The sequence below is a fragment of the Acinetobacter sp. NIPH1876 genome (assembly GCF_022808535.1).
Lineage (GTDB): Bacteria > Pseudomonadota > Gammaproteobacteria > Pseudomonadales > Moraxellaceae > Acinetobacter > Acinetobacter higginsii.
In genome coordinates, this window is record NZ_JALGBR010000003.1 from 230,686 (window position 1) to 288,340 (window position 57,655).

At 41.1% G+C, this 57,655-nt stretch carries 50 protein-coding genes (1 of these 50 cut by a window edge); 25 read left to right on the top strand and 25 right to left on the bottom strand.

Annotation, left to right across the window (positions count from 1 at the left end; all coding sequences use genetic code 11):
- From adeJ to sdsA, 5 genes are all read right to left on the bottom strand, one after another.
- Positions 1 to 3,093, bottom strand: partial view of a multidrug efflux RND transporter permease subunit AdeJ gene (adeJ, locus tag MN869_RS04990; RefSeq protein ID WP_005192618.1) — the 5' portion only. The gene continues 81 nt to the left of window position 1, outside the view; only the first 3,093 of its 3,174 coding nucleotides appear in the window; the start codon lies at positions 3,091 to 3,093; its stop codon lies beyond the left edge, outside the window.
- A 12-nt stretch (positions 3,094 to 3,105) separates the two neighbouring features.
- Positions 3,106 to 4,359 carry an efflux RND transporter periplasmic adaptor subunit gene (locus MN869_RS04995; protein ID WP_005205916.1) on the bottom strand — a complete coding sequence of 418 codons (1,254 nt, stop codon included), beginning with the start codon at positions 4,357 to 4,359 and terminating at the stop codon, positions 3,106 to 3,108.
- The gene (locus tag MN869_RS05000) at positions 4,346 to 4,996 is read right to left on the bottom strand and encodes a phosphatase PAP2 family protein (RefSeq protein WP_241304761.1); all 651 of its coding nucleotides are present in this window, start codon (positions 4,994 to 4,996) and stop codon (positions 4,346 to 4,348) included. The genes MN869_RS04995 and MN869_RS05000 overlap by 14 nt, the downstream gene beginning before the upstream one ends.
- A gap of 536 nt (positions 4,997 to 5,532) precedes the next feature.
- Positions 5,533 to 7,581, bottom strand: coding sequence for a site-specific recombinase (locus tag MN869_RS05005; RefSeq protein ID WP_005205914.1), 2,049 nt, complete (start codon positions 7,579 to 7,581; stop codon positions 5,533 to 5,535).
- A gap of 14 nt (positions 7,582 to 7,595) precedes the next feature.
- Positions 7,596 to 8,573 (bottom strand): All-trans-nonaprenyl-diphosphate synthase, encoded by a 978-nt coding sequence (sdsA, locus tag MN869_RS05010; protein WP_004803115.1) that lies wholly within the window; start codon positions 8,571 to 8,573, stop codon positions 7,596 to 7,598.
- Between the two features lie 450 nt (positions 8,574 to 9,023).
- Between sdsA and rplU the strand changes: the two genes are divergently transcribed.
- Positions 9,024 to 9,335, top strand: coding sequence for a 50S ribosomal protein L21 (gene rplU / locus MN869_RS05015; protein WP_004652230.1), 312 nt, complete (start codon positions 9,024 to 9,026; stop codon positions 9,333 to 9,335).
- An 18-nt stretch (positions 9,336 to 9,353) separates the two neighbouring features.
- Entirely contained in the window at positions 9,354 to 9,608 is a 255-nt protein-coding gene (gene rpmA, locus MN869_RS05020; protein WP_004640422.1) for a 50S ribosomal protein L27, read from the top strand.
- 71 nt (positions 9,609 to 9,679) lie between these two features.
- On the opposite strand, the gene MN869_RS05025 is transcribed toward rpmA, so the two are convergent.
- Positions 9,680 to 10,543, bottom strand: a complete 864-nt coding sequence (locus MN869_RS05025) for a pirin family protein (RefSeq protein WP_241304762.1) — start codon at positions 10,541 to 10,543, stop codon at positions 9,680 to 9,682.
- A gap of 288 nt (positions 10,544 to 10,831) precedes the next feature.
- Between MN869_RS05025 and lolA the strand changes: the two genes are divergently transcribed.
- Positions 10,832 to 11,530, top strand: a complete 699-nt coding sequence (gene lolA / locus MN869_RS05030) for an outer membrane lipoprotein chaperone LolA (RefSeq protein ID WP_005205910.1) — start codon at positions 10,832 to 10,834, stop codon at positions 11,528 to 11,530.
- 51 nt (positions 11,531 to 11,581) lie between these two features.
- On the opposite strand, the gene MN869_RS05035 is transcribed toward lolA, so the two are convergent.
- Positions 11,582 to 12,016 (bottom strand): hypothetical protein, encoded by a 435-nt coding sequence (locus MN869_RS05035; protein ID WP_005205908.1) that lies wholly within the window; start codon positions 12,014 to 12,016, stop codon positions 11,582 to 11,584.
- Positions 12,017 to 12,140: 124 nt separating this feature from the next.
- Here MN869_RS05035 and MN869_RS05040 point away from each other — a divergent pair, with 124 nt between their 5' ends.
- From MN869_RS05040 to MN869_RS05055, 4 genes are all read left to right on the top strand, one after another.
- Positions 12,141 to 12,905: an RsiV family protein gene (locus tag MN869_RS05040; protein WP_241304763.1), complete on the top strand. Its 765-nt coding sequence runs from the start codon at positions 12,141 to 12,143 to the stop codon at positions 12,903 to 12,905.
- A 117-nt stretch (positions 12,906 to 13,022) separates the two neighbouring features.
- Positions 13,023 to 14,294 carry a serine--tRNA ligase gene (serS, locus tag MN869_RS05045; protein WP_004652225.1) on the top strand — a complete coding sequence of 424 codons (1,272 nt, stop codon included), beginning with the start codon at positions 13,023 to 13,025 and terminating at the stop codon, positions 14,292 to 14,294.
- A gap of 67 nt (positions 14,295 to 14,361) precedes the next feature.
- Entirely contained in the window at positions 14,362 to 15,753 is a 1,392-nt protein-coding gene (gene cysG, locus MN869_RS05050) for a siroheme synthase CysG (protein ID WP_241304764.1), read from the top strand.
- A 64-nt stretch (positions 15,754 to 15,817) separates the two neighbouring features.
- Positions 15,818 to 16,288: a tRNA (cytidine(34)-2'-O)-methyltransferase gene (locus MN869_RS05055; protein WP_004803126.1), complete on the top strand. Its 471-nt coding sequence runs from the start codon at positions 15,818 to 15,820 to the stop codon at positions 16,286 to 16,288.
- Between the two features lie 11 nt (positions 16,289 to 16,299).
- Here the strand turns inward: MN869_RS05055 and MN869_RS05060 are convergent, their stop codons facing one another.
- Together MN869_RS05060 and MN869_RS05065 are read right to left on the bottom strand one after the other, a co-directional pair.
- Entirely contained in the window at positions 16,300 to 16,680 is a 381-nt protein-coding gene (locus MN869_RS05060) for a VOC family protein (RefSeq protein ID WP_241304765.1), read from the bottom strand.
- A 15-nt stretch (positions 16,681 to 16,695) separates the two neighbouring features.
- Positions 16,696 to 17,079, bottom strand: coding sequence for a helix-turn-helix domain-containing protein (locus tag MN869_RS05065; RefSeq protein ID WP_004652221.1), 384 nt, complete (start codon positions 17,077 to 17,079; stop codon positions 16,696 to 16,698).
- Positions 17,080 to 17,196: 117 nt separating this feature from the next.
- On the opposite strand from MN869_RS05065, the gene MN869_RS05070 reads away from it, so the two are divergent.
- The gene (locus MN869_RS05070) at positions 17,197 to 17,751 is read left to right on the top strand and encodes a flavodoxin family protein (RefSeq protein ID WP_241304766.1); all 555 of its coding nucleotides are present in this window, start codon (positions 17,197 to 17,199) and stop codon (positions 17,749 to 17,751) included.
- A 132-nt stretch (positions 17,752 to 17,883) separates the two neighbouring features.
- Here MN869_RS05070 and MN869_RS20380 read toward each other — a convergent pair whose 3' ends face one another.
- A complete protein-coding gene (locus MN869_RS20380; protein WP_279324131.1) occupies positions 17,884 to 19,125 on the bottom strand; it encodes a hypothetical protein in 1,242 nt (413 codons plus the stop codon).
- Between the two features lie 384 nt (positions 19,126 to 19,509).
- Here MN869_RS20380 and MN869_RS05080 point away from each other — a divergent pair, with 384 nt between their 5' ends.
- Positions 19,510 to 19,914 (top strand): PH domain-containing protein, encoded by a 405-nt coding sequence (locus tag MN869_RS05080; RefSeq protein WP_004652218.1) that lies wholly within the window; start codon positions 19,510 to 19,512, stop codon positions 19,912 to 19,914.
- Between the two features lie 53 nt (positions 19,915 to 19,967).
- On the opposite strand, the gene MN869_RS05085 is transcribed toward MN869_RS05080, so the two are convergent.
- The 6 genes from MN869_RS05085 to rpoD all read right to left on the bottom strand — a co-directional run bounded on the left by MN869_RS05085 (position 19,968) and on the right by rpoD (position 26,546).
- Positions 19,968 to 21,362 (bottom strand): APC family permease, encoded by a 1,395-nt coding sequence (locus tag MN869_RS05085; protein ID WP_005192588.1) that lies wholly within the window; start codon positions 21,360 to 21,362, stop codon positions 19,968 to 19,970.
- 268 nt (positions 21,363 to 21,630) lie between these two features.
- Entirely contained in the window at positions 21,631 to 22,815 is a 1,185-nt protein-coding gene (locus MN869_RS05090) for an iron-containing alcohol dehydrogenase (protein WP_241304767.1), read from the bottom strand.
- A gap of 1 nt (position 22,816) precedes the next feature.
- Positions 22,817 to 23,350 (bottom strand): hypothetical protein, encoded by a 534-nt coding sequence (locus MN869_RS05095; protein ID WP_004652214.1) that lies wholly within the window; start codon positions 23,348 to 23,350, stop codon positions 22,817 to 22,819.
- 81 nt (positions 23,351 to 23,431) lie between these two features.
- Positions 23,432 to 24,085, bottom strand: coding sequence for a lipoyl(octanoyl) transferase LipB (gene lipB, locus MN869_RS05100; RefSeq protein ID WP_241304768.1), 654 nt, complete (start codon positions 24,083 to 24,085; stop codon positions 23,432 to 23,434).
- Between the two features lie 151 nt (positions 24,086 to 24,236).
- Positions 24,237 to 24,524 (bottom strand): DUF493 domain-containing protein, encoded by a 288-nt coding sequence (locus tag MN869_RS05105; protein ID WP_004652212.1) that lies wholly within the window; start codon positions 24,522 to 24,524, stop codon positions 24,237 to 24,239.
- 138 nt (positions 24,525 to 24,662) lie between these two features.
- Complete coding sequence (gene rpoD / locus MN869_RS05110) at positions 24,663 to 26,546, bottom strand: RNA polymerase sigma factor RpoD (RefSeq protein WP_241304769.1); 1,884 nt, start codon at positions 26,544 to 26,546, stop codon at positions 24,663 to 24,665.
- Positions 26,547 to 26,894: 348 nt separating this feature from the next.
- Here rpoD and MN869_RS05115 point away from each other — a divergent pair, with 348 nt between their 5' ends.
- The gene (locus MN869_RS05115) at positions 26,895 to 27,101 is read left to right on the top strand and encodes a hypothetical protein (protein ID WP_004803146.1); all 207 of its coding nucleotides are present in this window, start codon (positions 26,895 to 26,897) and stop codon (positions 27,099 to 27,101) included.
- Positions 27,102 to 27,173: 72 nt separating this feature from the next.
- The gene (locus MN869_RS05120; RefSeq protein ID WP_004803148.1) at positions 27,174 to 27,698 is read left to right on the top strand and encodes a YecA family protein; all 525 of its coding nucleotides are present in this window, start codon (positions 27,174 to 27,176) and stop codon (positions 27,696 to 27,698) included.
- 140 nt (positions 27,699 to 27,838) lie between these two features.
- On the opposite strand, the gene MN869_RS05125 is transcribed toward MN869_RS05120, so the two are convergent.
- Positions 27,839 to 28,444: a LysE family transporter gene (locus MN869_RS05125; RefSeq protein ID WP_005205890.1), complete on the bottom strand. Its 606-nt coding sequence runs from the start codon at positions 28,442 to 28,444 to the stop codon at positions 27,839 to 27,841.
- Between the two features lie 101 nt (positions 28,445 to 28,545).
- Between MN869_RS05125 and MN869_RS05130 the strand changes: the two genes are divergently transcribed.
- Positions 28,546 to 29,433, top strand: coding sequence for a LysR family transcriptional regulator (locus MN869_RS05130; protein WP_005205888.1), 888 nt, complete (start codon positions 28,546 to 28,548; stop codon positions 29,431 to 29,433).
- Between the two features lie 12 nt (positions 29,434 to 29,445).
- Here the strand turns inward: MN869_RS05130 and MN869_RS05135 are convergent, their stop codons facing one another.
- Together MN869_RS05135 and MN869_RS05140 are read right to left on the bottom strand one after the other, a co-directional pair.
- On the bottom strand, positions 29,446 to 30,069 hold the full coding sequence (locus MN869_RS05135; RefSeq protein WP_005205886.1) for a DedA family protein: 624 nt from the start codon (positions 30,067 to 30,069) through the stop codon (positions 29,446 to 29,448).
- 144 nt (positions 30,070 to 30,213) lie between these two features.
- Positions 30,214 to 31,146, bottom strand: a complete 933-nt coding sequence (locus MN869_RS05140; RefSeq protein ID WP_241304770.1) for a rhodanese-related sulfurtransferase — start codon at positions 31,144 to 31,146, stop codon at positions 30,214 to 30,216.
- A 109-nt stretch (positions 31,147 to 31,255) separates the two neighbouring features.
- Between MN869_RS05140 and MN869_RS05145 the strand changes: the two genes are divergently transcribed.
- The gene (locus tag MN869_RS05145; protein WP_026057483.1) at positions 31,256 to 31,753 is read left to right on the top strand and encodes a DUF1289 domain-containing protein; all 498 of its coding nucleotides are present in this window, start codon (positions 31,256 to 31,258) and stop codon (positions 31,751 to 31,753) included.
- 66 nt (positions 31,754 to 31,819) lie between these two features.
- On the opposite strand, the gene MN869_RS05150 is transcribed toward MN869_RS05145, so the two are convergent.
- Positions 31,820 to 33,595 carry a DKNYY domain-containing protein gene (locus MN869_RS05150; protein ID WP_241304771.1) on the bottom strand — a complete coding sequence of 592 codons (1,776 nt, stop codon included), beginning with the start codon at positions 33,593 to 33,595 and terminating at the stop codon, positions 31,820 to 31,822.
- Positions 33,596 to 33,711: 116 nt separating this feature from the next.
- On the bottom strand, positions 33,712 to 34,986 hold the full coding sequence (gene gltA, locus MN869_RS05155) for a citrate synthase (RefSeq protein WP_004652200.1): 1,275 nt from the start codon (positions 34,984 to 34,986) through the stop codon (positions 33,712 to 33,714).
- A gap of 899 nt (positions 34,987 to 35,885) precedes the next feature.
- Here gltA and sdhC point away from each other — a divergent pair.
- The 9 genes from sdhC (at position 35,886) to sucD (ending at position 47,797) form a co-directional block, all read left to right on the top strand.
- Entirely contained in the window at positions 35,886 to 36,287 is a 402-nt protein-coding gene (gene sdhC, locus MN869_RS05160; RefSeq protein ID WP_017401997.1) for a succinate dehydrogenase, cytochrome b556 subunit, read from the top strand.
- Positions 36,287 to 36,652, top strand: coding sequence for a succinate dehydrogenase, hydrophobic membrane anchor protein (gene sdhD / locus MN869_RS05165; protein ID WP_004652198.1), 366 nt, complete (start codon positions 36,287 to 36,289; stop codon positions 36,650 to 36,652). Before sdhC ends, sdhD begins: the two co-directional genes overlap by 1 nt.
- A 12-nt stretch (positions 36,653 to 36,664) precedes the next feature.
- Positions 36,665 to 38,560: an FAD-dependent oxidoreductase gene (locus tag MN869_RS05170; RefSeq protein ID WP_005322752.1), complete on the top strand. Its 1,896-nt coding sequence runs from the start codon at positions 36,665 to 36,667 to the stop codon at positions 38,558 to 38,560.
- A 14-nt stretch (positions 38,561 to 38,574) separates the two neighbouring features.
- Positions 38,575 to 39,285 carry a succinate dehydrogenase iron-sulfur subunit gene (locus MN869_RS05175; RefSeq protein ID WP_004664446.1) on the top strand — a complete coding sequence of 237 codons (711 nt, stop codon included), beginning with the start codon at positions 38,575 to 38,577 and terminating at the stop codon, positions 39,283 to 39,285.
- A gap of 746 nt (positions 39,286 to 40,031) precedes the next feature.
- The gene (locus tag MN869_RS05185; protein ID WP_216077137.1) at positions 40,032 to 42,872 is read left to right on the top strand and encodes a 2-oxoglutarate dehydrogenase E1 component; all 2,841 of its coding nucleotides are present in this window, start codon (positions 40,032 to 40,034) and stop codon (positions 42,870 to 42,872) included.
- Entirely contained in the window at positions 42,872 to 44,065 is a 1,194-nt protein-coding gene (gene odhB, locus MN869_RS05190) for a 2-oxoglutarate dehydrogenase complex dihydrolipoyllysine-residue succinyltransferase (protein WP_005205873.1), read from the top strand. The genes MN869_RS05185 and odhB overlap by 1 nt, the downstream gene beginning before the upstream one ends.
- Before the next feature lie 91 nt (positions 44,066 to 44,156).
- Positions 44,157 to 45,590, top strand: coding sequence for a dihydrolipoyl dehydrogenase (gene lpdA, locus MN869_RS05195; RefSeq protein WP_241304772.1), 1,434 nt, complete (start codon positions 44,157 to 44,159; stop codon positions 45,588 to 45,590).
- Positions 45,591 to 45,727: 137 nt separating this feature from the next.
- Positions 45,728 to 46,894, top strand: a complete 1,167-nt coding sequence (gene sucC / locus MN869_RS05200; RefSeq protein ID WP_003655470.1) for an ADP-forming succinate--CoA ligase subunit beta — start codon at positions 45,728 to 45,730, stop codon at positions 46,892 to 46,894.
- 12 nt (positions 46,895 to 46,906) lie between these two features.
- Positions 46,907 to 47,797, top strand: coding sequence for a succinate--CoA ligase subunit alpha (sucD, locus tag MN869_RS05205; RefSeq protein ID WP_003655479.1), 891 nt, complete (start codon positions 46,907 to 46,909; stop codon positions 47,795 to 47,797).
- Positions 47,798 to 47,888: 91 nt separating this feature from the next.
- On the opposite strand, the gene MN869_RS05210 is transcribed toward sucD, so the two are convergent.
- From MN869_RS05210 to trpS, 4 genes are all read right to left on the bottom strand, one after another.
- Positions 47,889 to 49,529 carry an alkaline phosphatase D family protein gene (locus MN869_RS05210; protein WP_241304773.1) on the bottom strand — a complete coding sequence of 547 codons (1,641 nt, stop codon included), beginning with the start codon at positions 49,527 to 49,529 and terminating at the stop codon, positions 47,889 to 47,891.
- Positions 49,530 to 49,724: 195 nt separating this feature from the next.
- Positions 49,725 to 51,434 carry a flotillin domain-containing protein gene (locus MN869_RS05215; protein ID WP_241304774.1) on the bottom strand — a complete coding sequence of 570 codons (1,710 nt, stop codon included), beginning with the start codon at positions 51,432 to 51,434 and terminating at the stop codon, positions 49,725 to 49,727.
- A gap of 30 nt (positions 51,435 to 51,464) precedes the next feature.
- The gene (locus tag MN869_RS05220) at positions 51,465 to 52,109 is read right to left on the bottom strand and encodes a YqiJ family protein (RefSeq protein ID WP_241304785.1); all 645 of its coding nucleotides are present in this window, start codon (positions 52,107 to 52,109) and stop codon (positions 51,465 to 51,467) included.
- A 415-nt stretch (positions 52,110 to 52,524) separates the two neighbouring features.
- Positions 52,525 to 53,538, bottom strand: a complete 1,014-nt coding sequence (gene trpS, locus MN869_RS05225) for a tryptophan--tRNA ligase (RefSeq protein ID WP_241304775.1) — start codon at positions 53,536 to 53,538, stop codon at positions 52,525 to 52,527.
- 164 nt (positions 53,539 to 53,702) lie between these two features.
- Here trpS and MN869_RS05230 point away from each other — a divergent pair, with 164 nt between their 5' ends.
- The 3 genes from MN869_RS05230 to MN869_RS05240 all read left to right on the top strand — a co-directional run bounded on the left by MN869_RS05230 (position 53,703) and on the right by MN869_RS05240 (position 57,338).
- A complete protein-coding gene (locus MN869_RS05230) occupies positions 53,703 to 54,629 on the top strand; it encodes a DUF808 domain-containing protein (protein ID WP_241304776.1) in 927 nt (308 codons plus the stop codon).
- Between the two features lie 37 nt (positions 54,630 to 54,666).
- Positions 54,667 to 55,557, top strand: a complete 891-nt coding sequence (locus MN869_RS05235) for a neutral zinc metallopeptidase (RefSeq protein WP_004803185.1) — start codon at positions 54,667 to 54,669, stop codon at positions 55,555 to 55,557.
- Positions 55,558 to 55,838: 281 nt separating this feature from the next.
- Positions 55,839 to 57,338: a cation:proton antiporter gene (locus MN869_RS05240; protein ID WP_004803187.1), complete on the top strand. Its 1,500-nt coding sequence runs from the start codon at positions 55,839 to 55,841 to the stop codon at positions 57,336 to 57,338.
- The last annotated feature ends 317 nt before the right edge of the window (positions 57,339 to 57,655 follow it).

Sequence of the window (57,655 nt, forward strand, 5' to 3'; positions counted from 1 at the left end):
GATACCTAAAAGAGTTGAAGAAATTACACCACCAAGTACACCATAACCGACTGAGTGTTGGCTACCAGCGCCCGCACCGCTTGCCAAGGCTAATGGTAATACACCAAAACCAAATGCAAGTGTGGTCATGATAATTGGGCGTAAACGCATTTTTGCAGCATGTAATGTTGCTTCAAAGAGCTCTTCGCCTTGTTCCTGTAATTCTTTCGCAAATTCGACGATCAAGATCGCATTCTTCGCAGATAGACCAATTACGGCAACAATCGCAACCTGGAAGTAAATGTTAAAGGATAAGTTTGGATCACCTTTAATAATCATACCTAACCATGTCAATGTAAATGCACCGACGATACCTAAAGGTACAACCAGTAATACCGAAACAGGTACTGACCAGCTTTCATAGAGTGCAGCAAGACACAGGAATACGATTAATAATGAAAGAACCAACAGAGGAGCCGTTTGGCTACCAGAATCACGTTCTTCTAAAGATAAACCGGTCCATTCATAGTCGAAACCTGTTAAGCCCATAGAGGGTAACTTACCAATGATTTCTTCCATCGCTAACATTGCATCACCAGAGCTGACACCTGGTGCAGGAGTACCTTGAATGTTAACAGATGATACGCCGTTATAACGCTCTAGACGTGGTGAACCATAGGTCCATTCACCTTTGGCAAAGCCAGAGAAAGGAACCATTTCGCCTTTGTTGTTACGCACATACCACTTGTTCAAGTCTTCAGGCATCATGCGGGTATCCGCTTCACCTTGGACATAAACTTTCTTCACACGACCACGGTCAACGAAGTCATTGATATACGAACCACCCCAAGCCATGCTCATAGTGCTGTTAATATCAGCGATACTGACACCCATTGCACCTGCTTGCGCTTGATCAATGGTGATCTGGTACTGAGGTGTATCTTCTTGACCATTTGGACGTACACCTGCAAGACGTTTATCTTGAGATGCCATACCTAAAATTGCATTACGTGCAGCAATCAGCTTTTCATGTCCTTGACCGCTTGCATCTTTCAACTGAATATCGAAACCAGAAGCGACACCCAATTCAGGCATTGCTGGTAACTGCAATGGCATGATGTAAGACGCATCTTTCACAATCATGTTCAATGCCATACCACGTTGAATGATGGCACCAATCTGTGATTCTGGTGTGGTACGTTCGCTCCAGTCTTTCAATTTAATAAAGGCCAGACCCGCGTTTTGACCCACCCCTGTGAATGAGAAACCAGCAACTGTAAAGATCGACTCTACATTTTCTTTTTCCTTATTCAAGAAGTAGCCTGTCATGGTATCAATGACTTTATCGGTACGTTCTAAGCTCGCACTCGGCGGTAACTGAACCAATGTCATGACCACACCTTGGTCTTCTTCTGGTAAGAAAGAAGATGGCAATACTTTGTAGATACCAACCAATGCTGCGATCACAACAATATAAAGCACACCAGAGAATAACTTGTGGTGGGTCATACGATTGACGCCGCCTTGGTATTTCTCTGAAAGTTTTTCAAAGCTACGGTTAAACCAACGGAAGAAACGCGCGAAAATATTGTTGCTTTCCTGCTTGTTTGGATCGTGTTGTTTTAACAAGGTCGCACACAGGGCAGGGGTAAAGGTTAATGCTACAAGTAATGACAGGATCATCGCCGTAACCAGCGTGATCGAGAACTGACGATAAATAACACCAGTGGTTCCACTGAAGAATGCCATTGGTACGAATACCGCTGTTAATACACTGGTAATACCGACTAAGGCACCCGAAATCTGACTCATTGACTTTTCAGTCGCTGGAATCGGTTCGAGATGTTCTTCTTGCATCACCCGTTCAACGTTCTCCACCACAACGATGGCGTCATCCACCAATAGACCAATGGCAAGTACCATTGCGAACATGGTGAGTGTGTTGATCGAGAAGCCGAAGATATTAATCACGGCAAATGTACCGAGTACAACCACAGGTACAGCCAATGTTGGAATAATCGTTGCGCGCCAGTTCTGTAAGAACAAGAACATTACGATAAATACCAAAACGACTGCTTCAATCAGCGTATGAACAACACTCTCAATTGATAAACGAATAAATGGCGTTGTGTCATACGCAAGCTTGTCTTTTAAACCGCTTGGATAGTTATGACGTAACTCAGATAAACGCTTTTCAACTGCGGCAGCGGTATCCAGTGCATTGGCGCCAGTTGCAAGTTTGATTGCAACACCACCTGCAGGGCTACCATTAAATTTCGAGTCGAATTGGTAGTTATCAGAACCCAATTCCACACGTGCAACATCACCTAAACGAACTTGAGCACCACCTGACGTATTTTTCAGGAAGATGTTTTTAAACTGTTCAGGTGTTTGCAACATAGTTTGTGCATTTACGGTCGCGTTGAGTACTTGACCCGCTGTCGATGGCGCACCACCGAGCTGACCAACTGCAACTTGAGAGTTTTGTGCACGAATGGCTGTTGCAACATCATTTGGCGTTAGGTTGAAGCTCGTCAGCTTTGCTGGATCTAACCAGATACGCATTGCATATGAACCACCAAACACTTGAAGCTCACCCACACCTGCAACACGACTGAGTGGCTCAGAAATATTTGAGTTCACATAGTCTTTAATGTCAGATGCAGAAAGGCTGTTATCTGGTGAGTAAAAAGCAATAACTTGCAAGAAGCTTGCGCCAGACTTCGTTACCTTTACACCTTGACGTTGTACGTCAGCAGGTAAAAGTGCTGTTGCTGATTGCAGTTTGTTTTGAACTTGAACCTGCGCGATATCTGGGTCGATACCTTGTGCGAAGTTCAAATTAATTGATGCTTGACCATTACCCGCACTGTTCGATGAAATGTAACGTAAACCATCCAAACCATTCATTTGTTGTTCAATGATTTGGGTGACCGTATTTTCAACGGTTTGAGCAGAAGCCCCAGGATAAGTTGCAGAAATGGTTACCGTGGGGGGGGCAATTGTCGGATATTGTGCAACTGGCATTTTTGTCAGCGTGATAATACCCGCCAACATAATGACCAGTGCAATCACCCAAGCGAAAATTGGGCGATGGATAAAAAATTGAGCCATGCAATCTACCCCTTAAGCTTCTGAAGTTGCTTTTTGTTCAGCTTTTGGTGAATTGGCTTGCTTTTGTTGTTCAGCAGCTTTTGGTGCTGCATTTTGACCTTCAGCTGCTTTTGGTTGATAAGGTTTAGCAGACACTTCCTGTCCTTCTTTTACCTTGGCAACACCATCAACAACAACTTTATCACCAGCCTGTAAGCCTTCAGTTACAATCCAGTCTTGACCTTTGACACCCACAGTTTTAACTGGGCGTGTTTCGATCGCACCTTTTGCATTTACTACTAAAGCAATTGCTTGTCCTGTTGGTAAACGAGACACAGCTGCTTGAGGAATCAGATAGGCATTTGGCAAAACTCCTTGCGAAATTTTAGCCGTTGCATACATACCTGGTAATAACAAATGGTTTGGATTTGAGAAGACTGCACGTAAAGTCACAGTACCTGTATCCGGATTCACACTTGCATCAGAGAAAGCGAGTTGACCTTCCACTGGGTATTCAGAACCATCTTCCAGCGTGATTTTGACACGGGTATTGTTACTGTTATTCAAGCTGCCTTTGCTGAGTTGTTGGCGTAAACGCAATAATTCAGCACTCGATTGATTGATATCAACATAGATTGGATCTAGTTGTTGAATTGTCACCAATGGATCGGCTTGGTTTGCAGTCACCAATGCACCTGGTGTCACCGAAGAACGGCTAGATTGACCAGAAATTGGTGCGCGAACAGTTGAGTAGCCCAATGTAATTTCAGCATTTTTTAATGCAGCTTCAGATGCAGCGACATCAGCTTCAGCTAATTTTACTTGAGCATTGATATCATCATATTCTTGTTTAGAAACCGCATTGGTTCCCACAAGCTGACGATAACGGCCTTCTTTCACGCGTAATGCATTTAAGTTTGCTTGTTGACGCAATAACGTTGCACGAGCATTGTCTGCTGTTGCGCGGTTGGTATTTGCATCAATTTGATAAAGTGCTTGACCTGCTTGAACGTAGCTTCCTTCAGCAAATAATCGTTTTAAGATTACGCCACCTGTTTGAGGGCGTACTTCCGAAACTTGATATGCAGAGGTTCGTCCTGACAGTTCGACGTTTTGTTCAACGCTTTGTGGTTGCGCAACAATGACACCAACTTCTGGAGGTGGCATTTTTTGAGCAGCAGCAGCTTGCTGTGCATCTTTAGGATCTTTGCTACAACCAACAAGCGCAATGCTTGTTGCTAATGCGCAAGCAGTTAGGGCAGGAGCCCAAAGCTTAGCCGACATCATTATTCCACCTCAATTTAGATTTTTTATCTAAAAACAAATTGTTGCTGAAAGTGCTTTGATACAGCCCAAACCAAAGCAACGAAGTCCAAATCAACCCAATTCCCCAACCGGCAAGTACGTCAGTTGGGTAGTGAACCCCCGCATAGATTCTAGATATCCCCATGAAGATAAACCATAAAGTAGATACTAAAATGACACTGGTGCGATATTTATGTTGTTGACTCAACAACATAGCTAGACTCGCAAGGGTTGCAGCATAAAGGCTATGGGCACTTGGGAAGGATGCACCATAACTTTGAACCAAGTGATAAAACTCCATTGGTCTTGGCCGATCAATGCCCCATTTCAGAAGCCAACCAATCACAATGCTGCCACTGACACTTAAAGCGATAAACGTCACATTCTTATAATTTTTAATCCACGTTTGGTAAATACACAAAAATGTTGTTAAAAATAGTAAAAAAGGCATTCCACCGAGCCGAGAGAGCAGAACTGTCACATGATTAAGCGTAAATGAACGGTGTTCAAAAAAAGCTTGAACACTAAAAAGGTCTAAAGTTGATGCGTTGGAATTCATTAACCCAATCACACCGAGTCCTAAAAAAAAGCAACCAATACAAAGCAATAGGTATGGCATGCGCTACTCATTATTTGCTTAACCATTGTTCAGGGTTGTTGAGTGTTAGAAAGTGTACTCGCGAGTACACTTTTGGTCAAGTCTTGAAATTTTATGATAATTTCATTTTTGTGTTTTTTTAAGGTCTAGTAAAAAAACATAACAAAATTTGATGTATATCTCATTTTCAATTGACATCAGTATTTATTGAAAGAAGCTGTTTTTAACGTATTCGATTCATCATGAAAATCACAATATCTGCCATATAACATGATTCGACGAAAGTGAAATAACAAACCACTTATTCAAAATACATCATAAAATTCTTACATAGTTAGTAATATAGAAGCATTTTTTGATCTCTATCATTCAAATTGAGATACAGACTCACGTCATCGTATCTCCTTCGGGTAAAGGGGATACCATGGCTGAGAAGTGATCTATTGAACAATAGACGCTGGGAATACCAACCCATTTGAACTATTTTTGGTGGTTTGATTATACGTAAAAATAGTTCAAATGTTAGACTTGTACTTCGCTGTTTTTTCTGTACAAAGTTAGTGATGTGAAGATACGTTTTTGCTTTGCTCTTCAACTTCTACGGGTTGCTTAGGTGGCCAGAAAAAATCACTTGGTCGAGTTAAGAAATGCGTTGTCACTAACTTAGCTAAAGGTTTCCATTGTGCAAAACGAACACGACGTGCACGTAGAGCAACAATAATCGTCAAGGTAAAGCTGACAAATAAGTTGGTTAAGCCGATCAGCATCACACCTAAGAATGACACTAAAATTAAACCAATGTCAGGACCACCAATGGTCATTAAACCTTGGATAAAGTTGGCAGAAGCAAAGGCAATATGACGAATATCTAAAGGCAAGCCTAAGATAAATCCAATCGTTCCCATACTACCCAGCATGATCCCGAACAAGAAGTTACCCGCCAATGCGCCAAGATTGGTTTCAATATAGTTGGCAAATTTATCCAACCGTTGTTGTCCCATCCAGCGTTTTAAACGTCGATGCTGCTTTAAGCGTGGGCCAACTTTACGGTAAACCGCCAAGTTATCGAAATATCCCGCGATTAGGCCTGAGAAAAATAAACACACACCTGCAATTGCAGCATGTGGAACCGCCAATGAGGTAAAGGGGTTGAGACTATGTAGCAATGCGGCTGATTTGGCATGATTGAGCAGCGGTTCACCGAGATTGTATTGCCATAAAAAGGTAATCAGTGCCGCAGTTGGGATTGCAATCGAGATATTGCCTAGAATCGCAATGAACTGGGTTCGGATAATATTAATAATCAGTGCGGCCAGTTCGGCAATTTGTGCGGTCTTGCTGCCTTTTTGCTGCTGTACGGTTGACGCCAATGCTGCTGCAGTCATGGCAGGCTGTTTGGTCGCCACGGTAAAATGCAATACATGGATCAGCATAAAACCAAGCGCATAGTTCATACTATATAAAAAGGCATGACCAAACGGTGCGAGTACCAAGCGCGCTGTTAAAATTTTCAGCGTTGCCATGGTGGCAATGATTGCACCTGCACCCGCAGCTGCCTTGTACATACCAAAGAAGCCAGCTTTGTCGGTACTTACATAATGTTCGCCTGTTTTACTGGCGTTTTCAGTCACCTGTAAAGCAATCAATTCACTGGTTGAAGTCAGTAAATGACGAACACTTTTTTCATTATAATGAGCTTTGGTCAAATCGACGATCAGCTCACCCAATGCGGTATAACGTGCATCATTTTGACTGGCTAACAAGGTCAGCAGCAGTTCAATCCTATCAATCGCCTGTTCTAATAGTGACAATAAATAGGTCAGGCTGATACTAACCCCAATCCGTTTGGTGGCACGGCGAATTTTGAGTACCACTTCACGACACTGATCCAGCATCACAAAGGCTTGTGAAGCGTCTGGTGGCGGCAAAACAACAACCGCGTCTTGATCATCAATCTGCTTTTTATATTTCTCGATGAATTCTACGATTTCTCGGTTTTGAACTAGAAAAGGCGATTCATATTCGGTAATTTCGGGTTGCGCATTAATAAATTCAGGATATAAACCGATACCACTAATTCGATAGGACAATACCGTAATCGCTTTAATCAGCTCATTTTTTGAAACTTGCTTTTCTTTGGTATTGCTTTGGCTTTCACCTAATAGGTTGAATAGCCTAATCCAGTCCTGATTCTCAATCAGATCGAGCCATTCACTGTCATTTTCTTGGTGGAACACTTTTCCAATCAAAGTTTTCAGTTGTTGACCGTCTTCGACCAAAGGGAGGAAGTGTGCGCCTAGGCGCTGTCCCAACTGATTCCAGAAACCATCCAGCGATAAAATTCCGCTGTCAGCATATAAGCTTAACTGTTTATATTGGCTAATGAGCTTAAGTAAGAAATTTTGCAGCAGGATTGCTGAGGTTGGAGTCAGTAATAATATTTTGATCAGCGCATGAATACGTTGTTTGACTTCATCCGCATCATTTGAATTTTTGGGACGGATCCGATTGACCAGTTCAATCAGTAGTTGTTCGTCAAGAATAGCTTGAGGTTGGTCAAGCTGTTCCTGCATTTTTAGAAAAAGATCAGATAAGGTTAAATGCATAGGCGGTCAGAAAATTATTGTAGTCGATGTAAAGCCATTAAGGTCAAATTGATCAGTGCTTGGCGATATTCATTATCTGGCAGCGCTTTTAACGCTTCTAAAGCGGCATCCGTTTCCTGTTGGGCACGTTTTTGACAGTAATCTAGGCCACCCGAGTGATGAACAATTTCAATCACTTTATCTAAATGCTCAACACCACCCGTTGCAATACTGCGACGAATGATCTCGTGATCCTCGCCAGTTGAATGAGCTAATGCCGAAATTAACGGTAAAGTTGGTTTTCCTTCCATTAAATCATCGCCAATATTTTTACCTAATGTTTCAGCATCAGAGGTGTAATCTAAAATATCGTCGATAATCTGAAAGGCATTACCAAAATGACCTGCGAAGCGACGCAAAGGTTCACGGTATTCTTCTGCTCCCGCCAGAATAGCTGCACCTTCGGTGGCAAGTTCGAATAAACGAGAGGTTTTACCGTGGATAATTCTTAAATAGGTTTCTTCTGTGGTTTCTGGTTGGTGCTGCGATTGCAGTTGCAGTACTTCACCTTCTGCAATTTCACAGGTGCCTGTCGAAAAATCTTTTAATAAGGTCATATTGTTTAAGTCGACCAATAAATCAAAAGCTCGCGAGATTAGAAAGTCACCGACTAAAACTGCTGTTTGATTATTCCAAGTAGCATTTGCTGTAGGACGACCACGGCGCAAGTTCGATTCATCTACAACGTCATCATGAACTAAAGTTGCAGTGTGTAGCATTTCAATCACCGCAGCCAAATGCTGTGCCTGTTGCATATTGGCAAGTCCACAAGCACGCGCTGCCAATAAGCACATAATCGGGCGCATGCGTTTGCCGCCTGCTTCTACCACGTGTTTGCTGACACTCATGACGAGGCCCACTTTTGAACTAATTCCTTCATTAATCAGGCGATCCATCGCAGCAAAATCTGTCGCAACAGGGGAGAGAATGTCTTGCTTAAAATCGATAACCATATGAAGAAAAACCTCGTATAGGTGGGTAGTGTTGCCAAGTGTATCAATTAATCTGTGACTAAACAGTTATACAGACTGCGTAATCTGTCATTTAAAACACGATGATGAGCTCTTTGGTCTTAAATTAGACAGAAAAAAGGGAAGTTCCCACCAAGCGCCATTACTTTACTTATGGCACTGTAAAAACACAGTTTGTTATTGTCACAATTTGTTTTCAAAAATGTATTTCAAATTTTGATCAGAATCAATCAAAACAGTTCGCCATCAATCTAATTGATTTTGCTTAAAAATCCAAGCAAGTTATCGATATACATGTGTTTATGTAAAATCACTTGTCGTTTGATCAATTTTCACTTAAAATTTGTCCCCTTGTATAACCCCAGTGGCGTTCGTCTTAAGATCGGTATATCCCTTTATCGGCACGACGACACGGGCAAGTTGGAGTACATTATGTACGCAGTAATCCAAAGCGGTGGTAAACAGCACCGTGTTGTTGAGGGTGAAACCCTTAAAGTAGAATTATTGAAAGCTGAAACTGGCGCGACTATTACGTTTGATGACGTATTAATGGTTGTTAACGGTGACAACATTCAAATCGGTGCTCCAGTTGTTGCTGGCGCAAAAGTAACTGCAGAAGTAGTTGGCCATGGTCGTCACGACAAAATCCGCATCATCAAAATGCGTCGTCGTAAACACTACCGTAAGCAACAAGGTCACCGTCAATGGTTTACCGAGTTGAAAATTACTGGTATCGCAGGCTAACACGAGGAGTAAATAGACATGGCAACTAAAAAAGCCGGTGGATCGACGAAGAACGGTCGTGATTCGAATCCTAAGATGTTAGGTGTTAAAGTTTACGGTGGTCAAACTGTAACTGCTGGTAACATCATCGTTCGTCAACGTGGTACAGAGTTCCACGCTGGTGCAAATGTTGGTATGGGTCGTGACCATACTTTATTTGCTACTGCTGACGGCGTAGTAAAATTTGAAGTGAAGGGTCAATTTGGCCGTCGCTATGTAACTGTTGAAGCTTAAGTTTTAATAGTTCGAGAAAACCCGCTTTTAGCGGGTTTTTTTATATCTGCTGGATTTTAAGGTGGGGGATTTTATGGTTTTCCAAATTGCCCTGTTTTTAAATCCTCATAGGCCTGCAGAATTTCCTCATAACTGTTCATAACAAAAAAGCCATGCCCGTTGATCGGCTCTTGTAGTGGTGGGGCGGATAAAAATAGCAAATCGCAATTTTCTAAAGCGGTAATTGCTACATCATTGTCGAAACTAGACATGATTGCCAAAGCTTGTTTTTCTAAAATTTCTTCATCCGCTGAGAATTGAAGCTTTCCATTACGTAAATAAATTAAAGTCGTGTCGCCATGATTGGCAGACAGAGTGAGTTGTTGTCCTTTATTTAGGTGTACATCAAAGACATTCATTGGGCTATAAGTGTGGGCAACACCTTGAATATTCTGAAACTGTCCGGCAACGATCCTGACATAACCTGCATCATGTTCGAGTAAGATTTTTGGGATATTGTGATTCAGCAAGCTTTGATAATGTGGTGCAGACATTTTATCTTTGGCGGGTAGATTGACCCACAATTGCACCATTTCAAAGAATCCGCCTTGCTCACGAAATTCAGGACTGAAATGTTCAATATGTTGTATACCCGATGCAGCAGTCATCCATTGAACATCACCTTGGCTGATCACACCACCACTTCCTGTTGAGTCTTGATGTTGCAGTTCACCCGCAAAAACAAAGGTGACGGTTTCAAAACCACGATGCGGATGTTCATTGACACCTTTTTTAGTGCTTTTAGGTGGCAAACGCCCAGGTCCGATATGGTCTAAAAGCAAGAATGGGGAAGTGGTATTCCCTAGTTCCTGATAAGAAAAGACTGACAGGGCGGGATAAAAATCGCCAATCGCAAATCGAGTGTCATTACGGTGGATAAAGGCAAGGCTTTTCATGGATGATGCTTTTTAAATTATTGGTTTTAGGTTATCAAACTCTTATTTTTCGTCTAGAGCATTGTTGATGAATAATTTCTCTAATCTGGCATTGAAGTCCTTAGTTGGTGAATGGCCGAAAAGTTGAATTTCATCCTTACAATCTCTACATAAAGGTTGCAACTTCATACATAATGCAGAACTTTGCGACACGAATTACACAAAACCGTTGCTTTTCTTCATTTTTTTAATGATCAAAAACAGTAAGATGTCGTCATACCAGTAGAAATCTGATAGAAGGTTGTTTTTATGAATTTCGTAAAAAAAATGGCTTATGCTGCAACGTTAAGTGCAATGACACTTGCTCCTGTTGTGAGTAGTCAGGTATTCGCTGCACCTGTAGCTGCATCGGCTCAGCAAGCGACCACAAGTTTGGTTCAACAGTTATCTGGCTTGCAACGATTCACCGCAGATTTTGAACAAACCACAAAAGTGGTAAACAGTAATAAAGCAATACAAAAAAAAGGTTTAACTGCTCAACATATGAATCAAACCTTTAAAGGAAGCATGAAAGTTGAGCGTCCGGGGAAATTTTATTGGGAAACCACCAGTCCAGCCAAACAAACCATTGTGACCACAGGTAAAGTGGTGTGGATTTATGATCCGGACTTACAGCAAGCCGTACGTCAAAGCTTAGATGATCAAATTGCCAATACGCCTGCATTATTGTTATCGGGTAATACCAACCAGATCATGCAGTCTTATCGTGTGACTCAACCAGACCGTACCAAACTGTATTACACCTTGTATCCGAAACAGGAAGATGGCGCATTCCAAAGCTTAACGATTAGTTTTGGTGGCAATAAGGCACCGAATTTGATGGTATTACAAGACTCTTTGGGTCAAACCACTTATGTTCGTTTCAATAATATTAAAGTGAATCAGGCGATTCCAGCCTCAGTGTTTAATTTCACGCCACCTAAGGGTACCGATATTATTGATCAGTAATGCTTGAATAATATTATTTCTTAGTTGAACTCTAAGGTTGAAGCATAAGATCTAATCTGCAATGTTGCAGATTAGATCTTTATATACATTGATTTTATTTGATTTAGAAAAATCATAGCTGTTTAGAGCTAGTGTTTGAATATAGATTTTTAAGTTCCGAGCTAAGTCCGCATAATTTTTTAAATATGTAGGTATTGAAATGAGTACATATTGCTGTTCATTATCATCCCAATCGTAAACAAAGAGTCCTCGTTTTGAAATAGCAATGAAATCATCTGGACGAGGTAGATCAACTTTTAAATTTGCTTCACCAATCACTGGAAATTGCTCAATAACAATTTGTTCAATATTCTCTAACTCAAGCAGAGATGAGTTAAGAACAATAGTGGGGATTGGAGCCACGCCTGCTGTTACGAAGGCCGCCAAAGCACCATTTTGATCCATTGCAATCCAAATGCAGTCGATACCTTCAGGATATAAATTCATTTTGTCCTCCTAACTTATCTTTTTATAGTCTGATAGTTATACTGATTTTTTGAATTACGATACATTTCTTAATTTTATATTTCGGCAAGGCTTTGTATAGTGAAGAAAAACATCAGAGACTTGCATGACGATGAATACTTCACAATTATCAAAAATTATTCCACTTCTTCCCATCCTGACTGTCGTTGCACTTGTAGGTTGCCAACCTAAAAAAGATACTGCAGCGGCAACTGAAAAAGTCGATATTCCATTGATTCATGCAAAAGTGGTGGCGGTTAAAATTCCAAAGCAGAAAGTCTGTTTGGAGGATGGTTGTACCACTTATGATTTACAAACAGTTGAAACCAATCAGAAATGGATTGATGAGTATTTCATGAATCGTATGAAAAAAGCGGAGCCGAATGCATTTTCGAATATTGCTGATCAAAAAGTAAAAGTCCCTGCGGACGAACCATCGCAAAGTGAAAGCAGTACTTATGTACGCTTTATTGGGCAAAATTATAACTTAGTGACTTTTGCGATTCAGAGTTATTCTTACTCTGCAGGTGCAGCACATGGCATGTCACATCAAGAGTTTGTGAATTTTGATTTGAGCAATAAAAAACATATCACAGTCAGTGAATTGCTTAAACCTGATATGAATACTAAACTACGTGATGAGCTTTATGCATCTAATCAAAACTGGTTGGAAGACCACAGCATTAAAAAAGAGCAATTACAGGTCAGTGATAACTATTACTATGGGGTAAATGGCATTGTATTTGTTTATCCACTGTATGAATTGGCATCTTATGCAGAAGGTATGAGTGAGTTGACCTTGCCATACTACGCAGCCAAGCAGTTTGTAAGAGCAGAATACTTACCAAGCTTACCTAAAGATCCTAATTAGTGCATGTCAGCACCTACATCTTAGCTGTAGGTGCTGAGACTTTAATTGTCAATCGCTGTATTTTTTTAGGTTAAAGCCTTACACTATAGCCAGTTTTTTCTCTATTCATGATTGATTATGATCGACCCAAAATTACTCAGAAATAATATTGAAGCAGTCAATGCTGCTTTGGCAAAACGTGGTATTCAGCTAAATGTACAAGAGTGGGCTGATTTAGAAGCTCGCCGTAAAGATTTGCAATCCAAAGCTGAAAACCTACAAGCAGAGCGTAATGCTGGTGCCAAGCAAGTCGGTCAAATTAAAAAGTCGGGTGGAGATGCTTCTGAGATCATGGCGCGTATGGCGGCCATTGGTGATGAGATCAAAGCTGCAGAAGTGGCTTTGGCTGAATTACAAGCTGAGCTTGAGCAAAAGTCTCTCGCAATTCCAAACTTGCCAGATGAGTCTGTTCCTTTTGGTAAAGATGAAAGCGATAACCTTGAAATCTTGAAGTGGGGTACACCACGCCAATTTGATTTCGAAATCAAAGACCATACCGATCTTGGTGAAATGATGGGTGGTCTGGAATTTGAAACAGCGACTAAATTAACAGGTTCACGTTTCAGCGTATTGAAAGGACCTTTGGCGCGTTTACAACGTGCTTTAACTCAGTTCATGCTCGATACACACACGCTTAAAAATGGCTATACCGAAGCTTATGTACCGTATTTAGTCAATGCTGACAGCTTACGTGGTACAGGTCAGCTCCCTAAGTTTGAAGAAGATTTATTCAAGCTACAAGGTGAAAAAGAGTATTACCTGATTCCAACCGCTGAAGTGCCGGTGACTAACTTTGTCCGTGACGAAATTATTGATGCGGATCGTTTACCACTGAAATATTCTGCACACACCCCATGTTTCCGTAGCGAAGCGGGTTCTTATGGTCGTGATACCCGTGGTTTAATTCGTCAACATCAATTCGACAAAGTTGAAATGGTGCAAATCGTAAAACCAGAGCACTCTATGCAGGCACTTGAAGAATTGACTGCACACGCAGAGGGCATTTTGCAGGCATTGGGCTTACCGTACCGTAAGATTTTGCTCTGTGGTGGTGACATGGGTTTTGGTGCTGTCAAAACTTATGACCTAGAAGTATGGGTACCAAGCCAAGATACTTATCGTGAAATCTCAAGCTGCTCAAATGTGGGTGATTTCCAAGCACGCCGTATGAAAGCACGCTACCGTGTCGATCAGAAGAAGATCGAATTGGTGCATACCTTGAATGGTTCAGGTTTGGCAGTTGGTCGTACCTTGCTTGCCGTGATGGAAAACTATCAACGCGCTGATGGTTCAATCGAGATTCCAGAAGTTTTACGTCCATATATGGGCGGTGTTAGCTACATCGACTAAACTTTGCATCGAATTTGTGCATAGTTTTTGCTTTAGCTCAATCAGATTGAAAATATAGAGGCGTGACGTGGAAATTTTCCCAATCTCTTTAAAGTTGCAGCAGCAACGTTGTCTGATTGTGGGTGGTGGGCATATTGCCTACCGCAAAGCAAACCTGCTCGTCAAAGCTGGTGCAATTGTTGATGTGATTGCACCAGACATCCTTCCTGAATTACGTCAACTTGTTGAGCAATCGGCAGGGCAATATATTCAATCGCCTTTCTCTGAAAATGTTCTGGCAACAGCTTATCGCTTAGTGATTGCAGCAACAGACCAGCCTGACGTCAATAAAAGCGTATTTGAACAGTGCGAACAGCGTAATCTGCTAGTCAACAGTGTCGATGATATTCCACATTGTCGCTTTATGGTGCCTGCAATTATTGATCGTTCACCTTTGGTGATTTCAGTTGCTTCCAATGGTGCATCGCCTGTTTTATCCAGACAATTACGCACCCAAATCGAAACCATTGTGCCGCATGGCATGGGTAAATTGGCTGAGTTTTCAGGGCAATGGCGTAAGCAAGTGAAAGCCAAAATTGCCAATCCAGATGAACGTCGTATCTTCTGGGAAAACTTGTACGCCAGTCCGCTGAAAGAACAGGTTTTCAATGACAATATTGATGTAGCCAATAATTTGATTGACCAGGCTTTAACGGAATGGACCGCACCGAAAGGTGAGGTGTATTTGGTCGGGGCAGGTCCGGGTGATCCAGAACTGCTGACTTTAAAAGCCTTGCGGTTGATGCAGCAAGCCGATGTGGTGATTTATGACCGCTTGGTGTCTGCGCCCATTCTAGATTTGTGCCGCCGTGATGCTGAAAAGATTTATGTCGGTAAAGCGCGTTCTAATCATTCGGTTCCACAAGATGGCATCAATGCTTTATTGGTTGAATATGCACAGCAAGGTAAACGTGTTTGCCGTTTAAAAGGTGGCGATCCCTTTATCTTTGGACGTGGCGGAGAGGAAATTCAGGAATTGGTCGAAGCCAATGTGACGTTCCAAGTTGTTCCGGGTATTACCGCAGCTTCAGGTTGTTCTGCCTATGCAGGTATTCCACTGACGCACCGTGATTATGCGCAAAGTGTACGTTTCCTGACAGGTCATTTAAAAGAAGGCTCACCTGAATTACCTTGGAATGAACTGGTCTATGAAAACCAAACTTTGGTGTTATACATGGGCTTGGTCGGTTTGGAACGTATTTGTGAGCAATTGATTGCACATGGTCAGCGTCCAACTATGCCTGTGGCCTTAATTTCTAAAGGTACCACCCCTGATCAGAAAGTGGTTGTGGGTACATTGGCAGATATCGCGACCAAAGTATCTGAACATCAGATCGTAGCACCGACTTTAACCATTATTGGTGAAGTGGTGAGTCTACGTGAACAGTTAAAATGGCAATCCCTCCCAACCTCTCTTTAAAAAAGGGAGGATCCCCCTCTTTTTTAAAGAGGGGCTAGGGGAGATTTTAAAGTAGAGAAAATTTGTGATTCATGTCGTCCTATACGAGCCTGAGATTCCAGCGAATACAGGTAATATCATTCGTCTATGTGCCAATACAGGTGCGCAACTCCATTTGGTCAAACCTTTAGGCTTTGAGCTAGATGATAAAAAGTTGAAACGTGCAGGATTGGATTATCATGAATGGGCGAGAATGCAAATTTGGGACAATATCGAACTTTGTCTTGCGGACTTAAAAGCCAAAGGCGTGGAGCATGTTTTTCCACTCACCACCAAAGGCACAGCAACACCGCATACGGTTGATCTGAACCGTCCAGTTGCCTTGTTGATGGGACCTGAAACACGTGGTTTACCTGAACAGGTACGTCTCATGTTCCCGCAAGAACAGTGGATTCGTTTACCAATGGCTGAAAATTCAAGAAGTTTAAACCTCTCGAATGCGACGGCCGTGATTGTGTACGAAGCGTGGAGACAGCAAGGTTTTAAACAACTCTGATTTATCGTGCTTTAGATATCGCCATATGGACTTGCGACAACCAGCGTATAGCCATTCGGGTCTTTAAACCAAATTTCGCGATGATGCGCGTTCGGGTTATATTTCGGCCCTTCTAAAATTTCAACTTGATGAGTTTGTAGCTTTTTGACAATCTCATCAAATTGATTGCTTTCAAACCACAATAAAACCCCATTCCCGATCACTCGTTTCGGATCACCAATATGTGGATGATCATGCGCTTGCCATTGGTGCAGTTGCAGCACCATGCTTTGCTCAAACAGCAATTGTTCATATTCTCTGCCGCCATGTCCGCTTACTAAGCCCAGCACAGTTTGATACCACTGACTGGTTTTCTCGACATCTGCAACTGCAATTAAAGGTTGTGGGTACATACACACCTCACGGAATTATTCGAGTTCTTGTTCCTGTATCGTATCAAAACGTCGTTGAGCGTAAATCACCTGTTCAATATTACTTTCTGCCCAATCCTTGAGTTGATAGGCCATTTCTGCAACTTCTAAACCAAGTGTGGTGAGTGAATAATCCACCCGAATTGGAGCGGTATTCTGCACTTGGCGTTCGATAAAACCGTCTCGTTCCAGCATTTTTAGTTTCTGTGACAATACCTTAGGTGAGATGCCTTGAATGTTTTTTTTCAATAAATTGAAATGTTGGGTTTCTCGCGCAAGCACATTGATGATCAACAGCACCCATTTATCTGCAATTTTTTCAAAAAATAACCGAGCAGGGCAATGTTGTTGATAAATATCGTATTTTAATGCCTGATTCATAGCGATAACCCTCATTTTCTTAATCGAATCTTAGTAGTTACCAGTTGGTAACTAATTGACACCTAGTTTCTAAAATATATCATTAAATCGAACTTTTGAAAAATTTTGGATACTCTCATGACACAAATTGCAGTTGTTTACTTCTCGGGCTATGGCCATACCAAAGTGGTTGCTGAAACTTTTGCGGGTGCGATTGATGCCTCTCTGATTGAAATTGATCAGAATGGTGAGATTACAGAACAGGATTGGCAGACTTTAAATGAGGCTCAAGGTATTGTTTTTGGAGCGCCAACTTACATGGCGGCAGCCCCTTGGCAGTTTAAAAAGTTTGCCGATGCTTCTTCTAAAATCTGGTTTACCCGTGGTTGGCAAGATAAGGTGTTTGCGGGCTTTACCAATAGCGCGAGCCTGAATGGTGACAAGCAAGTGACCTTGATTCAGTTACAGACTTTGGCTTCTCAGCATGGCGGTATTTGGGTGAGCTTGGGATTATTGCCAGCCAATACCAAGGATGCAAAACGTGAAGATGTAAATAACCTAGGTGGCTCTGTAGGTTTGTTGGTTCAGTCACCATCAGATGCGAGCACTGATGAGATCCCAACAGGGGATTTGGAAACAGCGAAGCTTTATGCACAACGTGTGAAAGCAATTGTTGAAAAATTGCATGGTTGATTTTTGTGTTAATTAAAAGATCGAAGCTTTGACTATTACTTAAATAATTTTCTCATCAAAGACAAAAAACCGAGTTTATTATTAAACTCGGTTTTTAAATTGCAAAGGATTAATCAGGTTGAGAGAAGAGGATTATTCAAGCACGGGCCCCGCTTTAGGTGACCATTTTGTGAGTATGTCATTTATAGCAGTTTTGTTGTACTGATAGCTTAGACTGTGCTGTCCTTTCAGTGGAGCTTGATATTCCCCGCGAACAACTTGTCCTTGATATTCATACCATGCCAATTGCCCATCAATGATACCAAAGTAATCAGCCATCGCTTTTTTTGCCGTTTCATCACGTGTATTAAATACAATTCGTGCAGGGCTATCGCTAGTGGCATTAATCACCTGATAGTTGAGGACATAACTACTGGTCACTTTAGTTTCTGAATTTGTGGTGGTGAAATCTGCTTCATTAGCAGCACGTAAACGGATACTTGCTGTATTTCCACCATTGCGAAGCCATGCCTGTTTGCTCACAGCATCAGTTAACGAACTTGCAATACTAGAACATGGACTGATACTACTACATGTATAAATTGGCAATGGATCATTCTGTGTTGTAAACACAATATGTACTCGGAGAATACTATAGGCTGGCTGAATCACGTCACGAATCCAGCTATAAACTTTTGCTCCTGAGCTAAATTTTTCAGTATTCACAACATCAGGCCATTTTCTGCCATCACCAAAGCCACGATTGAGTCCCTGAGCAAGGTTTCTATTGCTAATATCTTGTTCTAAAAGGGTTAGGTATTGTATGCCCTGATCATCAACTAATTGTACTGTTTTAATTCCGGCAGAACCTACAGGTCCATTACTGGCTTTTTTACCGCCATTACTTTCAATCCATTGGTTTTTCTCTCGACTAAAAACCAATTGAGGCCATAGATCTTCTCGCCATCCGTTAAAACCAAAACCGCTAGTTGCGTAAGTATTCATACTTAAATTATTGGTACTACTTGCAAATTCTCTGTTATAACTCGATAACTGTACTGGATCATACATCACCCAATAGCTCATTGAATAACGGCTATTTTTCTGATCATTTAAAAATGCTAATGGTTCAGTAATATAGCTAAAGTTGGCTTGATCATCTGTTTTTGTTTGATCGGGAACTGGAGTCGGTGTAGGCGTTGGCGTTGGCGTTGGCGTTGGCGTTGGCGTTGGCGTTGGCGTTGGCGTTGGCGTTGGCGTTGGCGTTGGCGTTGGCGTTGGTGTGGGTGTAGGTTCAGACGAGCTTGAATCACCGCCACTACCAGAGTCAAACCAACAAGCACTGAGTGCTACAGAAAGCAGGGCAATACCGCTTCCTTTCACGATATTTTTCATTATTTTGATTCCCTCTGTTTTTGTGGTGTTTAAAAATCAATTTGATTTTTAACTTTCAAATATTGTTGGATTTTTTTTAATCATAATGCAGCTGGGAAAAGGAAATAAACAAAAGGCCTCATTAGGTTAATAAATTGGTTTTAAATGTTTTTTTACTCAGGGTGCTTTACATCTGAATCTTTTGATCACTTTGATTTTTTTGATTATATTTGCTGCGAACATATTGAAACTTAATCCATATTAATATGTGCTAAATAGAATGCTTTCATACATTATTTTTTAATAATTAATTTCTAAGATATTTATTTCTAATAAAGGAAAGAGCGATAAAAATAATTGTGAAAGCGATCTCATAAATACTTTAAATCACTTATCGGGGTTGTTATGGAAAATGTAGAATGGCAGGGGACACCTTCTCAAATCAGTAATCTTGCATACTTTGTTGTATGTGGTGTTTTATTCTTTTTGGTCATTCCTTTGCTATTGATCTTATGGCGTTGGCTGCAGACCAAATATACAAAATACGAGTTAACCTCTGAGCGTTTAATTATGTCCAAAGGGGTACTGAATAAAACTACCAATCAATTGGAACTCTATCGAGTCAGAGACTATCGACATGAGCAACCGTTTTTTCTACGCATTTTTGGATTAAGTAATATTGTGCTGATCAGTACCGACAAGACAGATAAAGTTTTAAACCTGATTGCCATTCGTGATGGTGGAGATTTAATTACTCAGATTAGATCAAATGTCGAAGGCTTAAGAAGATCAAAGTCGAGAATTATTTAAAGCTAAGCACATAAAAAAGGCGCATTCAGCGCCTTTTTTATTATCTCATCAGATTAATGTCTGTCATCAAATTCATTATGCTGTGGCGCATTGTATTTGAAGCCTTTAGTCTTATAAGCAAGATAACCGACACCGATTACTGCCCAAGCCAGACCAATCTGTAAAGCCAATTTGTCAATTTCTAACCACATCATAAACACGCTGGCAAAACCCAGTGTTGGGATAATGATGTAGCTGATAATGTCTTTTGGCGTCTTGTTCTTACCATCTCGCAATGCATAGCGAGAAATTACCGAGAAGTTAACAAAGCTAAATGCAGTTAATGCACCAAAGCTAATTAAGTTCACGATATGCTCAAGATCAAGGAAACCAGCAGACAACGCAACAACACCTACAATCAAGATGTTGTAAGTTGGGGTATGCAAGCGTGGGCTAATATGACCGAATAATTTCTTATTGATCACGCCATCACGACCCATCACATACATTAAACGCGATACACCTGCATGTGCCGAAATACCTGATGCCATCACTGCCACGACTGCAAAATATAAAACCATGGTCTTAAATGCAAGGCTACCAATCGCTGCAACCATCACGGGCTGAGATTCATCCAGTGGATTGAAGTAGGTACTCGGATTACTTGGGAAGTAAAGCTGAATAAAGTAGGTGCTGACAATGAAGATGATACCTGCAACCAAGGCTGTAGTGAAAATTGCACGTGGCAAAGTTTTCTCAGCATCTTTGGTTTCTTCTGCAAGTGAAGAAAGCGCATCAAAGCCTGTAAATGAGAAGCATAGCACCGTTGCACCTGCAATTAACGCCCCGACAGAGGTCATTTCATTCCAGAATGGCGCAAGTGACCATAACTCAGCTTTGTCTGGATTCAGTGTGCCATCGGCATAAACGCCTTGTGTGAGCAGGATATAGACCTGATACACAAAGTAGAAAATGACACCGAGCTGGATCACCACAATGGTACTGTTAAAACGCGCAACAAAACGTGCACCAAACAGGTTAATCACGGTCATGAGCACGGTTAAACCAATCACCCAAATCCAGTTGTTCACTTCTGGGAAGAGTGCTCTCAAATAAATATCAGCAAGAATGATATTCACCAGAGGAGAGAGCAAATAATCTAACCACGACGACCAACCCACCATAAAACCAACATTAGGGTGAATTGACTTTTGGGCATAGGTATATGCAGAACCAGAAGACGGATAACGACGAATCATGTGACCATAACTGATCGACGTTAAAAGAATTGCAACTAAGGCAAATATGTAGGAAGTCGGTACATGACCACCACTTCTTTCAGATACTAAACCAAACGTATCAAATAAAGTTAATGGTTGAATATAAGCCAAGCCAATAATGATGATGTGCCAAAGCACAAGATTCTTTTGCAGCTTCGCTGTTGGTTGAGTCCCAGATAAATTTGTCAACGGCGTTATCCTCATAATCGTTGATCAAAGATCAGCCATAGTGTTAAGGATCGTTTGAGACAAAAACGATCCCCCGTACAAAAAATGAAAGTGCGCCAATCTATCCTAAAACACTATAAATTGTCAGTACTTTTATGCTTTTTTTAGCAATTTTTTTGCCAATTGGGTAAAGAAATAGATGAATAAAGATTCACTTAAAATGAAAAAGCCCCGATACTCAATCAATATCGGGGCTTTTAAGCAGGAATACTTGATTTAACTCAATGTATTACCATGCTTTTTGTAAGATTGCACGAATGTCTTGCAAGTTTGCTTCTTTCGGGTTGTAAATGATAGAACCATCATTCAATGCCTTATCTGCAACTTCATCCAGTTGTGCTTCAGTGACTTTACCTGTTTCGCGTAACGTACGTGGCAGTTTGGTCAGGCTGAAAAGACGATCACGCATTGCTAAAATTGTGGCAATGGCTTTGTCTGCACGTAAGTTTGCAGGAGTTTGTGCATAAATATCGGCACCCGCAAGTGGTAGCAGTAATTCAGCAATCTTGTCGCCATTAATCTCTTTATTGTATTCCAGCACATATGGCAGGAATAAGTTCATGCATAAGCCGTGGGGCAGGTGTGCAACTGCACCAAGCGCATGACCCAATGAGTGAACTAAGCCCACCATTGAATTAGAGAAGGCAATCCCCGCCATAGTTGACGCTTGAGCGAGTTCTAAACGACCTTGCGCATCGCTTGGATTGTCTAAAACTTTGAACAGGTTTTCGCTGATCTTTTTAATCCCTGCGCTGGCATAGGCATCGCTAAGTGGGTTGGCAGCTAAACAGGTATAGGCTTCAACACAGTGTGTCAGTGCATCCATGCCTGTCATGGCAGTCAGATGCGGCGGCAAAGTCTGGGTCATGCGTGGATCAAGAATCGCGGCATGTGGCATCAAGTAATACGAAGCAAAAGCCAGTTTGACATTGCGTTGGGTATCCGAAACGACAGCAACCATGGTGGCTTCCGAACCTGTACCAGAGGTGGTTGGAATCACGAAGAATGGCTTAAGTGGTTTAGGTAGATTGTGCGCACCTGAATATTGCAATAAATCATCACCACCTTCAGACACCAAGATATTGGTTGCTTTAGAGGTGTCGATGACTGAGCCGCCACCAATCGCAATGATCGCATCACATTTCTGCTTGCGGTAAAGTTCTGCGGCTAAGCGAACCACTTCCAAGCTTGAATCGGGTGGGACATCATCAAAGATCGCACCAATCACTGCATCAGTGGTGCTGAATGCTGCTTCGATTGGGCTGAGTAGACCATTGGCACGTACGCCTTTATCGGTAATGATCATTGGGCGTTTTGCGCCAAGCGTTGCAAGTTCAAATGGGATATGCTCTAGGGCAGCGTTACCAGCAATGACTTTTACAGGACAGAAAAACTCGTAATAAGGCTTAGCCATGTTATGCGCTCCGTTTGAGATATGATTTTGCGACTTTAAGATAAATATTTTTTGCACCCGTGAATTTTTCTTTTAATGTTAATTCAGCAGGGTAGCGCTTGACTGCAAGTGAAGCGATTAGCTTAGGTAAAATCAAGGCTTCCATTTTGTTCAAGCAACGCACCAGACGGATGGCACTTGAAACATCACCATCGGCAATCATACGGTCATTGGCAAACGCTTGCGCGGTACTTTCTTGGAAAGAAAATACCAAAAAGGCGTGGGTTAAATGCTTGAAGGTAATGGTTAAATCAGGCTTGCCTTTGTAGTTGGACAATAGCTCTAATTGTTTTTCTTCGGTTACTCGAGCAACAAATGCAGGTCCATTGGGGAAAACATTCATTGAAAGGATAAAACCAACAGGAAACTTCGACACTTCCTGTTGTACTTCATCATCCACTTGGCTTGCCATCACGAGGCCACGACCCACAACATCCATCATGAGTTTGACGTAGGCAAATTGCAACGTGGGCTTCACTGCTTTGGTTGAAATCACTTGCGTATCCCTTGTTAAAATTATGCAAAAGCTAATTTAGAGTATTTACTCTAATTTATTTTATTAGAATTGAAAAGTAAATTATTCAGATTTGACTACAAGGTCATTAAAGAAATCGGTATTTTGCAGATAGTGGACAAAATCAGCGCAAAGCTGTTCAAAGCTTGGATAATCTGTCAGTAAGTCCTGTAAGCGCACCATCTCTAAACCTGCATAACCGCAGGGATTAATGGTTTGAAAACCAGTGAGGTCGCAGTCGATGTTCAGGGCCAGACCATGATAACTACGGCCACGACGGATTTTAAAACCAAGAGAACCAATCTTGCGTTCATCGACATAAACGCCTGGGGCATCAGCTTTGGCATAGGCATTGATATTATATTTTTTGAGTAGATCAATCATGGCTTGTTCTGCAAAACTGACCAAAGTACGCACATGCCATTTCAAGCGATTCAGGTCTAACAGGAAATAGGCAACCAATTGACCTCTGCCATGCCAAGTGACTTGGCCACCGCGATCAGTATGTACAATCGGCAGGTTGCTGTGCAGAAGGATATGTTCAGGCTTGCCTGCTTGTCCTTGGGTCAGGACATCTTGATGTTGAAGCAGCCAAACTTCATCGGGTGTGGTTTCATCACGATGAGTTGTGAAGTCTTTCATTGCTTCAAAACGCGTCGTGTAATCTTGTAGATCATTGAAACAACGAATGATTAAAGTTGGTTTTGCAGCACTCATTACAACAGAACATCCTTTACAGTTTTTAAATGGTCAATAGCTTAATTATGTAATGATTTGGGGAGGATAAATAGCTATTTATCAAAATGTTGAAGCTTATTTTTTAGTGCAAAAAAAAGTCCAAAACACTTTCGTATTTTGGACTTCTTTATTAAAGCGCTGTCTTAATTAAAGGACAGGCTGCAAGATCAGCGTATAAGGCATGAACTTGTTCCAGCTCTTCAAAGCGTAATTGTGCCGTTAAAGAGTGGTATTTGCCTGTACGAGACGGCTGAACTTTCACTGTGTCGCCATCAAATTCAGGGAAGTGCTTCTGCAAAATATCAACAACAGCCACTCGAAGTTCATCCCCTGCATTACCAATCAATTTGATCGGATAGTCCATCGGGAAAACCCAAAGATGTTCTTGCAATTCACGAGAAGGAGTGCGGTCTAACATGAGCAACCTCTTAATTTGAAACGCCTGCATCAGTGCAGGCGCTTTTGATCTAATACATAGATGGGGATGAAGTATTGAACTTCAAGTCCTGCGCTAAACCAATACAATGCATTGGTCTAGCACAAGATTTCCCAAAGATTAGTCGTTTTCCAAGAATGAACGTAAGTGTTCTGAACGAGAAGGGTGACGAAGCTTACGTAACGCTTTCGCTTCAATCTGACGAATACGTTCACGTGTTACGTCAAACTGTTTACCTACTTCTTCTAAAGTATGGTCGGTTGGCATATCGATACCAAAACGCATTTTCAATACTTTTGCTTCACGTTCAGTCAAGTTTTCAAGTACTTCACGTGTCGCTTCTTTTAAGCCTTCTGAGGTCGCAGCATCCACTGGTGAAGTGATGTTTGAGTCCTCAATGAAGTCACCAAGATGCGAATCTTCATCATCACCGATCGGTGTTTCCATCGAAATCGGTTCTTTTGCGATTTTAAGTACTTTACGAACTTTAACTTCGTCCATTTCCAGACGCTCACCCAATTCTTCAGGAGTCGGTTCACGGCCCATTTCTTGAAGAAGTTGACGAGAAACACGATTGATCTTGTTAATCGTTTCAATCATGTGTACTGGAATACGAATGGTACGTGCTTGGTCGGCAATCGAACGTGTAATCGCCTGACGAATCCACCACGTTGCATAAGTCGAGAATTTATAACCACGACGATATTCAAACTTGTCCACGGCTTTCATCAAACCGATGTTACCTTCTTGAATCAAGTCGAGGAACTGTAAGCCACGGTTGGTATATTTTTTCGCAATCGAAATTACCAAACGTAAGTTCGCTTCAACCATCTCTTTCTTGGCACGACGTGCTTTCGCTTCACCAACAGCCATACGTTTCGAGATATCTTTGATATCTTTAACGTTTAAACCAAGATCTTTCTCAATATCTGCAATTTTTTGCTGGAATGCCAATACGTCAGGACGTACTTTTTCTAAATGTGCTTTGGTTTCAGCCGGTGCTTTGGCAATTTGTTCGTCTAACCAAGCTGGATTTGATTCTTGCTCAGGGAAGGTCATACGGAACTGGGTACGATCCATACGACCACGACGGACTGCATAACGCATAATTTCACGTTCATTTGAACGAATTTGGTCATGTGTACCACGAATCATTTCTGAAATGATGTCGAATAAGCGTGGTGTAAATTTGAACATCATGAACACAGCAGCAAGCGCTTCAAGCGCAGCTTTTGCTTCATCACTATCACGACCGTGTTTCGCTACCACCGTTTTAGTTTCATTCCAAGCCGCTTCTAATTCAGAGAAACGAACTTTGGCAACTTCGGGGTCTGGACCTGATTCACCTTCAGAATCATCATCACCTTCAGATTCTTCTTCTTCGTCATCATCATCGAGTTTGACGTCTTTTGCTTTAGGTGAAGCATCTTCGTCTTCTTCAAGCTCAGCTTCTTCTTCAAGAACTTCTGGAATATCTTCGTCAGTTTCAGGGTCTAAATAACCAGAGAGAATATCGGCAAGACGACGCTCACCAGTTAAAAAGTCATTATATTCTTGTAAAACAACTTCAACAGCATTTGGCCAGTAAGCAATCGAATGTAAAACGTCACGAATACCTTCTTCGATGCGTTTTGCAATGCTAATTTCGCCTTCACGTGTAAGAAGTTCAACCGTACCCATTTCACGCATATACATACGTACAGGGTCTGTGGTACGACCAGGCTCACTTTCAACCGATGCTAATACGGCAGCAGCTTCTTCTTCGGCAACTTCGTCAGCCGCTTCAGTTGATTCACCAAACATGGTGTCATCGGTTTCTGGTGCACGTTCATGCACTGGAATACCAACGTCTTGAAGCATCTGAATGATGTCTTCAATCTGCTCGCTTTCCGTAATTGAGTCTGGTAGATGATCGTTAACCTCAGCGTAAGTTAAATAACCTTGCTCTTTGCCTCGGCTAATCAGAGCCGCTACTTGCGAAGTAGGGGAATTCATATCGCTCATCTTTGCTTACTCTTTTGTTGAATCTGGGGCGGTGAAAAACCGTGCATGATAGCACAATTCACGATGAATGTTTTGGATTCGATCCGTTAACTTTAAAATAAAAATAGCTTTGATTTCACGTTCGTTTCTTGAATATGGGGTTGAGTCATAAATTTTCAAGCAGTCAGTCCTGATTAAAGATGTTTTTTAATTACAATTGTTCTTAGATTATAAATACACAAAAAAACTGACGAAAAAAAGTACAAAACATCGTTTTATCACAAAAAAAACAAATAAAACTTGACAAGGTTGGCTAAGACCGATAAATAGCGGCTAGACCCATTTATATTTTTTCATTAGAGGTACTTAGTGTCTTCTACAGATTTTGAATTAGATGATGATAACTATGGTGAAGATGATGCAGGTTTTGATGAGTCATCTGGAAAAATTACTGCCAAAGAATCATTAGAAAAGCGCCGTTTGATTGATGAGCTTCTGGCGCAACGTCGTTTAGAGCGAGAACTCAAAGATTTTGATTACGATTTCGACGACGATGATCTTGATGACGAAGACTAAGCAAAATTGCTAAGACTTTATGTCCGAAAATGTTATGCTGTTGACGATGTATTTTTAAAATTGGATTAAAGAATGAGCACGTTAGATTTAGACTTATTGAGTAACTATCTTGACGGCGATCAAAATGAATATGGTCTAGATTTTGCAGCGACTCATGGCTTTTTGTGTGCGATTGCAGTTGGTCCACAATTTGATCGTTGGTTAGATGAGCTTTTCGAGAGTAATCAAAAGAAACTTCCTGCTGAAGTGCTTGAGCAGGTTAAGCTTTGGTTGGAGTCTATTCGTCAAGATTTAGCCAATGAAAATGGAATCGAGTTTCCATTTGAAATCGAAGAAGCGGACGTTGAATCGAGCTTAGGTGATTGGAGTGTTGGTTTTGTTGATGCCATGTTCCTTAATGAAGATGCGTGGTTTGCACCTGAGTTTGAAGAACAGCTTATCGATTTAACATTACCAATTATGGTGTTTAGCGGAATTGATGAAGAAGATCCACAAATGGAATCTTTCCGTCGCAATGGTCAGTTGATGGATGAATTAGCGGAAGAAATTCCAAATAATTTAAATGAACTCTATCTGATGTACCATACGCCAGCATAAGGATACCTCGGATACTGTGATCATTGCGGTTGAAGAATGACAAACAAATAGAATATTAAAACGCCTCTAGAAGGCGTTTTTTTATTGCCGACAGTTGGCGTTGTTGCTTTACATTTAGATCGTTTAAAGATCAATATTATTTAAAAATGAGCGAAAAATAGACTCAGTCCTAAAGCACTCAAGATACAACCAATCACTCGATTAATGCTGATTTGTCGAGCGAGAATTTTATTGCGAATCAAAGGAGCAGAACAAAAAAGTGCAACAAGACAAAACCAAACCAAATGACTGCTAGAAATAAAAAAACCATAGCCGATTAGTGTGTGCAGGTTGTTGGTGCTGGGCATGACTTGTGCATAAATACTCATGACAAAAAGTGTAGTTTTGGGGTTGAGACTATTGGTGAGAAAACCATGCCTGATGGCCTGCCAACGTGTGATTTGATGGCTATTGTCATCAAACAGAATGGGGGCTTGGGTAAAGGTTTTGTAGCCAATATAGATCAAATAAGCTGCACCAATATATTGAATTAGATGAATTAAACTGGGGAGGTGTTGCTGTAAAAAGCTGAGTCCAATCAAGCTGTAGCTGATATGGACCCAGACACCGATTGCAATGCCGTAGGCGGTACACATGCCCAAATGGCGACCATAGAGATAGCTGTTTCGGGTCACCAAGGCGAAGTCAGCACCTGGGCTGATGACTGCAAGCAGGGTGACGATGCCGACGGCAATGATTTCATTCACTCATCTATTCCTAAACTGAATCATTAAAGATTTTTTATATTTTTCATATTCTTGCTATATTTAAAATTGAATTTAATTCTTGTTATGCATGAGTTTTTGGAATGATTGAGCGATTGTCTTTGAATTCACTCAAGTTTTTTTATTACGTGGCCCGTTATGAAAGTGTGACCCTTGCTGCGGAAAAGCTATTTGTGACGCAAAGTGCGGTAAGCAAGCAACTTAAAAACTTGGAAGAAGGTTTAGGCTTGCTGTTATTTGTACGTGAAGCCAGAAAATTAACTTTGACCTCAGAAGGTGAAGTGCTGTTTGATTGCTGTCAACAGATCTTTCAACAGATCGAGCAGTGCGTAGTGCAATTACAACAACACAATAAAGTGCAAAAGAACCTGATACTTTCTTGTGAACCGACACTGGCCATGAAATGGCTGATTCCCCGTTTAGCGCAATTTAAACAGCGCTATCCTGAATTTGAGGTGAGCTTGTTAACCGGTGGTGGAGCGGTGGATTTTACTGCACAGCATATCGACGTGGCGCTGAGAAGAGATGATTTTGATTGGGGCGCAGCCCTGTATAGTGAAAAAATTGCGGATGAACAGATGCTCGCTGTGCGGGCGAAGAGTGATCATGCGGCAATGACACAGCTGTTTATTTCCAAGTCCAGACCTCAGCTATGGCAACAGTTTAAACGTCGGCATCCAGCACAACTCAGTGATTTAAAACGATCTTCGCTTGAGCATTTTTATCTCTGTATTGAGGCTTGCTTGGCGGGTTTAGGTGCAACAGTGGTTTCAGCCTATATGGTTGAACGAGAAATGGAATATCAGATGCTGGAACCACTCACCACGACTTATGCGGATGGTTCGGCCTATCATTTATTGTCTGCCCAGCCTTTTGAGGCGGATATTCGTAAAGTATTGCTGAGAGACTGGTTAAGGGATGAAATGCATAAAAGCCAACTGGGATTTAACGCAGTTTTATCTCAGGTCTAAGCTTTGTTGGTGTTATTGGTTGTGATTTGATTTAGATGGGTAAAACTTTTTAATTGCCCACCAGATGATATACAAGGCAATTAGGGCGAAGATCAGATAGCTGATGCGTTGTAGAATCGCCAGCATGAGTGCCTGATTTTCACTAAAATGATAGCCCAGATAGGCAAGGAAACTGGTCCAAATTAGTGTTCCAGCACTACTGTAGAGCATGAATTTACTAAAAGGCATTCGGCTGATCCCTGCGGGAATACTAATCAAGGAACGAACTGCAGGAATCATTCGTCCAAAGAAAACAATGCGATGCCCATGTTTGTTAAACCATGTCAGTGCTTTGTCCAGATCAGCAACCTGAATGCGTAAATATTTGCCATAACGTTCGATAAACTGAAACAGTCGTTGTTGTGGTACTTTTCGACCGATCCAATAGAACAACATCGCAGCTAAAATTGAACCAGCACTTCCTGCAATAATGACGCCGATCAGGGTGAGTTCACCTTTTGAAGCGGTATAGCCAGCCGATGGCATAATGATTTCTGAGGGAATAGGCGGGAAGATATTATCTAGGAACATTAAAAATGCGATACCTAAATACCCAAGTTTTTCCATGATCGATAAGACCCACTCTTCAAGTCCCATAATGTCCTTATATAGCTCATTTGATTATTATTTTTAGCATAGAGAGGTGCAGGGTAATGCTCAAGGGGTGAATCGTTACATGATTTTTATCAACACAATAAAAAAGCCATAGTTAAACTATGGCTTTTAATTTACTTATTCAGCTTACAGACGTTTGCGTTTTGCAGCAGCAATCTGTGATTGGCGCATACGGAAGCCTGCTTTTTGCTTGTCCGTGGTTTTATCAATACAGTAAACACAAGATACGCCATGTTCATAGCTTGGCAGTTCAGCTTCAACTTTGGTCAATGGCCAACCGCAAGCATGACACTTGATGTTTTCACCTTCTTCAACACCATGAGTAACAGCAGTACGGCCATCAAAAACGAAACATTCACCTTCCCACATACTTTCTTCAGCAGGTGTTTCTTCTAGATATTTAAGAATACCGCCTTTCAGGTGATAAACCTCATTGAAACCTTCTTGAAGCAAGAGGGAGGTAGATTTTTCACAACGAATACCACCGGTACAGAACATCGCAATTTTTTTGTCTTTGTGCTGTTCAAGATTCTGTTTTACGTATTCAGGGAATTCACGGAAGGATTCTGTTTTAGGATCAATTGCACCTTTGAATGTACCCGCTTTGTATTCATAGTCATTGCGTGTGTCGATTAAGATCACATCATCACGACTAATCAGCTCATTCCATTCTTTAGGATCAAGATAGTGGCCAACTAAATCACGTGGCTTGACTTCTACACCTAAAGTTACAATTTCATTTTTAAGTTTAATTTTCATTTTACGGAATGGCTTTTCAGAGCTTTCAGACTCTTTATATTCCATTTCGTTAAAACCTTCGTTGAGAAGGAATTGATGAACTGCATCAATCGCGGCACGGTCACCAGCAACAGTTCCGTTAATTCCTTCAGACGCTACAATCAGAGTTCCACATAAATTGATGCTATTCACTAAGTCCAAAAGACGTTGTTGCAGATCTGCTGCATCTGAAACTTCTTTAAATTGATATAGTGCCGCAACAACCCAATTATTGGTCGCTTGCTGTTCTACAGGTGCAAGCTGTTCTACAGTAGCGTTCATGGATAACTCCAAATGTATTAAGATAGAAAAATGAGGCGCACATTTTAGCGCGAAATCTGAAAATAAGCGAGAAAACCATAAAATAAATATGGTTTTAGAGGAGTTGGTTTTGAGTAATGATCGTCGAATCCCATCATTGACCCCATGTGCAGGGCGTTGTTCAACGGTATTTGGTGATCTGGTTTGCCGTGGCTGTCGCCGTTTTAATCATGAAGTGATTCAGTGGAATACCTATACTGCAGAGCAGCGTTTGATGGTGTGGAAGCGTTTAGATGCGCAACTGGATCAAATTTTGGTGCCCTTGTTGCCTCATGCAAATTTACCGCATATTGAAGGCTTTATTCAGAACAAGCGTACACGCGTATTAGAAAGTGCCAGTAAAGGACGTAAGCTTTATCATGCTTTGAAGATTTGTGAAAAAAACAAACACTTGGCACATGATAGTGGGCTGGGAATTAGCGATGCTCAGGTTAAACCGATCTGGGATGAGTTTGAACGTCGTGTACTGGCTCTGGCGAAGGCCAGCTATGAATTGGCTTGGTTGCGTGCGGATGGCATCAGCAATACCTTATTGCGTGCATTAGAGCTAGAAGAAGATGAGATTTAAGCAATCAGATGTTGTAGGTAATCTTGTCGATTATGAAGGGTGTTGATCAACATCCAGCTGATCTTGTTAATTCTGAGATCCGTTGATCTCCCGGTTATGAAACAGGTTGGATAGTTTTAAAGCGCTAGGGTTGCGAGCAAAATATTGTGCCATGATCTGTTGATCTTGTTCACGAATCAGGCTTATTTTAAAACCATGTGTGGTCGTTCCTGAAGAGCGTCCTTTAGATCGGTAGATCTTTTCAGTGATGGTGTACATATTTTTTCCATCACTAAAGCGCCGATCCTCCAGAACCTGCAACTGCATTGGTTGAGGAAATCGATAGAGCACTTTTAATCGTTGATAAAATTCATCATAGATATAAATGTTTTGCTGATCTGTAAAAATATAACTGAAATTTCCTGTATAGGGCTCACTGCTTTGGCTACCAATGAGTTGCAGGTGTGATAAATCAACAGGTGTTGTTCCCCAAAACTTGTGCTCAGCAATATGTGGTAATGGATGTTCATTTAAATAAAAAGATCGACCGTCTGTTGCTAGATTTAAGTTCTGACTAAAACGGTTACTTCTACTAAAAATTTGCGTCTGTTGCGCATTTAACTTGCCCAGCTTTTTGTCTTGATAATAAACATAGCGGTGATCGTGGATATATTGACTACTATTTGGAAATGCTTGGCTCTGTTGTGGATCTAAATCTGTTAATGCTTTTGTTTTGTAATAGACCTGTTGATCATCTTTGGCGTAAAAATAGCTAAGTGTATTGAATCTTGGATGTAATATTGTCGAGAAATGAGCGGCATTCGCGTTGGTTAAACCTATATCGCGAAAGTAAACCTGTTGATGATCTTTGGTGAAATCATTACCTAAATAGCGTGTTTGCGCAGGATTTAATTGAGACAAGATGTGGTCTTGCCAGTAAACCTGTTGCGGTGTTTTACCGACATTGCTATACAGCTCATCTGCACGATTAGGGGGATTACTCAGAGCTAAACCTGTAAATTGATTAGCCTTTACTTGGGGAACTAAAAAAGTACCTTGACCTTGTTTAAAAATATAGACCTGATTTTGATAGCTTTCAAAATTTGTGCCAGAGATTGACTGGGTTTGTTGATGGGGCAGATCAATGCTGCCATCGTTAAATTCATGCCAGAGTAGGTAGGCAATAAATAGGCTAAAGCTGACTAAAATACCAAGCGTTAATCCGATAGCAGACCATCTCTGTTTTCGTTGAAAAGTGTCTAGCGCTTGCTGATCTGCAATGAGGCGAATGATATCAATATGGGTTTTCTTGTGGGTACTTGTATTGCTGATCCGTTGCAATTGTTGCTGTTTTGCCAGCGCTTCCAGTTTTTTCCAGAACGGTAAAAACTCACAATGTTGCTGGGTTAATGTGGCAGGCCACATCCATGAATTAAAATAAAAATACTGCTGATAAGGTTGGGTTTTACTGAGTAGATTGAGACTGTGGATTTGCGCCTGCTGTTGTCGAAGTTGTATCTGGATCAAATCTTGCCAACAGAAAAAAGTAGATTGCTTGGAATCTTCCAGAGCGATGCCTTGCTGATATAACTTAAAGGTGATGGGATGGCTAAAGTATTTCTGATAAAGCTGGTTATACAGGTAAAGCGTTGCTATCAATAAAGCAAACATCAAAGCAATGCTGAGCAGTTGGGCAAAGAAAGGCAGGAATTGATAAAGATAGTACAGGCTTAAATCATAACTAAAGTAAACCAGTAGCAGCCAAGTCAGTATGATCATCAATAGAAATAATGCGAAAGACGCCATTTTTATTTGAAAGACGGGCAGTGTGACTTGCATCAAAACAGTGGTTTTTTTGATCATTGGCTCGATAAAATGAGTTCTGCAAAATGAAAGTTGTTTAAGTTTTATTTCAAGAGCATAACCGATAAAACAAAAAAAGGATGCAGAAGCATCCTTTTTATTAACGTTAATCGAGATTAACGTTTGATGTCACGCTGAGTCGAGCCTGTGTAAAGCTGACGTGGACGACCGATCTTGTAAGGACCGCTGTGCATTTCTAACCAGTGGCTGATCCAACCAACTGTACGTGCAAGCGCGAAGATCACCGTAAACATACCTGTTGGGATACCAATCGCTTTTAAGATGATACCTGAGTAGAAGTCTACGTTCGGGTAAAGCTTACGCTCAACGAAGTACGGGTCGTTCAGTGCAATACGCTCAAGTTCCATTGCAAGTTGCAATTGTGGATCGTTGATGCCTAATGCAGCAAGAACTTCGTCACATGTTTCTTTCATGACTTTCGCACGTGGATCGAAGTTTTTATAAACACGGTGACCGAAGCCCATGAGTTTAACTTCTTTACGTTTTACTTTTTCCATGAATTCAGCAACGTTTTCTACGCTACCAATTTCATCTAGCATTTTAAGTACAGCTTCGTTTGCACCGCCGTGAGCAGGTCCCCAAAGTGCAGAGATACCTGCAGAGATACATGCATATGGATTCGCGCCAGTAGAACCAGCAAGACGAACGGTAGACGTAGACGCATTTTGTTCGTGGTCAGCATGAAGCGTGAAGATACGATCCATTGCACGAGCAAGAACTGGGTTTACTTTATAATCACGGTCAGCAGGCGTAGCAAACATCATGTGTAAGAAGTTTTCCGCATAACCAAGGTCATTACGTGGGTAAATGAATGGTTGACCTACAGTGTACTTGTAGCTCCACGCTGCAAGTGTAGGGATTTTCGCGATTAAACGAATTGCAGTAATTTCACGGTGGTTAACATCTTCGATGTCCAAGCCATTGTGATAGAACGCAGATAATGCACCAACAACACCAACCATGATTGCCATAGGGTGAGCGTCACGACGGAAACCATTGAAGAAGCGGCTTACTTGATCGTGAACCATCGTATGGTTACGTACTTTCGCATCAAATTCTGCTTTCTGTTCAGCATTTGGAAGCTCGCCATTAAGTAGTAAGTAGCAAGTTTCTAAGTAGTCTGCTTGAGTCGCTAATTGATCAATTGGATAGCCACGGTGTAATAACACACCTTTGTCACCATCAATGAATGTGATCTTAGATTCGCAAGCCGCTGTCGCCATAAAACCAGGATCGAAAGTAAAGTGACCTGATGCCAATACATCTTTAACGTCAATTACATCTGGGCCTAATGTGCCGCTGTAAATTGGTAATTCAATTTCTTTGCCATCAAGCTGTAATACGGCTTTTTTGCCAGTTGCTGCAGACATTCAATAGATCTCCTGTCCTGGTGAATGATTATCTGACTCGAAATACTAATCTTGTCATGTGCGAATCAGACGGTGTCAAAATTTGCTATAAGATTAGTGGTTACTAAAATTTTGTCAATTATACTTAGGGATAAAAAATGACGTTGCTACAGTCAATTAGTCATTCAGTATCGAAGAAAAAACTGAGTAAAATCACAGCACCGGTCGAGTATAATATGTCAAATCAAGTTTCAGGTGCATAAAAAAAATGAAGCATCAGTCCAATTGTAAGTAAATTTTTATTTGGGTCAGATGTTGCTGCTTATAAAATAAATACTTATCCCGTCTGCAAGCCCTATAACGGCCATACTTTGCCGTGAACTGTTCATTCAAAAAGCAATCAAAAGCGCTCTAGGTAAATTCATTATTGGTGCATTTTGGTGCGATTAATTGCCTAAAAAATGACTCATTGAATTTGGTAAAAGGAATCTTAAAAATAGATTATTAATTAATTATATTTAATATATAAATGAGCAGTATTATTTGGGGCTATATATAAAGGTTGAAAAATTGCGCTGCTTTGACGCTGAAAAGGGCATTTTTTGTGAAATATGAAGAAAAGAATTTATAAAATTAAAAAGTATCTATAAAAAATAGTATTTTATTTTTATCATTACAAAACAATCAGATAGTTGTTTTTGCTTAAACTTGATGCATTAATCGCCGCTATTATGCGTGTGAATGATTCTTATTTAAAGTTTTTTTCGACTAAAGCGAAAGTTGATTGTTTGTATTTTGATATTTCACGTTTTATAATTCGGTGTCGTTTATAGGTTAGGCATGTGCTGTGCTTGCCTAACAATGCCAGCTTTCCTTTGAATTAATTCAAACAAACTCCGGATGGAGTTTCTACCTACAGGATGCCCGCTGTGAAAAGCAACAGACCTGTCAATTTGTCCATGGGTCAGGTGTTAGCGGTAAATTTACGCTCACCCGTGGCTATTGCATCAATTCTACACCGTCTATCAGGTGTAATCGTATTCTTATTAGTCGCAGTTCTTTTATGGATTTTGGATAAATCTTTATCTTCACCAGAAGGATTTGACTACGTTAAAAATGTCGTTTTCGGAAATATCATTGTACGTTTCATCGTATGGGTATTTGTAGCTGGCTTGATTTTCCACTTTATTGCAGGTGTGAAGCATTTACTTGCTGACCTCGGTTTTGCTGAAGAACTTCAAAGCGGTCGTATCGCTGCTACAGTTTCATTGATCTTGTCTGCGGTTGGTATTGTCGCAGCATTCGTATGGATTATGTTCTGATGAAAAGTGCTACAGGTTTAACAGGTTCAGGTTCTCGCGACTGGTATATCCAACGTGTCAGTGCTGTAGTGTTAGCTGCATACACTGTAGTGTTGTTTGGCTGGATCCTTTGCAATAGCGGATTTGGTTATGAACAGTGGGCTGGCTTTATGCTGACTTTGCCAATGAAGATTTTCTCTTTATTAGCAGTGTTATCGCTGGTTGCACACGCTTGGATTGGTATGTGGCAAGTCTTTACTGATTATGTGACGACTCGTCAAATGGGCCCTTCAGCTTCAGGTTTACGCCTTGTACTCACTTCTGCTGTCATTATTTCAGTGTTCGTGTACGCAATCTGGGGTATCCAGATTTTCTGGGCAAATTGATAGGAAGAGATCATGGGCGCAATTAACCCTAAAGAAGATTATTCAAATATTCAAAACCTCACTTTCGACGCAGTTATCGTTGGTGGTGGTGGTTCTGGTATGCGTGCTGCTTACCAACTTGCTCAAGCGGGTTTAAAAGTTGCTGTATTGACCAAAGTATTCCCAACACGTTCGCATACAGTTGCCGCTCAAGGTGGTATTGGTGCGTCGTTAGGTAATATGCAAGAAGATAATTGGCATTATCACTTCTATGACACGGTGAAAGGTTCTGACTGGTTAGGCGATCAGGACGCAATCGAGTTCATGACACGTGAAGCGCCAAAAGTTGTGTATGAGCTTGAACACTTGGGTATGCCGTTTGACCGTAATGAAGATGGTACGATCTATCAGCGTCCATTTGGTGGTCACTCTGCAAACTATGGTGAAAAAGCAGTTCCACGTGCGTGTGCTGCTGCTGACCGTACAGGTCATGCGTTATTGCATACCTTGTATCAAAGCAACGTGAAAATGGGTACTCAGTTCTACGTTGAATGGATTGCATTAGATTTAATCCGTAACGAAGAAGGTGATGTACTTGGTGTAACGGCGATTGACCAAGAAACAGGTAACATTGCTGTATTCCAAGCCAAAGCAACCTTATTCGCTACAGGTGGTGCGGGTCGTGTTTATCGCGCATCAACCAATGCTTATATCAATACTGGTGACGGTCTTGGTATGGCTGCTCGTGCAGGTATTCCATTGCAAGATATGGAATTCTGGCAATTCCACCCAACGGGTGTTGCTGGCGCAGGCGTATTGTTGACTGAAGGTTGTCGTGGCGAAGGTGGTATCCTTCGTAACAAAGACGGCGAACCATTCATGGAACGTTATGCACCAACTTTAAAAGACTTGGCGCCACGTGACTTCGTATCACGTTCTATGGACCAAGAAATTAAAGAAGGTCGTGGTTGTGGCCCTAAAGCGGATTATATCTTATTGGATATGACTCACTTAGGCGCTGAAACGATTATGAAACGTCTTCCGTCTGTATTTGAGATTGGTAAGAAGTTTGCAAACGTTGACTGTACTAAAGAGCCAATTCCAGTGGTACCAACAATCCATTATCAAATGGGTGGTATTCCGACCAATATTCATGGCCAAGTGGTTGTACCACATGGTGTAGAAGAAGGTGAATTCTCTGCAAGCTACAACAAAGACACTAAAGAGTATCATTATGTCGGTACTCGTGATTACGTAAAACCTGTGAAAGGGTTCTATGCAATTGGTGAATGTTCTTGCGTATCAGTACATGGTGCAAACCGTTTAGGTACCAATTCATTGCTCGACCTTGTGGTATTCGGTAAAGCAGCGGGCGAGCACATCATTGACTATGTAACTAAACATCATGGCGATGATTATGCACCGCTTCCAACTGATGTCTTGGTGAACACTTTAGCGCGTATCCGTAAGCTTGATGATTCAACAACGGGTGAAAATGCACAAGAAGTTGCTGATGCAATCCGTGACATCGTACAAGATCACGCCGGTGTATTCCGTACTCAAGCATTGCTTGATAAGGGCGTAAAAGAAATTCTTGCGATTGAGCCGCGTGTTCGTAACATTCATTTGAAAGACAAATCTAAAGTATTTAACACTGCGCGTGTTGAAGCATTAGAAGTTGAAAACTTGTATGAAGTTGCGAAGGCGACTCTGATTTCTGCTGCTGCACGTAAAGAATGTCGTGGTGCGCATACAGTTGTTGACTATGAGTTAGCACCTGATCACCCAACTTATTCTTACGGTCGCCGTGATGATGAGTGGATGAAGCATACTTTATGGTATTCATCAGATAACCGTCTTGAATATAAGCCGGTACGTTTCAGCCCATTAACGGTTGAAGCAATTGAACCTAAACCACGTACATTCTAATCGGGAGAACAAAGATGAGTAGAGGCACTCGTACATTCGAAATCTACCGCTATGATCCTGATAAGGATAAAGCGCCGTACATGCAAACTTTCAAACTTGAGTTAACTGATAAGCACCGTATGTTGCTTGATGCGTTACTTGCGTTGAAAGTGCAAGATGAGTCATTAACATTCCGTCGCTCTTGCCGTGAAGGTATTTGTGGTTCGGATGGTGTGAACATCAATGGTAAAAATGGTTTAGCGTGCTTGTGGAACTTGAACGACTTGCCAGAGAAGATTGTGATCCGTCCTTTACCTGGTTTACCAGTGGTAAAAGACTTGGTTGTAGACATGAATCAGTTCTATGATCAATATGACAAGATCCAACCATTCTTGATTAATAATCAGCCTGCACCGGCAAAAGAGCGTTTACAGTCTCAAGCAGAACGTGAACACTTAGATGGTCTATATGAATGTATTCTTTGTGCATGTTGTTCAACGTCATGCCCATCATTCTGGTGGAACCCTGATAAGTTCCTTGGGCCGTCTGCATTGTTAAATGCATACCGCTTCATCATTGACTCTCGTGATACGGCAACACAAGAACGTTTGGCTCGTTTAGACGATCCATTCTCTTTGTTCCGCTGTAAAGGGATCATGAACTGTGTATCAGTATGTCCTAAAGGTTTGAACCCGACAAAGGCTATTGGTCACATTCGTAATATGCTGTTGGATCAAGCGGGTTAATCTGCTTTTTCTAGCGTAAAAAAGAGAAGCTCCGAAAGGGGCTTCTTTTTTTATGGTTGCTGTAATTCCTGACTGCTTAAAAAATATCTATTTGCAAAAGTTGGGCTTGAATTTTAGAAATGAGGCCTTAAATATTTATAGATTTTGCTGTTAAACCAAATCATGGGAATCGATATGACAAATATATTGATTTATTTTTCATCAAACTGAATAAGGTTTGTGCAAGATTTGTAGAGAATGTTTATTTTTGATCAATTGGAGTGCAACTTTTATCAAAAGGGCGGTATATTAGAATATAATTTGATGTGTGTATTTCGCTGCTTTATAGATGGTATGTGTCAAAAAAATCAATCCCTGCTTGAGAACATGATAGGATTTCTGCCACAAATGAAATCAAAAAATAAACAGATTCTGGATGTTATCGATCGATAATGCCTTAGAGATTTGTACAGATTTCATGGAAAAAGTCAATTTAGAAAAGTTAAAAATCCAGTTAATTTTTCTAAAATGATTTGCAAAAAATTGCTCGATTTCATCGAGTATGAAAAATGAGTTATGTGCCTTGAATTGAAGGTGCGTAGCTCATTTGTTACATCAAAGGGAATACTCCTGATGTGTAGTAATAATGTCTCAAGGTTGGATGATCTTGAGTAGTAGTGTCGTGTTTACCAATTTGACACTATGAATCATGGGTGTGCTTAAAAGGCAGCCTGTATTATTTTTTGCAATAGGAAATGGGTCCAAAAATGCAAGAAGTTGCTGACGCATCGCGTCTTGACACTGAACTTTCCGCTGATAGTGCAGCGTATATTGAAGAGCTATACGAGCAGTACCTAACTTCTCCAACCTCAGTGTCAGAGGATTGGCGTGAATATTTCGATAAATACCCTAAAGGTGATCAACCACACGGCAGTGTGCGCGAGCAATTCCTCCTTTTGGGACGTAATGCAAGCCGAGTTCAACCTGTCGTACAAAGCACTGTAAGTACAGAACATGAGCGTCGTCAAATTGGTGTATTACAACTCATCGCTGCTTACCGTAACCGTGGTCATCAAAAAGCTAAACTCGATCCATTAGGTCTTGCGAAACGCGAAGACGTTCCTGACCTCGATTTATCTGCACACGGTTTAACTAAGTCTGATCTCGATACTGTATTTAATACAGGCAACCTCGCAATTGGTAAAGCAGAAGCAACATTGTCTGAAATGGTTGATGCCATGGAAGCAACTTACTGCGGTTCAATTGGTGCAGAATACATGCATATCGTTGATACCAAAGAAAAGCGTTGGATTCAACAGCGTTTGGAAGGTGTTCGCGGTAAATTCAATTATACCAATGATCAGAAAAAAGGTTTCTTGGAGCGTTTAACTGCTGCTGAAGGCCTAGAGAAGTATCTTGGTAACAAATTCGTTGGTGCAAAACGTTTCGGTGTAGAAGGCGGTGAGTCTTTTATTCCAATGATGAACGAAATCATTCAACGTGCAGGTAGTGTCGGTTGTAAAGAAGTTGTGATTGGTATGCCACACCGTGGCCGTCTCAACCTTCTTGTCAACATCATGGGGAAAAACCCAGCTGATCTGTTTGGTGAGTTCGAAGGCAAGAGCCTACATAAAAAAGGTTCTGGTGACGTTAAGTATCATCAAGGCTTCTCTTCAAACGTCATGACTCCAGGTGGCGAAGTTCACTTAGCATTGGCGTTTAACCCATCCCACTTAGAAATCGTTGGTCCTGTGGTTGAAGGTTCAGTACGTGCACGTCAAGTTCGTCGTAAAGACATTGGCGGTGATGATGTACTTCCTGTGATTGTACATGGTGATGCTGCATTTGCAGGTCAAGGTGTAAACCAAGAAACCTTCCAAATGTCACAAACACGTGGTTACACAGTGGGCGGTACCGTTCATATCGTGATTAATAACCAAGTGGGCTTCACGACTTCTGATCCACGCGATACACGTTCTACCGAATACTGTACTGATGTTGCAAAAATGATTCAGTCGCCAATTTTCCATGTGAATGGTGATGATCCTGAAGCTGTTATTTTCGCGACTCAAATTGCCCATGACTTCCGTCATGAGTTCCGTAAAGATGTGATCTTAGACTTGTTCTGCTACCGTCGTCGTGGTCATAACGAGGCAGATGAACCATCTGCAACTCAACCATTGATGTACCAAGTGATCAACAAGAAAGCGACTACGCGTACCTTGTATGCAGATCAATTGGTTCAAGAGAAAGTACTTGATCGTTCAAGTGCTGATGCCATGGTTGAAGGCTACCGTTCTGATTTAGAAGCAGGAAACCACGTTGCCAATGCTTTAGTTCGTGAACCAAATAAAAAGATGTTCGTCGATTGGACACCTTATTTGGGCCATGAATACACCGATCTTTGGGATACAACGTTCAGCATTGATCGTTTGAAAGAACTTGGTTTGAAAATGAATACATTGCCAGAAGGTTTTGTATTACAGCGTCAAGTTCAAAAAGTCATTGATGATCGCGTGAAAATGCAAACAGGTGAAATGCCACTCAACTGGGGTGCTGCAGAAACTTTAGCGTATGCGACTTTACTTGATGATGGTTTCTTGGTTCGTATTACGGGTGAAGACGTGGGTCGTGGTACATTCTCGCACCGTCACGCCAAATTACATAACCAAGTTGATGGTTCTGTTTATATCCCACTTTGCCATATCAAAGAAAATCAGCCACGTACTGCGGTTTATGACTCTTTACTGTCAGAAGAAGCAGTACTTGCATTTGAATACGGTTATTCAACGACATTGCCAAAAAGCTTGATCGTTTGGGAAGCTCAATTTGGTGACTTTGCTAACTGTGCACAAGTTGTAATTGACCAGTTTATCGCTTCGGGTGAAACCAAGTGGGAGCGTGTTTGTGGTCTAACCATGTTGTTACCACACGGTTATGAAGGTCAAGGCCCAGAGCATTCATCTGCACGTTTAGAGCGTTTCTTACAGCTATGTGCTGAAGACAACATGCAAGTGATGACACCTACGACACCAGCACAGATTTTCCATGCATTACGTCGTCAGGCAGTTCGTCCGATTCGTAAGCCAATGATCGTGATGTCGCCAAAATCGTTATTGCGTCATAAACTTGCGACTTCAACTTTAGATGAATTAGCAAACGGTTCATTCCAAACTGTGATCGATGAAATTGATCAAATCAACAAAGCTGACGTAACTCGCTTAGTGCTTTGTGGCGGTAAGGTTTATTACGATTTACTCGAAAAACGTCGTGAGCTTGGTTTAAACCATATCGCGATTGTTCGTATTGAGCAGTTATATCCATACCCAGAACAACGCTTAGCTGAAGTAATGGCAGCTTATCCAAACATTCAAGAACTTGTTTGGACACAAGAAGAGCCGAAGAACCAAGGCGCTTGGTTGTTCATCGTTCCTCGTTTGTATGAAGATGTTCTTAAATCTGGTAAACAAATCCGTATTAGCTATGCTGGTCGTGAAGCATCTGCCGCACCTGCTTGTGGCTCGCCATACTTGCATGCAAAACAACAAGCTCAGCTTATCAATGACGCACTTGCGATTGAAGTTGAACAATCAGGAGATTCTAAATAATGGCAACCGAAATTAAAGCACCGGTATTTCCAGAGTCAGTTGCTGACGGTACGATCGCAACTTGGCACAAGAAAGTAGGTGAACCTGTATCACGTGATGAAGTGATCTGTGACATTGAAACCGATAAAGTTGTTTTAGAAGTGGTTGCTCCAGCTGATGGTAGCTTAGTTGCAATCATCAAAGGTGAAGGCGATACAGTTCTTTCTGACGAAGTGATTGCTCAATTCGAAGCTGGTGCTGTTGCTGCAGCTGCTCCTGAAGCTGCTGCTCCAGCCGCGGCGGCTCCTGCTGCATCTGCGCCTGCGGCTGCATCAACTCAAGCTGTTGATTCAAACCAAGCGCCTGCGGTTCGTAAAGCATTATCTGAAACTGGTATCAATGCTGCTGACGTACAAGGTACAGGCCGTGGTGGTCGCATCACTAAAGAAGATGTTGCTAGCCATCAAGCTAAACCTGCTGCATCAGTTCAACCATTAAGCGTTGCTGTAGGCGAGCGTATCGAGAAACGTGTTCCAATGACACGTTTACGTAAACGTGTTGCTGAGCGTTTATTGGCTGCGACACAACAAACTGCAATGTTAACAACGTTTAACGAAGTTAATATGAAGCCAATCATGGAAATGCGTAAGCAATATAAAGACGCTTTCGAAAAACGTCATGGTGCGCGTTTAGGCTTTATGTCTTTCTTTGTTAAAGCAGCGACTGAAGCATTAAAACGCTACCCAGCTGTAAACGCATCTATTGATGGCGATGATATCGTTTATCACGGTTTCTATGACATCGGTGTAGCAGTTTCTTCTGACCGTGGTCTGGTTGTTCCTGTTCTTCGTGATACTGACCGTATGAACTATGCGGAAGTTGAAAACGGTATCCGTGACTATGCTTTCAAAGCACGTGACGGTAAGTTAGGTATCGAAGACATGACTGGCGGTACGTTCACAATCACGAACGGCGGTACTTTCGGTTCATTGCTTTCAACCCCTATTTTAAACCAGCCACAAACTGCAATCTTGGGTATGCATAAAATCCAAGAACGTCCTATGGCGGTAAATGGTCAAGTTGAAATCTTGCCAATGATGTACTTAGCGCTTTCGTATGACCACCGTTTAATCGATGGTAAAGAAGCAGTAGGTTTCTTGGTAACAATCAAAGAATTGTTAGAAGAGCCAGCTAAACTCATTCTTGATCTTTAACATATTTAAATCCCCCTAAATAGTCCTTTGATAAAGAGGGCTACCCCTCTTTGTAAAGAGGGGGTTAGGGGGAGATTTAAGGAATAGAAAAATGTCTCAACAGTTTGATCTTGTTGTCATTGGCGGTGGACCTGGTGGTTATGAAGCGGCGATTCGTGCAGCTCAACTTGGTTTCAAAGTCGCTTGTATCGAAAAACGTATTCACAATGGTAAGCCATCTTTAGGTGGTACCTGTTTAAACGTGGGTTGTATCCCTTCTAAAGCATTGCTTGACTCTTCTCACCGTTACGAAGCAACTGTTCACGAACTTGCTGAACACGGTATTACGACGGGTGAAGTTAAATTTGATTTAGACACTTTGTTGGCACGTAAAGACAAAGTTGTTGATCAATTGACGGGTGGTGTTGCTCAATTACTAAAAGGTAATGGTATCGAGTGGTTACAAGGTACGGGTAAATTACTTGCAGGTAAAAAAGTAGAATTCACACCTTTTGAAGGTGAAGTACAAGTTTTAGAACCAAAGTACGTGATTCTTGCGACGGGTTCTGTACCTGTCAATATTCCAGTTGCACCTGTTGATGAAGACTTAATTGTTGATTCGACTGGCGCATTGAAATTCCCAGAAGTTCCTAAGCGTCTTGGTGTGATCGGTGCGGGTGTTATCGGTCTAGAGCTTGGTTCTGTATGGCGTCGTCTTGGTTCAGAAGTTGTTGTGTTTGAAGCATTAGATGCTTTCTTACCAATGGCAGACAAAGCATTGGCGAAGGAATATCAAAAAATCTTGAAAAAACAAGGTTTAGATATTCGTATCGGTGCAAAAGTTTCTGGTGCTGAAACCAATGGTCGCGAAGTAATGGTTAAATATAACCAAGCTGGCGAAGACAAAGAACAAGTTTTTGACAAGTTAATCGTTTGTGTAGGCCGTAAAGCATATGCAGAGGGTTTATTGGCTGAAGATTCAGGCATTAAATTGACTGAGCGTGGTTTGGTTGATGTAAATGACCAATGTCAAACATCTGTAGAAGGTGTTTACGCGATTGGTGACTTGGTACGCGGTCCAATGCTTGCACATAAAGCAATGGAAGAGGGCGTAATGGCTGTTGAACGTATTCACGGTCACGCAGCTCAAGTGAACTATGACACGATCATTAGCGTTATTTACACACACCCAGAAGCAGCTTGGGTCGGTTTAACTGAAGAACAAGCCGCTGAAAAAGGTCATGAAGTTAAAGCAGGTCAATTCCCGTTTGCGGTGAATGGTCGTGCGTTGGCTGCTGGTGATACTGCTGGTTTTGTGAAATTCGTTGCTGATGCGAAAACAGATCGTCTTTTAGGTATGCACGTTGTGGGTCCTAATGCATCTGATATCGTACACCAAGGTATGATCGCGCTTGAATTTGTTTCTTCTGTTGAAGATTTACAATTGATGACTTTCGGTCACCCGACTTTCTCTGAAGTTGTACATGAAGCAGCGCTTTCTGTTGACGGTCGTGCAATCCACGCGATTCAACGTAAGCGTAAATAAATATAAAGTGTGGTTCGCCACACTTTTTTTGAATGATGATGATTGTCTTATTTAGACAATCATTGATTCAATATGTAGCAGTCTGATTTTAAGAGGATCAAGGCTGTATCACTACAAACAACATAGTAGGTAACTAAATGAACTTACATGAGTATCAAGCTAAAGCGTTATTGAAAGAATATGGCATGCCAGTACAAGAAGGTATCTTGGCAACAAATGCAGACGAAGCAGTTGCTGCATTTGAACAGCTTGGTGGTAAATTCGCTGTAATGAAAGCGCAAGTTCATGCTGGTGGTCGTGGTAAGGCTGGTGGCGTTAAAGTTGCAAAATCTAAAGAAGATGTTATCGAATTTGCAAACAATATCATTGGTACTCGTCTTGTAACGTATCAAACAGATGCAAACGGTCAACCAGTTAACAGCATTATCGTTGCTGAAGACGTTTATCCAGTTGAGCGCGAGCTTTACTTGGGCGCGGTTGTAGACCGTTCTAGCCGTCGTATTACTTTCATGGCTTCTACCGAAGGTGGTGTAGAAATCGAGAAAGTTGCAGAAGAAACGCCTGAAAAAATTATCAAAGTTGAAGTTGATCCATTAGTTGGCTTACAACCATTCCAAGCACGTGAAGTTGCGTTTGCTTTAGGTTTGAAAGACAAGCAAATCAGCCAATTTGTAAAAATTATGGCTGCTGCTTACCAAGCATTTGTTGAAAATGACTTTGCATTATTCGAAATTAACCCACTTTCAGTTCGTGAAAATGGCGATATTTTATGTGTAGATGCGAAAGTAGGTATCGACTCTAACGCGCTTTATCGTTTACCTAAAGTTGCTGCTTTACGTGATAAGTCTCAAGAGAATGAGCGTGAATTAAAAGCATCTGAATTTGACCTTAACTATGTTGCTTTAGAAGGTAACATCGGTTGTATGGTGAATGGTGCTGGTCTTGCAATGGCAACGATGGACATCATCAAACTTTATGGTGGTCAGCCTGCAAACTTCCTTGACGTTGGTGGTGGTGCAACGAAAGAGCGCGTAATCGAAGCGTTCAAAATCATCCTTGCTGATACGTCTGTTCAAGGTGTTTTAATCAACATCTTTGGTGGTATCGTACGTTGTGACATGATTGCTGAAGCAATTATTGCAGCGGTTCAAGAAGTAAATGTAACTGTACCAGTTGTTGTTCGTTTAGAAGGTAACAACGCTGAGTTAGGTGCTAAATTACTTGATGAATCAGGTTTGAAATTAATTTCTGCGAACGGTTTATCTGATGCCGCAGAAAAAGTTGTAGCTGCAGTTAAAGCGTAAGGAGTATCAATCATGAGCGTATTAATTAATAAAGACACTAAAGTATTGGTACAAGGTTTTACTGGTAAAAACGGTACTTTCCACTCTGCACAAGCTTTAGACTACGGTACAAAAGTTGTTGGTGGTGTTACTCCAGGTAAAGGTGGTACAACTCACCTTGACCTACCAGTATTCAACACAATGAAAGAAGCGGTACGTGAAACAAATGCAGATGCATCTGTTATCTATGTACCAGCTCCATTCGTTTTAGACTCAATCGTTGAAGCGGTTGATTCAGGTGTTGGCCTAATCGTTGTGATCACTGAAGGTGTTCCAACTATCGACATGCTTAAAGCGAAACGCTACTTAGAAACTAACGGTAACGGTACTCGTTTAGTTGGTCCTAACTGCCCAGGCGTGATCACTCCAGGTGAATGTAAGATCGGTATTATGCCTGGTCACATCCACCAACCAGGTCGTATTGGTATCATCTCACGTTCAGGTACATTGACTTATGAAGCTGTTGCTCAAACAACTAAGCTTGGTTTAGGTCAGTCTACTTGTATCGGTATCGGTGGTGACCCAATCCCAGGTATGAACCAGATTGAAGCACTTCAATTGTTCCAAGACGATCCAGATACTGATGCAATCATCATGATCGGTGAGATCGGTGGTACAGCGGAAGAAGAAGCTGCTGAATTCATCAAATCTAACGTGACTAAGCCTGTAGTCGGTTACATCGCTGGTGTAACTGCACCTAAAGGTAAGCGTATGGGTCATGCTGGTGCGATCATTTCTGGTGGTCAAGGTACTGCTGAAGAGAAATTCGCTGCATTTGAACGCGCGGGAATGGCTTACACGCGTAGCCCAGCTGAGCTTGGTTCTACTATGTTGCAAGTTTTAAAAGAGAAAGGTTTAGCGTAATACGTTAGATTTTAATCTTTAAAAAAACCCCAATGGAAACATTGGGGTTTTTTATTGGGTTATTATTCAGTTTTGTTTTAAGGATTGAGCTTTAACCCAACACCGCTGTTAATTCTTGAGTATATTGGGAAATACCGTCCAGATTAAAAAATTCAACTTTTAACGCTTTACTTTGGGGATCAATATTCACTTCACCAAAGAACTGGTACCCATCTAAAGGCGAGAGATTTGCTTTACCTGCGGGTGGAGTTTTTTCAAAGATCACTTGTCCACCAAAGGTTGCATCCATTTGATTAGGACCAAAAGTACCCGCATTTAAAGGACCTGCTACAAACTCCCAGAAGGGTGAAAAATCAGTAAATTGAGCCCGGGTATTATCATAATAATGTGCGGCACAATAATGAACATCGGCTGTTAGCCATATCATGTTTTTTACTGACTTAATACGACGAAGTAAGCCTGCAATTTCCAGTTCACGCCCGAGAGGTGCGCCATTGTTGCCATTGGCAATCGCTTCCCATGTTTTAGCAATACCGTCAGCGACGCCAAAATTATCTTGCACATTTAAACCAATCGGCATATCTGCAGCAATCACTTTCCATACGGCTTTTGAATTAGACAATTCATCCACCAGCCAGTTGACTTGAGTTTCACCAAGAAAAGCCGTGTCTGCATTTAGACTGGTCTGTAAATTGGTACTATTACCTCCACGATACGACCGCATATCGAGTACAAATACATCTAGTAATGGACCATGACTGATTTTACGGTAAATACGCTGATCACTGAATGCCTCAGTTGTCCATGGCATCGGAGAGTATTCTAAAAATGCTTGCTTGCCACGATAACTCAGCGTATTGATGTCTTTTTCAGCATAAGCATTATTTTTGCTTAGATCTTTGGTAGCAGACCAGTTATTGGTAACCTCATGGTCATCCCATTGCCAAATTTGCGGTACTTCTGCAGCGAATTTTCGTAAGTTCTCATCCATAAAATTATAACGATATCGACCACGGAATTCTTTTAGGCTTTCAGCGACTTTACTGACTTCTTCTGTGACAATATTTTTCCAGATGCGCAGCTCATCGGGCTTTAATGATTGTCCTGCTTGTAAAGTCACCGTATTTTGGATCGGACCATCTGCGTAAATGGTGTCACCACTATGAATAAAAAAGTCTGGTTGACGTAGCCGCATCGTTTCCCAGATTTTCATGCCTCCAATATCGGGGTTAATGCCCCATCCTTGTCCCACAACATCGCCACCCCAAACAAAGCGAATGGGGGAGGTACCTGTTGACATGGTGCGGAAGCTACCAGTATAGATTTCACTGGAGGCATTATTTTGTATCCCATCTTCAAAGCTAACTCGCAAAAAAATATGCTGATCATTTGGTAAACCTGTCAGGTTCACTCGCCCTGTATAGTCACTGGCTGCGGTTACCACTGGACCTGATATGACTTTGGGTTGTTTAAAGCGATCAGTAAAGTCATATTCTACACGTAGTTTCGAAGCTCGATCTGATTGTGCCCAAATGGTTGCATTGCCATTGCGGACATCACCAATTTGAATACCAGACGGGAGTTTGGGTCTGGCATGCTCTGGAAGAATAATTGCTGGGGCTTTGTTGTCATTTAGGCCGCAGGCAGCCAAGGTTGAAAAAGATGCAACACCGACAGCCAATTTTCCACTATTAATTAAGAAACGACGACGGCTTTGAATAAACTGCGACATATTGGCATCTCATTTATTTACTGAGGTGGGGATTTTGCAGTATGAGAAGCCTAAGTGAATGAATGATGACATCAACATCATTTGAATTTTTGCAGAAGCGAGAAGTGCTGATTCACTTTATAAAAATAAAAAATCGGCTGCAAGACAACCGATTTTTGAAATGACTTACGGCTCTCTAGCCATAAGATTGTTGGTCTACTCTTTAGGTTTTAACCCTTGAGTCAAACCATTGATATCGCCACCTTGTAAGCCAAGCTCGTTCATTAAACTGTCAATGAGTGGTGCTTGTGAACGATAGCGTAGAGCACTATTCACAACCTGATCTGATAATGAAGCCGTTGTACCATGTTCTGCATTTTCACCTGAAACAGCCGTACCACCTGCAAAGCTACTTAAACCATTCACTTGTAAAATTTTGATGTCATCAATATTTTCCATTGGTTTGACGCTTTCACGAATGATCTCTGGTAAGTGCTTTAATAGTGCCAAGCGCACTTGCATTTCTACCTGTTCAGCAGAAAGCGTATTGGCTGCTTCATTCACCGCACGCGCACCTTCCGCATCAACCTGATATTGTTTTTCCAACGCTTGAGCAAGTAGGATTTTTGCATCTGCCTCACCTTTCGCTTTTAAGCGAATCTTTTCAGCATCTGCTTCTGCTGCAATACGTACCGCTTCTGCTTCATCGGCAGCGGCTTTCTTACCTGCATCAGCAGCTACGGTAATCGCAATCGCTTCTTTCTCTGCCGTTTGTTTAGCAGCAACCAGCTCGACTGCTTTTTGACGCTCAGCACGTTGTGTTTCACGTACCGTCACAACTTCTTCCTCTGCTTTTACCGCTTCAGCGCGGGCCTTATCTGCATGTGCTTTAGCTTCAGATTCGGCACGAGATTTTTCAGCAATGGCAATGGCACGATCTTGCTCAGCCAGTTCGATGGTTTTCTTTTGTTCAACTTGTGCTTTTTGAATCAATTGTGCTTTTTGAATATTCTCATTTTCTACATCACGCGCAGAAGCAATTCGTTTTAGTTCCACTTCACGTTCAGCAGCAATTTGAGCTTCTTCAGCTTCACGTTTTTTACCTGCTTCTTGAGAGGCGATTTCTGCGGTTTGTTCAGCTTTACGAATCGAGATTTCACGCTCTTGTTGCAACTTTGCATATTCTTCTTCACGTGAAATTTCTAAACGAGCACGTTCTGCTTGTAAATTCTTTGCACGAATCGCAAGGTCAGCATCTTGTTCAATATCATTACGTTTCTTACGACGGTCTTCAATGGTTTCGGTCAGCTTGGTTAAGCCTTCCGCATCGAACGCATTTTGCGGATTGAAGAATTTAAAGCTAGTTTGGTCGAGACCCGTTAAAGATACGGTTTCAAGTTCTAGACCATTTTTGGATAAATCTTCAGATACCACTTGTTGAACTTTTTGCACAAAGTCGACACGCTTTTCATGTAGTTCTTCCATTGCCATTTCTGCGGCAACGGCACGAAGTGAATCGACAAATTTACCTTCGACCAGATCTTTAAGCTCTGGTGGGGACATGGTTTTACGTCCTAAGGTTTGGGCCGCGGTTGCAATTGACTCTGCAATCGGTTTAACACGAACATAAAATTCCGCCATGACATCAACGCGCATCCGGTCACGGGTAATCAGCGCCTGATCTGCTGCACGCTTTACCTCTAAACGTAAGGTATTCATATTCACTGGAATAATTTCGTGTAAGACAGGGAGAACAATTGCACCGCCATTTAGAATCACTTTTTCGCCACCAAAACCTGTGCGCACAAAAGAAACTTCTTTACTCGAACGGGTATAGAGACGGGCAATAATAATGCCAATAAAAATCAGTGCTGCAAAAATAACACCAGTAATAATTAAAATTTCAGTCAATGCTGAATTCAACATGTAAATACCCTCATGTATTAAATATAAAAATTAAGTCGCAATCGCTTGGAATCCAATTTTGGTTCTTTGCGTTAAAATAACCTCTTGTCCTTGATGAAAAACCAGATCAAGTTCAGGTTCAACCAAGACATAGTGGGTTTGGCCAAATTGATCTTTAACTTTGGCCTGTGCAGGGGAGTTGGGTTTAGCATCCCCTAAAATGATATGTGCTGTTCTGCCAATTAAATCGTCTGTTTGAATTGCCGTGGTTTCATCTTTAGGAATAATTTTGGCGATCAATGCAGCACTATAACGCACCAGTGGCATACAGAGAAATAAGCAGGCAGGGGCAATGATCCATGCAGAAAGATAATGTTCGGTAAATTGATAGAACAGGTCTTGGATGATTAAACCCGTGAGTGCATAGACGGTTAAGAAGATGATCAGCCAGATGAGTAAGGGAACTTTACCCAAATACAGCCATTCCAGAAACTGAGTCAAAACAGAATCAGGTTGTTCTACAGAGATATCGGCATGATCAATATCGCTCAGGCTATCTGGTAAAAATTGTTCCAAAAAACTAGAACTACCACCGAATAATAATAGGATGAATTCGAGTAGGCCGATAAACAGGCACAGCATTAAAGCAATGCTAAAAACCAGGTTAGAAGGATGTGTTAAAAGATCCCAGATCATCGTCATTACTCTTATTTCTTTTAGCGTTAATTAATAAATTTTTTATAAAAATAAAACAGTTATAAGAGTAAAGCCAATGCGTCCAAATTTCAACCTAAATTGACCACATTCTTGCAGACAAAAAAAACGCAATGATTGGGGTGATCACTGCGTTGAACAACGAATCTGTTTAAAACAGTTTCGGTTGAAAGGAGAAATGTCATGAGATTAGTGTTAACTAACCTACGAGCTCATAGTATGAAAAAACCTGACTAAGTTCATCGGTATTCATGTTAACTACTGTTAATTGATGTTAATAAGTGACGAAAATTGTTAGTTTTTTATTTTTTAATAAAGTTCTAAAATTAAACCTAAATCAAAGGCTTAAAATAAAAAAAGCCCAAATTTGGGCTTTTTATTGGAAAAGTAACGTAAATTAGAATTTGAATAATCCAATTCCCGATTTCACTTCATCCAGTGTTTGTTGAGTAATGATGCGGCACTTTTCGGTACCTTGTTTCAATACATCCATAATGTAATCTGGATCTTTTTCTAGCTCAGCACGACGTTCACGAATTGGTGCGATGAGTTCTTGTAAGACACCTTCCAAGCGCTTTTTCACAGTACCATCACCAAGACCACCACGACGATAATGTGCTTTTAATTCCTCAACTTCTTCTTTATTTGGATCGAAAGCGTCGAGATAGGTAAACACGATATTGCCTTCAACCTGACCTGGATCTTCAATACGAAGGTGATTTGGATCGGTATACATCGCATTGACGGCTTTTTTGATGTCTTTATCCGTAGCATTCAACACAATGGTATTACCTAAAGATTTTGACATCTTTGCTTTGCCATCAAAACCAGGTAAGCGCGCCATATTTGATAACAGTGCTTTACATTCTGGTAATAGATCATGACCGATTTGGCGGTTAATACGACGTACCACTTCGTTGGTTTGTTCGATCATTGGGAGCTGATCTTCACCAACAGGAACGACAGTCGCTTTAAATGCGGTAATGTCTGCTGCCTGTGCAATTGGATAGCACAAGAAACCTGCTGGAATATCACGTTCAAAATTACGTAATTGAATTTCAGCTTTTACGGTCGGGTTACGCTCTAAACGTGCAACGGTCACGTAGTTGAGGTAAATCATCGTCAATTCATTTAGGGCTGGTAAGCAAGACTGTACACAAATCGTGGTTTTGCTTGGGTCAATCCCGACAGCAAGATAATCCAGTGCAACTTGCAGGATGTTGTTGCGAACTTTATCTGGATTATCGGCATTGTCTGTCATCGCTTGTGCATCAGCCAATAACAGATGTTGATGATGACTGTCTTGTAGACCTACACGAGAACGTAATGAACCGACAAAATGGCCAAGGTGGAGTTGTCCTGTTGGACGGTCGCCTGTCAAAATGATGGGACGTTGATCAATATTACTCATGATATGTTCCAAGATTCAGTAATTTCATAGATATAAGATTGATATTATTGTACGAGAAATAAATTTTTTTCGTCAGCGATAATTTTAACTTTTTCTTAAAATCATATTGTGCTTTCACTAGGCGATTCTACAATGGTTGTATAAATACAAATCAGGAAATAAAAATGGCGAGTGGTTTATTACTCCTACTGGATGATATTGCAACGATTTTAGATGATGTTGCTGTTATGAGTAAAATGGCAGCCAAAAAAACTGCAGGGGTTTTAGGTGATGACTTAGCGCTGAATGCCCAACAAGTCAGTGGAGTACGATCAGATCGAGAATTACCTGTGGTCTGGAATGTTGCAAAAGGTTCATTTGTTAATAAATTAATTCTCGTTCCATTGGCTTTATTGATTAGTGTTGTTGCCCCTTGGCTGATTAATCCATTGCTTATGATCGGGGGACTATTCCTCTGTTATGAAGGGGTAGAGAAGGTTGTGCATATGCTGTTTCATAAAAAAGCCAAAACAGCAGAGCAGGCCAGTGAAAACTTACAACACGTCGAAGTCGATTTAGCCAAATTTGAAAAGGAAAAAGTAAAGGGAGCGATTCGAACAGACTTTATTCTTTCTGCTGAAATTGTGGTGATTTCGTTAGGTACAGTTGCAACAGCTGCATTTATGACTAAAGTGACAGTATTAAGTATTATTGCAATCGTCATGACTGTCGGGGTATATGGCCTGGTTGCAATGATCGTAAAAATTGACGATTTAGGTTTATATCTTACACAACAAGCTTCTGAATTAAAAAATAAAATCGGTCGTGGTTTACTTGGTTTTGCTCCAATTTTAATGAAAACACTTTCAATTGTTGGAACGGTTGCAATGTTTTTAGTGGGTGGGGGGATTATTTCGCATACCATTCCTTTATTGCATCATTTTACTGAAGAAACGGTTGATCATTTAGAGCTCATTCCAAGTGTCGGTTCAATCATTGGTGCTTTAACACCAACCTTGATTAACTTAGGCATTGGTTTGCTTGCAGGTGCTGTTGTGTTGATGATTGTCAGTTTGATCAAGAAACTCTGGCCAAAAAAAGCATCTACTTAAACCTAGGTCGTCATCATCAGAATTATGTGAGGTAATTATGCGTTGGAAAGGTCGTCGAGTCAGTACCAATGTAGAAGACCGTCGTGGTGGTGGCGGTGCGAAAGCAGGTGGTATTAGTATTATTGGGCTAGTGGTCGCCTTTGTGGCTTGGAAGTTTTTTGGGGTTGACCCTCAACAAGCCTATCAAGCGACACAAGCTGTAACCGCACAGTCTTCTCAACAAGGCAGTGCACCACAGAATTTGACTGCTGAACAAAAAGAGGCCAGTGATTTTGTCGGTACAGTTTTGGCAGATACAGAAGATACGTGGACACCAATCTTTCAGCAGCTGGGGATGACTTATAAGCCGCCAAGCTTAGTACTCTTCAGTGGCGTTGTACGTTCAGGGTGTGGTACTGCACAGGCTGCGATGGGACCTTTTTATTGTCCGGCTGATCAGAAAGTTTATATTGATACCTCATTCTTTAAAGATATGCGTCAGCAAATGGGTATTTCTGGAGAACAAAATCAAACAGAACTTTCTCGTCAGGATCAGGCGGGGGATTTTGCTCAGGCCTATGTGATTGCGCATGAGGTGGGGCATCATATCCAAAACCTATTAGGTATTTCCGGTCAGGTGCAACAAGCACGTGCACAGGCCAGTCAAGCACAAGGTAATCAACTCTCTGTACGTTTAGAATTACAGGCAGATTGTTTTGCAGGAATCTGGGCGCATCAGAATCAAAAACGTACGCAGTTCCTTGAACAAGGTGATATTGAAGAAGCAATGGATGCAGCCGAAAAAATTGGTGATGACTATTTACAACGCCGTGCGACTGGACAAGTTGTGCCAGATAGTTTTACTCATGGTACTAGTGAACAGCGGATGCAATGGTTTCAGATCGGTTTGAAATCAGGTGACGTGAATCAGTGCAATACCTTTAAATAGGACAAAAAAGGAGCGTTGCTCCTTGATTTTTATACGGAAGATATACGAATCAGAAGAACAAATAACGTAAAATAAGAGCGTCTATGCTGAATTGAGGATGATTGGTTTATTGTTGTGCCTAAACCATTTGTTAATATAAATTAAATAATAAGATGGATGAATTGCAGCATAGGCCTTCACTCTTTATTCAATTGCACAGTATTTTGAATTTTATCATTGATTAAAATTTTAAAATTTAAATAAAGTTTATGTTGTTAAAATTGAATAAATAAAGAGGTCATATGGGTAACTTTTTTCTTTTACAAGCATTGACGGTTGTTTTTGCCTTATCCATTGCGACGACCATTTTTAATAAACGAATTTTGGGTTTTCCTCAGGCCATTGGTGTTCCAATTGTCTCGGCTATTTTTGTCTTTATTTTGCAGTGGGGTGCAAGTTTATTAAATGGTAATCAATTTATTACCATTAATATTCATAATATTGAAGCTGCTGTAAGAAATATTGATTTTTATGATTTTCTAATCAATGGTGTGATTTGTTTTATTTTAACGTCATCTGCGCTGAAATTTAGAATTTCAGATTTAAGGAGTTACTGGAAACCAATTGGTATTTTAGCCACGATTGCACTGGTGTTATGTGCAGGATTTTACGCAGGATTATTGTATTTATTTCAATGGTTGGTTGGTTATCCAGTTCCAATTGGTGTTTTACTATTATTAGGAGCGGCACTTGGAGCAACAGATCCAATTGGCGTTAAAGGGGTATTAAGTTCTATTCGGGCACCGCACCATTTGATTGTAAAACTAGAAGGTGAGTCTTTATTTAATGATGCAATGTGTATTGCCTTATTTATGACGCTATTAAAAGTTTTACAGGGGGAGCATTTTTCATTATTGGCAACAATTGAAACGTTATTGTATGAAATCTTTGTTGCAGTGATTATTGGTTTTGCATTTGGTTTTGCGATCTTACGTTTACTAAGAGGTAAACATGAGATGGAGTCTTTGATTTTAACTACTGCACTACTTGCAAGTGGTTCTTATCTCGTTGCTTTATTTGCGCATGCATCTGCTCCGATTGCCTGTGTCATTGGTGGTTTGATTGTCGGAAACAAGTGGCAGGAAATTCGCGAACAAAGAGAAATTCGTGAAGTGAACCATTTTTGGCATACTGTTGAAGGAATTATCAATTCATTCCTGTTTACTTTGATCGGTTTAGAGCTGTTTATTCTGGATTTAAGTGCCAACTTAATTATTGGTGGCATCATTGCCTTTATTATTCTGCATTTATCTCGTTTTGCAGCAAACTTCGCTGCTTTTGCCCTATTTCCATCCTTCCGTAATAAAAGTTACAACGGCAGTTTAGCTATTCTTTCGTGGGGCGGTGTCCGCGGAGGGATTTCACTGGCGTTGATCCTTGCTGTGGCGAATATTCCAGAATTGAGCCAATACAGTAGTATCTTGATTGGCTATACCTTTATTAGTGTACTACTGTCAGGTGTGGTTTGTGGTCTTGGTTTACCCGCCGTGATGAATGCTTTCTATTACAATCCGAGTGAAGAGACACAAGGGCTGAAGGGGTTCTACCAGCGGATGTGCAATAAGATGAATCGTCGTGGTTTTAAATATATTGTTGGTGAGGATAGCTTGGGGAGAGAAACGATTACTATCTATAATCCTGAAATTTTATTGGATCAGAAAACTGAAGATGGTGTAGCAACCATGCATCATCCAAATAAGAGAGAAGAAGTTAAGCGATTAGAGAATCCTGATAATTTTTAATTGCATATTTTTGTTTTTTGTTAAAAAAGCCTTTTTTATAAAAAAGGCTTTTTATTTTATTAGGTAAATAAAAGTTAAACTATATTTGAATTTTAATTAAATAATAATTTTAAAATTTAATTTGTATTTTGTTATTTAAATAATATATTTAAAAGTTTGTTAAATTAAATTTAAATACCTTTTAGGAATCTAATGGCTTATTTTGTCATATTTGTTTAGAAGTGTAATTTTTATAAGGGGCTTAGGAAGTTAAAGAGGATCATTGCGGAGTAGTTTCAGCAAATCGAGGTATAAATTACTATGCCGATGATTGAAGC

Excerpts from the sequence above, each read along its gene's own strand:
- MN869_RS05135 (WP_005205886.1), bottom strand. The coding sequence starts at position 30,069 with ATGGGACTTGAAGAGTGGGTCTTATCGATCATGGAAAAACTTGGGTAT.
- lpdA (WP_241304772.1), top strand. The coding sequence starts at position 44,157 with ATGTCTCAACAGTTTGATCTTGTTGTCATTGGCGGTGGACCTGGTGGT.
- MN869_RS05220 (WP_241304785.1), bottom strand. The coding sequence starts at position 52,109 with ATGATCTGGGATCTTTTAACACATCCTTCTAACCTGGTTTTTAGCATT.
- sdhC (WP_017401997.1), top strand. The coding sequence starts at position 35,886 with ATGCCCGCTGTGAAAAGCAACAGACCTGTCAATTTGTCCATGGGTCAG.
- odhB (WP_005205873.1), top strand. The coding sequence starts at position 42,872 with ATGGCAACCGAAATTAAAGCACCGGTATTTCCAGAGTCAGTTGCTGAC.
- MN869_RS05065 (WP_004652221.1), bottom strand. The coding sequence starts at position 17,079 with ATGAATCAGGCATTAAAATACGATATTTATCAACAACATTGCCCTGCT.
- gltA (WP_004652200.1), bottom strand. The coding sequence starts at position 34,986 with ATGTCTGCAGCAACTGGCAAAAAAGCCGTATTACAGCTTGATGGCAAA.
- MN869_RS05175 (WP_004664446.1), top strand. The coding sequence starts at position 38,575 with ATGAGTAGAGGCACTCGTACATTCGAAATCTACCGCTATGATCCTGAT.
- rplU (WP_004652230.1), top strand. The coding sequence starts at position 9,024 with ATGTACGCAGTAATCCAAAGCGGTGGTAAACAGCACCGTGTTGTTGAG.
- trpS (WP_241304775.1), bottom strand. The coding sequence starts at position 53,538 with ATGAGTAATATTGATCAACGTCCCATCATTTTGACAGGCGACCGTCCA.
- MN869_RS05035 (WP_005205908.1), bottom strand. The coding sequence starts at position 12,016 with ATGAATTTATATCCTGAAGGTATCGACTGCATTTGGATTGCAATGGAT.
- rpmA (WP_004640422.1), top strand. The coding sequence starts at position 9,354 with ATGGCAACTAAAAAAGCCGGTGGATCGACGAAGAACGGTCGTGATTCG.
- sdsA (WP_004803115.1), bottom strand. The coding sequence starts at position 8,573 with ATGGTTATCGATTTTAAGCAAGACATTCTCTCCCCTGTTGCGACAGAT.
- MN869_RS05150 (WP_241304771.1), bottom strand. The coding sequence starts at position 33,595 with ATGATCAAAAAAACCACTGTTTTGATGCAAGTCACACTGCCCGTCTTT.
- MN869_RS05170 (WP_005322752.1), top strand. The coding sequence starts at position 36,665 with ATGGGCGCAATTAACCCTAAAGAAGATTATTCAAATATTCAAAACCTC.
- sucC (WP_003655470.1), top strand. The coding sequence starts at position 45,728 with ATGAACTTACATGAGTATCAAGCTAAAGCGTTATTGAAAGAATATGGC.
- MN869_RS05120 (WP_004803148.1), top strand. The coding sequence starts at position 27,174 with ATGAGCACGTTAGATTTAGACTTATTGAGTAACTATCTTGACGGCGAT.
- MN869_RS05090 (WP_241304767.1), bottom strand. The coding sequence starts at position 22,815 with ATGGCTAAGCCTTATTACGAGTTTTTCTGTCCTGTAAAAGTCATTGCT.
- MN869_RS05000 (WP_241304761.1), bottom strand. The coding sequence starts at position 4,996 with ATGCCATACCTATTGCTTTGTATTGGTTGCTTTTTTTTAGGACTCGGT.
- lipB (WP_241304768.1), bottom strand. The coding sequence starts at position 24,085 with ATGAGTGCTGCAAAACCAACTTTAATCATTCGTTGTTTCAATGATCTA.
- MN869_RS20380 (WP_279324131.1), bottom strand. The coding sequence starts at position 19,125 with ATGAAAAATATCGTGAAAGGAAGCGGTATTGCCCTGCTTTCTGTAGCA.
- MN869_RS05140 (WP_241304770.1), bottom strand. The coding sequence starts at position 31,146 with ATGAACGCTACTGTAGAACAGCTTGCACCTGTAGAACAGCAAGCGACC.
- MN869_RS04995 (WP_005205916.1), bottom strand. The coding sequence starts at position 4,359 with ATGATGTCGGCTAAGCTTTGGGCTCCTGCCCTAACTGCTTGCGCATTA.
- sdhD (WP_004652198.1), top strand. The coding sequence starts at position 36,287 with ATGAAAAGTGCTACAGGTTTAACAGGTTCAGGTTCTCGCGACTGGTAT.
- MN869_RS05240 (WP_004803187.1), top strand. The coding sequence starts at position 55,839 with ATGGGTAACTTTTTTCTTTTACAAGCATTGACGGTTGTTTTTGCCTTA.
- MN869_RS05070 (WP_241304766.1), top strand. The coding sequence starts at position 17,197 with ATGACACAAATTGCAGTTGTTTACTTCTCGGGCTATGGCCATACCAAA.
- MN869_RS05185 (WP_216077137.1), top strand. The coding sequence starts at position 40,032 with ATGCAAGAAGTTGCTGACGCATCGCGTCTTGACACTGAACTTTCCGCT.
- MN869_RS05060 (WP_241304765.1), bottom strand. The coding sequence starts at position 16,680 with ATGTACCCACAACCTTTAATTGCAGTTGCAGATGTCGAGAAAACCAGT.
- MN869_RS05235 (WP_004803185.1), top strand. The coding sequence starts at position 54,667 with ATGCGTTGGAAAGGTCGTCGAGTCAGTACCAATGTAGAAGACCGTCGT.
- MN869_RS05025 (WP_241304762.1), bottom strand. The coding sequence starts at position 10,543 with ATGAAAAGCCTTGCCTTTATCCACCGTAATGACACTCGATTTGCGATT.
- MN869_RS05130 (WP_005205888.1), top strand. The coding sequence starts at position 28,546 with ATGATTGAGCGATTGTCTTTGAATTCACTCAAGTTTTTTTATTACGTG.
- MN869_RS05080 (WP_004652218.1), top strand. The coding sequence starts at position 19,510 with ATGGAAAATGTAGAATGGCAGGGGACACCTTCTCAAATCAGTAATCTT.
- MN869_RS05215 (WP_241304774.1), bottom strand. The coding sequence starts at position 51,434 with ATGTTGAATTCAGCATTGACTGAAATTTTAATTATTACTGGTGTTATT.
- rpoD (WP_241304769.1), bottom strand. The coding sequence starts at position 26,546 with ATGAGCGATATGAATTCCCCTACTTCGCAAGTAGCGGCTCTGATTAGC.
- MN869_RS05230 (WP_241304776.1), top strand. The coding sequence starts at position 53,703 with ATGGCGAGTGGTTTATTACTCCTACTGGATGATATTGCAACGATTTTA.
- lolA (WP_005205910.1), top strand. The coding sequence starts at position 10,832 with ATGAATTTCGTAAAAAAAATGGCTTATGCTGCAACGTTAAGTGCAATG.
- MN869_RS05105 (WP_004652212.1), bottom strand. The coding sequence starts at position 24,524 with ATGTTAGACCGCACTCCTTCTCGTGAATTGCAAGAACATCTTTGGGTT.
- MN869_RS05210 (WP_241304773.1), bottom strand. The coding sequence starts at position 49,529 with ATGTCGCAGTTTATTCAAAGCCGTCGTCGTTTCTTAATTAATAGTGGA.
- MN869_RS05005 (WP_005205914.1), bottom strand. The coding sequence starts at position 7,581 with ATGCATTTAACCTTATCTGATCTTTTTCTAAAAATGCAGGAACAGCTT.
- MN869_RS05040 (WP_241304763.1), top strand. The coding sequence starts at position 12,141 with ATGACGATGAATACTTCACAATTATCAAAAATTATTCCACTTCTTCCC.
- serS (WP_004652225.1), top strand. The coding sequence starts at position 13,023 with ATGATCGACCCAAAATTACTCAGAAATAATATTGAAGCAGTCAATGCT.
- sucD (WP_003655479.1), top strand. The coding sequence starts at position 46,907 with ATGAGCGTATTAATTAATAAAGACACTAAAGTATTGGTACAAGGTTTT.